Origin of the sequence: Microcoleus sp. bin38.metabat.b11b12b14.051 (assembly GCF_013299165.1) — a bacterium.
In the GTDB taxonomy this organism is placed as follows: domain Bacteria; phylum Cyanobacteriota; class Cyanobacteriia; order Cyanobacteriales; family Microcoleaceae; genus Microcoleus.
On sequence record NZ_JAAFKD010000002.1, the window covers coordinates 323,076 to 380,746 of the forward strand.

49 protein-coding genes (2 of these 49 cut by a window edge) are annotated in these 57,671 nt (G+C 45.9%); 23 read left to right on the forward strand and 26 right to left on the reverse strand.

Annotated elements, in window-relative coordinates; all coding sequences use genetic code 11:
• Positions 1-933 carry the 5' portion of a serine hydrolase gene (locus QZW47_RS03970; protein ID WP_293124203.1) on the reverse strand. 396 nt of this gene lie to the left of the window's left edge, so the window shows 933 of its 1,329 coding nt (coding positions 1-933); the start codon lies at positions 931-933; the stop codon falls past the left edge of the window.
• A gap of 178 nt (positions 934-1,111) precedes the next feature.
• On the opposite strand from QZW47_RS03970, the gene QZW47_RS03975 reads away from it, so the two are divergent.
• Positions 1,112-2,230 (forward strand): N-acetylmuramoyl-L-alanine amidase-like domain-containing protein, encoded by a 1,119-nt coding sequence (locus tag QZW47_RS03975; protein WP_293124205.1) that lies wholly within the window; start codon positions 1,112-1,114, stop codon positions 2,228-2,230.
• A 78-nt stretch (positions 2,231-2,308) separates the two neighbouring features.
• Here QZW47_RS03975 and QZW47_RS03980 read toward each other — a convergent pair whose 3' ends face one another.
• Positions 2,309-2,734 (reverse strand): DUF2809 domain-containing protein, encoded by a 426-nt coding sequence (locus tag QZW47_RS03980; protein ID WP_293124207.1) that lies wholly within the window; start codon positions 2,732-2,734, stop codon positions 2,309-2,311.
• A 700-nt stretch (positions 2,735-3,434) separates the two neighbouring features.
• Here QZW47_RS03980 and QZW47_RS03985 point away from each other — a divergent pair.
• From QZW47_RS03985 to QZW47_RS03995, 3 genes are all read left to right on the forward strand, one after another.
• Positions 3,435-9,698, forward strand: coding sequence for a hypothetical protein (locus tag QZW47_RS03985; protein ID WP_293124209.1), 6,264 nt, complete (start codon positions 3,435-3,437; stop codon positions 9,696-9,698).
• A 95-nt stretch (positions 9,699-9,793) separates the two neighbouring features.
• The gene (locus QZW47_RS03990; RefSeq protein WP_293124211.1) at positions 9,794-11,086 is read left to right on the forward strand and encodes a WG repeat-containing protein; all 1,293 of its coding nucleotides are present in this window, start codon (positions 9,794-9,796) and stop codon (positions 11,084-11,086) included.
• Positions 11,087-11,208: 122 nt separating this feature from the next.
• Positions 11,209-11,331, forward strand: coding sequence for a hypothetical protein (locus tag QZW47_RS03995; protein ID WP_293124213.1), 123 nt, complete (start codon positions 11,209-11,211; stop codon positions 11,329-11,331).
• A 288-nt stretch (positions 11,332-11,619) separates the two neighbouring features.
• On the opposite strand, the gene QZW47_RS04000 is transcribed toward QZW47_RS03995, so the two are convergent.
• Together QZW47_RS04000 and QZW47_RS04005 are read right to left on the reverse strand one after the other, a co-directional pair.
• Complete coding sequence (locus QZW47_RS04000; protein WP_293124215.1) at positions 11,620-12,960, reverse strand: D-alanyl-D-alanine carboxypeptidase; 1,341 nt, start codon at positions 12,958-12,960, stop codon at positions 11,620-11,622.
• Positions 12,961-13,218: 258 nt separating this feature from the next.
• Positions 13,219-13,563 (reverse strand): ribbon-helix-helix domain-containing protein, encoded by a 345-nt coding sequence (locus QZW47_RS04005; RefSeq protein ID WP_293124217.1) that lies wholly within the window; start codon positions 13,561-13,563, stop codon positions 13,219-13,221.
• 573 nt (positions 13,564-14,136) lie between these two features.
• Between QZW47_RS04005 and QZW47_RS04010 the strand changes: the two genes are divergently transcribed.
• Both QZW47_RS04010 and QZW47_RS04015 read left to right on the forward strand, forming a co-directional pair.
• Positions 14,137-14,652: an HNH endonuclease gene (locus tag QZW47_RS04010; RefSeq protein ID WP_293124219.1), complete on the forward strand. Its 516-nt coding sequence runs from the start codon at positions 14,137-14,139 to the stop codon at positions 14,650-14,652.
• Between the two features lie 344 nt (positions 14,653-14,996).
• The gene (locus QZW47_RS04015) at positions 14,997-15,392 is read left to right on the forward strand and encodes an alr0857 family protein (RefSeq protein WP_293124221.1); all 396 of its coding nucleotides are present in this window, start codon (positions 14,997-14,999) and stop codon (positions 15,390-15,392) included.
• Between the two features lie 138 nt (positions 15,393-15,530).
• Here the strand turns inward: QZW47_RS04015 and QZW47_RS04020 are convergent, their stop codons facing one another.
• Positions 15,531-17,588, reverse strand: coding sequence for a ShlB/FhaC/HecB family hemolysin secretion/activation protein (locus tag QZW47_RS04020; RefSeq protein ID WP_293124223.1), 2,058 nt, complete (start codon positions 17,586-17,588; stop codon positions 15,531-15,533).
• Between the two features lie 294 nt (positions 17,589-17,882).
• Entirely contained in the window at positions 17,883-18,743 is an 861-nt protein-coding gene (locus QZW47_RS04025) for a DUF928 domain-containing protein (protein ID WP_293124225.1), read from the reverse strand.
• 423 nt (positions 18,744-19,166) lie between these two features.
• Here QZW47_RS04025 and QZW47_RS04030 point away from each other — a divergent pair, with 423 nt between their 5' ends.
• Complete coding sequence (locus QZW47_RS04030; protein ID WP_293124227.1) at positions 19,167-20,852, forward strand: transglutaminase domain-containing protein; 1,686 nt, start codon at positions 19,167-19,169, stop codon at positions 20,850-20,852.
• A gap of 213 nt (positions 20,853-21,065) precedes the next feature.
• Positions 21,066-21,206 (forward strand): hypothetical protein, encoded by a 141-nt coding sequence (locus QZW47_RS04035; protein WP_293124229.1) that lies wholly within the window; start codon positions 21,066-21,068, stop codon positions 21,204-21,206.
• A 226-nt stretch (positions 21,207-21,432) separates the two neighbouring features.
• On the opposite strand, the gene QZW47_RS04040 is transcribed toward QZW47_RS04035, so the two are convergent.
• The 4 genes from QZW47_RS04040 to QZW47_RS04055 form a co-directional block, all read right to left on the reverse strand.
• Positions 21,433-22,035 carry a transcriptional regulator gene (locus QZW47_RS04040; protein ID WP_293124231.1) on the reverse strand — a complete coding sequence of 201 codons (603 nt, stop codon included), beginning with the start codon at positions 22,033-22,035 and terminating at the stop codon, positions 21,433-21,435.
• A 144-nt stretch (positions 22,036-22,179) separates the two neighbouring features.
• Positions 22,180-22,839 (reverse strand): sigma-70 family RNA polymerase sigma factor, encoded by a 660-nt coding sequence (locus QZW47_RS04045; protein WP_293124233.1) that lies wholly within the window; start codon positions 22,837-22,839, stop codon positions 22,180-22,182.
• 359 nt (positions 22,840-23,198) lie between these two features.
• Positions 23,199-24,482: a hypothetical protein gene (locus QZW47_RS04050; RefSeq protein ID WP_293124235.1), complete on the reverse strand. Its 1,284-nt coding sequence runs from the start codon at positions 24,480-24,482 to the stop codon at positions 23,199-23,201.
• A gap of 442 nt (positions 24,483-24,924) precedes the next feature.
• Entirely contained in the window at positions 24,925-25,416 is a 492-nt protein-coding gene (locus QZW47_RS04055) for a molybdenum cofactor biosynthesis protein MoaE (protein ID WP_293124237.1), read from the reverse strand.
• A 607-nt stretch (positions 25,417-26,023) separates the two neighbouring features.
• On the opposite strand from QZW47_RS04055, the gene QZW47_RS04060 reads away from it, so the two are divergent.
• Positions 26,024-26,401: an SH3 domain-containing protein gene (locus QZW47_RS04060; protein WP_293124239.1), complete on the forward strand. Its 378-nt coding sequence runs from the start codon at positions 26,024-26,026 to the stop codon at positions 26,399-26,401.
• Between the two features lie 137 nt (positions 26,402-26,538).
• Here the strand turns inward: QZW47_RS04060 and QZW47_RS04065 are convergent, their stop codons facing one another.
• Positions 26,539-27,519, reverse strand: a complete 981-nt coding sequence (locus QZW47_RS04065; RefSeq protein ID WP_293124241.1) for an aspartate carbamoyltransferase catalytic subunit — start codon at positions 27,517-27,519, stop codon at positions 26,539-26,541.
• A gap of 643 nt (positions 27,520-28,162) precedes the next feature.
• Between QZW47_RS04065 and QZW47_RS04070 the strand changes: the two genes are divergently transcribed.
• The 3 genes from QZW47_RS04070 to QZW47_RS04080 all read left to right on the forward strand — a co-directional run bounded on the left by QZW47_RS04070 (position 28,163) and on the right by QZW47_RS04080 (position 30,205).
• Entirely contained in the window at positions 28,163-28,381 is a 219-nt protein-coding gene (locus tag QZW47_RS04070; protein ID WP_006631282.1) for a DUF4327 family protein, read from the forward strand.
• Positions 28,382-28,500: 119 nt separating this feature from the next.
• Positions 28,501-29,127, forward strand: a complete 627-nt coding sequence (locus tag QZW47_RS04075) for an IS607 family transposase (protein ID WP_293124249.1) — start codon at positions 28,501-28,503, stop codon at positions 29,125-29,127.
• Entirely contained in the window at positions 29,048-30,205 is a 1,158-nt protein-coding gene (locus QZW47_RS04080) for a transposase (RefSeq protein WP_293124251.1), read from the forward strand. The genes QZW47_RS04075 and QZW47_RS04080 overlap by 80 nt, the downstream gene beginning before the upstream one ends.
• Positions 30,206-30,630: 425 nt before the next feature.
• Here the strand turns inward: QZW47_RS04080 and QZW47_RS04085 are convergent, their stop codons facing one another.
• From QZW47_RS04085 to QZW47_RS04105, 5 genes are all read right to left on the reverse strand, one after another.
• Positions 30,631-31,872: an FHA domain-containing serine/threonine-protein kinase gene (locus tag QZW47_RS04085; RefSeq protein WP_293124426.1), complete on the reverse strand. Its 1,242-nt coding sequence runs from the start codon at positions 31,870-31,872 to the stop codon at positions 30,631-30,633.
• Positions 31,873-32,734: 862 nt separating this feature from the next.
• Positions 32,735-35,104 carry a serine/threonine phosphatase gene (locus QZW47_RS04090; RefSeq protein WP_293124253.1) on the reverse strand — a complete coding sequence of 790 codons (2,370 nt, stop codon included), beginning with the start codon at positions 35,102-35,104 and terminating at the stop codon, positions 32,735-32,737.
• A 149-nt stretch (positions 35,105-35,253) separates the two neighbouring features.
• Positions 35,254-37,830 (reverse strand): DHH family phosphoesterase, encoded by a 2,577-nt coding sequence (locus tag QZW47_RS04095; protein ID WP_293124255.1) that lies wholly within the window; start codon positions 37,828-37,830, stop codon positions 35,254-35,256.
• A gap of 104 nt (positions 37,831-37,934) precedes the next feature.
• On the reverse strand, positions 37,935-38,750 hold the full coding sequence (locus QZW47_RS04100; protein WP_293124257.1) for a PD-(D/E)XK nuclease family protein: 816 nt from the start codon (positions 38,748-38,750) through the stop codon (positions 37,935-37,937).
• 369 nt (positions 38,751-39,119) lie between these two features.
• Entirely contained in the window at positions 39,120-39,617 is a 498-nt protein-coding gene (locus QZW47_RS04105) for a pentapeptide repeat-containing protein (protein ID WP_293124259.1), read from the reverse strand.
• A gap of 109 nt (positions 39,618-39,726) precedes the next feature.
• Here QZW47_RS04105 and QZW47_RS04110 point away from each other — a divergent pair, with 109 nt between their 5' ends.
• Complete coding sequence (locus tag QZW47_RS04110) at positions 39,727-40,092, forward strand: phage holin family protein (protein WP_293124261.1); 366 nt, start codon at positions 39,727-39,729, stop codon at positions 40,090-40,092.
• Between the two features lie 7 nt (positions 40,093-40,099).
• On the opposite strand, the gene QZW47_RS04115 is transcribed toward QZW47_RS04110, so the two are convergent.
• Positions 40,100-40,861, reverse strand: a complete 762-nt coding sequence (locus tag QZW47_RS04115; protein WP_293124263.1) for a cobalamin biosynthesis protein — start codon at positions 40,859-40,861, stop codon at positions 40,100-40,102.
• A gap of 119 nt (positions 40,862-40,980) precedes the next feature.
• On the opposite strand from QZW47_RS04115, the gene QZW47_RS04120 reads away from it, so the two are divergent.
• Positions 40,981-41,346, forward strand: a complete 366-nt coding sequence (locus QZW47_RS04120; protein ID WP_293124265.1) for a hypothetical protein — start codon at positions 40,981-40,983, stop codon at positions 41,344-41,346.
• Positions 41,347-41,354: 8 nt separating this feature from the next.
• On the opposite strand, the gene QZW47_RS04125 is transcribed toward QZW47_RS04120, so the two are convergent.
• The gene (locus QZW47_RS04125) at positions 41,355-41,873 is read right to left on the reverse strand and encodes a GNAT family N-acetyltransferase (protein ID WP_293124267.1); all 519 of its coding nucleotides are present in this window, start codon (positions 41,871-41,873) and stop codon (positions 41,355-41,357) included.
• Positions 41,874-42,063: 190 nt separating this feature from the next.
• The gene (locus tag QZW47_RS04130) at positions 42,064-42,678 is read right to left on the reverse strand and encodes a TetR/AcrR family transcriptional regulator (RefSeq protein WP_293124269.1); all 615 of its coding nucleotides are present in this window, start codon (positions 42,676-42,678) and stop codon (positions 42,064-42,066) included.
• Here QZW47_RS04130 and QZW47_RS04135 point away from each other — a divergent pair.
• The 5 genes from QZW47_RS04135 to QZW47_RS04155 all read left to right on the forward strand — a co-directional run bounded on the left by QZW47_RS04135 (position 42,677) and on the right by QZW47_RS04155 (position 49,316).
• Positions 42,677-42,808: a hypothetical protein gene (locus tag QZW47_RS04135; protein WP_293124271.1), complete on the forward strand. Its 132-nt coding sequence runs from the start codon at positions 42,677-42,679 to the stop codon at positions 42,806-42,808. The two genes, QZW47_RS04130 and QZW47_RS04135, sit on opposite strands and share 2 nt — an antisense overlap.
• Positions 42,809-43,132: 324 nt before the next feature.
• Positions 43,133-44,728, forward strand: a complete 1,596-nt coding sequence (locus tag QZW47_RS04140; RefSeq protein WP_293124273.1) for a pitrilysin family protein — start codon at positions 43,133-43,135, stop codon at positions 44,726-44,728.
• Between the two features lie 301 nt (positions 44,729-45,029).
• A complete protein-coding gene (locus QZW47_RS04145) occupies positions 45,030-46,511 on the forward strand; it encodes a pitrilysin family protein (RefSeq protein WP_293124275.1) in 1,482 nt (493 codons plus the stop codon).
• 111 nt (positions 46,512-46,622) lie between these two features.
• Positions 46,623-47,876, forward strand: a complete 1,254-nt coding sequence (locus tag QZW47_RS04150) for an SAM-dependent methyltransferase (protein ID WP_293124277.1) — start codon at positions 46,623-46,625, stop codon at positions 47,874-47,876.
• 606 nt (positions 47,877-48,482) lie between these two features.
• Positions 48,483-49,316, forward strand: coding sequence for a KilA-N domain-containing protein (locus QZW47_RS04155; protein ID WP_293124279.1), 834 nt, complete (start codon positions 48,483-48,485; stop codon positions 49,314-49,316).
• 273 nt (positions 49,317-49,589) lie between these two features.
• Here the strand turns inward: QZW47_RS04155 and QZW47_RS04160 are convergent, their stop codons facing one another.
• The 3 genes from QZW47_RS04160 to QZW47_RS04170 all read right to left on the reverse strand — a co-directional run bounded on the left by QZW47_RS04160 (position 49,590) and on the right by QZW47_RS04170 (position 52,400).
• Positions 49,590-50,336, reverse strand: coding sequence for a Uma2 family endonuclease (locus QZW47_RS04160; RefSeq protein ID WP_293124281.1), 747 nt, complete (start codon positions 50,334-50,336; stop codon positions 49,590-49,592).
• A 102-nt stretch (positions 50,337-50,438) separates the two neighbouring features.
• On the reverse strand, positions 50,439-51,830 hold the full coding sequence (asnS, locus tag QZW47_RS04165; protein WP_293124283.1) for an asparagine--tRNA ligase: 1,392 nt from the start codon (positions 51,828-51,830) through the stop codon (positions 50,439-50,441).
• A gap of 204 nt (positions 51,831-52,034) precedes the next feature.
• Entirely contained in the window at positions 52,035-52,400 is a 366-nt protein-coding gene (locus QZW47_RS04170) for a DUF2203 domain-containing protein (RefSeq protein ID WP_293124285.1), read from the reverse strand.
• Between the two features lie 116 nt (positions 52,401-52,516).
• Here QZW47_RS04170 and QZW47_RS04175 point away from each other — a divergent pair, with 116 nt between their 5' ends.
• A complete protein-coding gene (locus tag QZW47_RS04175) occupies positions 52,517-52,792 on the forward strand; it encodes a DUF6439 family protein (protein ID WP_265233948.1) in 276 nt (91 codons plus the stop codon).
• Positions 52,793-53,138: 346 nt separating this feature from the next.
• Here QZW47_RS04175 and QZW47_RS04180 read toward each other — a convergent pair whose 3' ends face one another.
• Positions 53,139-53,630 (reverse strand): anti-sigma regulatory factor, encoded by a 492-nt coding sequence (locus QZW47_RS04180; RefSeq protein ID WP_293124288.1) that lies wholly within the window; start codon positions 53,628-53,630, stop codon positions 53,139-53,141.
• Positions 53,631-54,326: 696 nt separating this feature from the next.
• Between QZW47_RS04180 and QZW47_RS04185 the strand changes: the two genes are divergently transcribed.
• Together QZW47_RS04185 and QZW47_RS04190 are read left to right on the forward strand one after the other, a co-directional pair.
• A complete protein-coding gene (locus tag QZW47_RS04185) occupies positions 54,327-55,241 on the forward strand; it encodes an alpha/beta fold hydrolase (protein WP_293124290.1) in 915 nt (304 codons plus the stop codon).
• A 346-nt stretch (positions 55,242-55,587) separates the two neighbouring features.
• Positions 55,588-55,731: a hypothetical protein gene (locus QZW47_RS04190; protein WP_293124292.1), complete on the forward strand. Its 144-nt coding sequence runs from the start codon at positions 55,588-55,590 to the stop codon at positions 55,729-55,731.
• A 74-nt stretch (positions 55,732-55,805) separates the two neighbouring features.
• Here the strand turns inward: QZW47_RS04190 and QZW47_RS04195 are convergent, their stop codons facing one another.
• The 3 genes from QZW47_RS04195 to QZW47_RS04205 form a co-directional block, all read right to left on the reverse strand.
• Entirely contained in the window at positions 55,806-56,054 is a 249-nt protein-coding gene (locus tag QZW47_RS04195; RefSeq protein ID WP_293124294.1) for a hypothetical protein, read from the reverse strand.
• A 98-nt stretch (positions 56,055-56,152) separates the two neighbouring features.
• Complete coding sequence (locus QZW47_RS04200) at positions 56,153-56,305, reverse strand: hypothetical protein (protein WP_293124296.1); 153 nt, start codon at positions 56,303-56,305, stop codon at positions 56,153-56,155.
• A gap of 130 nt (positions 56,306-56,435) precedes the next feature.
• A complete protein-coding gene (locus tag QZW47_RS04205) occupies positions 56,436-56,777 on the reverse strand; it encodes a hypothetical protein (RefSeq protein WP_293124298.1) in 342 nt (113 codons plus the stop codon).
• Positions 56,778-57,308: 531 nt separating this feature from the next.
• Between QZW47_RS04205 and QZW47_RS04210 the strand changes: the two genes are divergently transcribed.
• Positions 57,309-57,671: the 5' portion of an ATP-binding protein gene (locus QZW47_RS04210; protein WP_293124300.1), read on the forward strand. The gene runs 234 nt beyond the window's last position; the window shows 363 of its 597 coding nt (coding positions 1-363); its start codon is at positions 57,309-57,311; the stop codon falls past the right edge of the window.

A 57,671-nucleotide genomic window follows, 5' to 3' on the forward strand; every position in this document is an offset into this window, starting at 1 on the left:
CTGAGAAGGATCGCCCCGCAATTGCAAATCGCGACCGATTGGCTCTTCTTGCCTTAAATAGTATATGGGATAATTTTTGGTAGTTATACTAATATTGTTGTAGCCGGCTGACTGGAAAAATGTGTTAATTTGATTACGTTTTTTCAGCCATGTTTGTAACTGTTCTCCTGCGAGCTGTCCGCCGGATTCTGTAGCTGTAATTTGGTCTACTATTCTGCTAGCCGCATCGTTGTTGGAGATGCGAATCATTTGTTCTAGGTCATTCTTAAAGGCAGATTCTCTTTCCGTAATTAAGCCTTTTTCCATGGCTGAATAAAAGGCAGCCATCCAAAATAACTTAGCAACGCTAGCCGGAAATCTGAGAGTTTGATTTTGATATCCGGCGAAGGTATGGTTTTTGGAATTGCTGACATCAATTAAACTAATTGATAGCGATTCTGCGGGCAATCCTTTGTTGGTTGCAATCTTCACAGCTTCATCAACAATCCCTTGCAATTCTTGAGAGTAAACAGGATTGGGAGGTGTTTTAATGTTGTAGCTGAAGGTAGGCTCGCTTTGACGATCGACTAAATTTTCCGATGCTTCAATTGTCGGCGGCGACAAAGCCTCTTGAGTCAAAATCACTGGAGGTTCTGGGAGAGGGCGGCTTCTGAAGGGTATGGTGAGAATCCAACCAATCGCCAGCGCCCCCGCAATTAAACACATGATGTTACGGTATTTTAACCGCGAAAATTTAGCCCTGACTCGACGCCGCGACGGGGCTGGGCCAGCAGTTTGACGCCGCGACGGGGCTGGGCGATTCCCTACGGGATAGCTGGGCTTCACGGCAGTTTGACGCCGCGACGGGGCTGGGCGATCGCTGCTGGGGCGTCTGGGGTTGATTGGGCTGCGGGGCTCGATGGATCGCTGGCGTCGTCGTCGGTCTATTTGCATTACAGTCTTCTGGTATCAAACTCGCACGATCAGTTTATAATAGGTCGGCATCTAAATGACAAGTGTGTCGATCGAGTCCGCTGTTGCCGATTTTAGCTGTCTTCCAGGCTGATTGATACTTCTATAATTGTAAAAATTTCAGGATAACACTGAGTTGAAGCAAAATTCTTTAAAAAACATGAGAAATTTTTGGAGTCTGGCTGTTTTAGGATTGGCGATCGCCAGCACGAATAATTATTTGATACCTCATGTTTGGGCATTTGGGTCCCAGCCAGCAGGCACAGAAGTTATCTCCACACAAACAGAAAAACACGGCCAGGATGCAGCGACTCAGTTGACGGGAGAAAGCGAAAATCCCGAAGCAACAAAAAACCAAACTGTTTTGGGTTTGCCGACTCTGTTTTGGGATTTCAACCATTTAGCCGAAATTTCCTCTTCCCAATTGCTGGAGGTGTTGGCGGGACGACCGGACTCAAGTAATCCCGAGAGGATTACCGAGACACATACCGCTGCCATACCCGAAGACATAGCACGTTTTGAAAAAGTTGTACAGTATGCAAAGCAACAAAATTTGCCCGATCGCCCGCTGGGAGAAATCGTACAGGCGATCGCCGATAATTTCCTCGGAAAACCCTACACCGAAGGTTTGCTCGACAAATCCGGCGAAGAAAAGTTAATCGTCACCTTGAATCAATTTGATTGCGTTTTGTTTGTCGAAACAGTGGTAGCGATCGCCAGAGGTGTAGCAGTCAAAGATTACGACTATCAAAATTTTGTAAATCGCTTAGAATCACAGCGGTATTTAAACGGTAAACTCAACGGTTATTGCAGCAGATTGCACTATTTTTCAGAATGGATTAACGACAATCAAAAACGGCAAACCGTAGAAAACATCACCGTTGAATTGGGCGGAGTACCCATGAACAAACAACTAAACTTCATGAGCCAGCACCGCAGCAGCTACCCGCAAATGGTGAAAGACGAAGCGACTTATCAGTGCATTGTGGGTGTTGAAGCAGAATTAGCCAAAACAACTGTTAATTACATCCCCACCAATCAGATAAAAAGTATTTATTCCCAGTTAAAACCTGGGGATATTGTAGCGGTAGCCACCGATGTCAAAGGACTCGATGTCACCCACACGGGTTTTGTGTACAGGAATGCAGACGGGAATCTCGGCTTCATTCACGCTTCGCCGGCTGGGGCTGTGACAGTTGCTTACGACTTGCACAGATATATTAGCAGAGTCGAAAGTGCGATCGGCATCGTAGTAGCTAGAGCAAAAACACCCAATTAATAAATTGGTTTGTATTCCTAGGGTGCGTCAGCTTGCATTATTGTAGCTGCAAAATCAACATCTCTCTGCTGACGCACCCTACCAACTAATTTTCCGTTTCAGCCAAACCACCAAAACCCATCCCAAAGTACATCCCAAAAAATAGCCAATAAAATCCTCCCAAGAAAAACCGCTACCCAGGAACAAACGTCCGAATAATGTAGCGCGAATAGCTTGTAAAAAAGCAGGCCGCCACAGTTGGCTAAATTCAATTATGCAGTTAAAAATGAAAACTCCCCCCGCAATTTTGCTCGGCTCAACTTGCGGGAACATCAAAACAATTAGCAGAATCAAGAAAATTTGGTAAAGAAAATCACCAAAATAATCGTTAAAAAACTCTCGCCCGGGCCCAGAATAAAATTCGCTGCTTAAACCGACAAAGAAAATGGGGATAATGCTGAGAACAAGAGCAACTCGATAGTTAAAAAAGGGATGTGCGCGATTAAAAGGTGATAACGTCTTCATTGGCAAAAAAAATAAAAATTAGTTCCACTTGTCAATCATTAGTATTACTCAAAAGACTGCTTTTTTGTGATAAAGATTTATCGACCGAGGCGTGAACGCTCATAAATATTGCACTTTTCACGATATTAATTACATAAAATATCAACAGTTTCAACCCCTCATTCAGTAAGTCCCCCTCCGACTTCCTAAGTTCTGGGGCGATGTTTCATACATCAGTCGTTGCTCGGAATATATTAAGCGTGTGGGGGCTAGCACGGAGGCAAATCAGCGCAAGTATAAAGCCGAATCAGTGCAAGTACGGGGCGCATCAGGGCGGGTACGGGGGCGAATCAGCACAACTACAAGAACACCGCCACGATAGTTACCAATTCCTACCTGCTTCACCTACGTGAAATCCGCTGTATGTGAAACTTTCGTAAAGATGCCGGACAGCTATTGACACGTTATAACAGTTATTAGTAAGCTCAAAAAAGCAACAAAACAGCCGACAACAACAAAAAGAGCGATCGGCACAAACATTTACTTCATCAGAGCGTCGATCATCAGAGCGCAAATGACAGTTTAACGCTGAGTGTAGCGTTTATATTCACGCTGCATAAAACTAGATCGTTGACAAATACATTCCAAGAAACAAAAGTCAATACTATCCTTAAATGTCCAAGGAAACGCATTAACATTTGAAAAATCAGGGAGCCAGCGAATGTTATCAATCAACTCACTCACCCCCAGCACAACTACCAGCACATCCATAATTCCTGACACAGAAAAGACACAGTTAGGAAACATTACCAGCACTAATCATTTCCCCCCCCCCACAAAAAACATACAACCAAGCGAATTAGACACCAGTAACATCAGTCCAGAATTGTTGAACAAAAGCCAATTATCAGTTGATAGCAGCACATATTCACAGATAAAAATAACAGAAATAGACGCTTTACTGATTGAAAATCCCGGAACGACAATCGATAATCTACCTAAAAAAGACCCAACAACCACCTCCCAAATCGATCCAATTACTGGCAGCAATACAAAATATGAAACTACCAATAACATCAAAATAGACTCCAGCACATTCACAGAAGAAACAAAAAATGGGAATGTTTCCGATATTACCAATTCAGTGACAACTCCCGCCGAAGTCAAACCAAATGCCTCCGCAACAGAGACTAAAAACGCGACAGTCTCAGAAATTCCCGACAGCAACGCAACAACAGCAGATACAACTTCAGAAAAGTGTAAATGTACGGAAGAGACAGACACTAAGAATACGACTGTTTCAGAAATTCCCAATTCCACGACAAAGCCTGTCGAGGTAAAAGCAGATTCTCCAGCTACAGACACTAAAAACACGACTGTCTCAGAAATTCCCAATTCCACGACAAAGCCTGCTGAGACAAAACCAGATTCTCCAGCGACAGACACTAAAAACACGACAAAGCCTGTCGAGGTAAAACCAGATTCCTCAGCGACAGACACTAAGAATACGACAGTTTCAGAAATTCCCACTTCCACGACAAAGCCTATCGAGGTAAAACCAGATTCTCCAGCCACAGACACTAAAAACACGACAAAGCCTGTCGAGGTAAAAGCAGATTCTCCTGCGACAGAAACTAAGAATACGACAATCTCAGAAATTCCCAATTCCACGACAAAGCCTGCTGAGACAAAAGCAGATTCTCCAGCCACAGAGACTAAAAACACGACAAAGCCTGTCGAGACAAAACCAGATTCTCCAGCCACAGACACTAAGAATACGACAGTTTCAGAAATTCCCAATTCTGCGACAAAGCCTGCTGAGACAAAAGCAGATTCTCCAGCTACAGACACTAAGAATACGACAGTCTCAGAAATTCCCACTTCTGCGACAAAGCCTGCTGAGACAAAAGCAGATTCTCCAGCGACAGCCACTAAAAACGCGACAAAGCCTGTCGAGACAAAACCAGATTCTCCAGCCACAGAAACTAAGAATACGACAGTCTCAGAAATTCCTACTTCCACGACAAAGCCTGTCGAGGTAAAACCAGATTCTCCAGCGACAGAGACTAAAAACGCGACAGTTTCAGAAATTCCCACTTCCACGACAAAGCCTGTCGAGGTAAAACCAGATTCTCCAGCTACAGAAACTAAAAACGCGACAAAGCCTGTCGAGACAAAAGCAGATTCTCCAGCCACAGAAACTAAAAACGCCACAGTTTCCACTGCTGCGACAAATCCTATCGAGGTAAAACCAGATTCTCCAGCTACAGAAACTCAAAACACGAGTGTTTCTACTGCTGCGACGAATCCAGTCGAGAAAAAACCAGATTCTCCAGCCACAGAAACCAAAAACCCGACTGTTGCGACAAAGCCTATCGAGGTAAAACCAGATTCCTCAGCCACAGAAACCAAAAACGCGACAATTTCCCCAAATCTACTCCCAACAATCTCAGAAAACACTCAATCAGCAGTCGCAGTTATTCATTCAATCGACGAAATAACAGGTGAAAAAACAGAAACAACAGCCATTCCCTCAGCCTCTACCCAAACAGAAACCACCGAATTACCAGGAATACCAGCAGCAGCAACAGACATTATCACCGGAGAAATTCAAAACATCTCCTTAAATCTCCCCAATACCTCCGTCAATGCAGACATTACCGAAACTACCAGCCAAACCGATCAAAGTTTCCCACTAATTTATGATGAGGAAATTTCCCCACAGCTTGACACTCTCAACCGCACATTACCCGCAGCAGAATTCACCGACAACCATCCACCATCCGAGTCAGAATACATAATTGCCAACTTTGACACCGACTCGGAAAACCTCACCGATATTCCCGAAACAGCCACCACTCAAAATTATCTACCGTCAGACTCAGCAAATATCATTCCCTACACAGACAATCACTCACAAACAACCATTGACGAGTATGCAAACCCTAACTTTGACACCAACTCCGAAAAAACAACCGTTATTCCAGAAATAGCATCACCCGCAAATAATCAGCCAGAAAATTCTCTTCATATCATCCCCGAAAGCCAAAGCAACTCCCAAACCCAAATTAACGAATACCCAGTTGCTAACACAACTACCGAATTAGAAACAACTCCCAATTCCCCCCAACCAACCCAACCACTAATCGGCATCATCGACACCGGCTTCACCACCAACAACCCCAACATCGACTACAGCAAAATCATCCTCGGAAAAGACTTAATCGACAACGACAACAACCCCCTACTCCAAGCAAACGAAGGCAACCAACACGGAAGCGCCATCCTTGAAATTATAGCCGGCGATAAAAACAAAAACAATCGCGAAACACCAATCTGGTTGGGAAGAGCAACAGGTTCCGGCAACTGGCACGAATCCTTGATAGAATTTGTAGACGCAGCAAAATCATCAAAACAACCAAACGCCGTAGTTAACCTCAGCTTCGACTTAACCCAAATAAGTCCAGATGGCAGAGAAACCACACGCTACCAATTGACAGAACCAGAAAAATCAGCACTCAAGTACGCCCAAGACAACAACATCCTGATTGTAGCAGCCTCCGGCAATCAAGGGGCAAAATCCTCAGCCCTAGGACAAGCCTCAACAGAATTCAACAACATCATCACAGTGGGCGCAGCCTCTAACAACAACCGCAGCGCCTATTCCAGCTACGGAGAGGGCTTAGACATCCTAGTATCCGACACAATTCCAAGCACAACAGAAACCACAACCCAACCCAAAAGCGGCACATCAATAGCAGCAGCCATTATCACAAAAACCATCTCCCAAATGTGGGAAACCAACCCATCCCTCAACCCCCAACAAATCAAAAACATCCTCCTGCAAACAGCAACAGACATCGACGTACCAGGATGGGACGAAAGAACAGGATACGGCATCTTAAACCAAGAATTAGCAATAGCCACCGCCGCCCAAACAATCCCCGCAATCCCAGTATTAGCAGCCACCAAACAATTAATAAAACCCCTAATCAGTGCCGATGAAAACATTAGCTCAACCACAGCCAAACCCTCATCAAGAGCAGCATTAACCAACGGCACAACCAACCAACCAAAAACCACCAGCACCTCAACCGGAGACTACAATGTTGGCACCAGCTCCTACACCACACAATTACCCCGAAACACAACCAGCACTACCAGCAACTCTAACGGTACAAGGAGCACAAACACTCAAACCAATAGCAACTACTCACACACAGATTCAAACTGGAACAAAAGCCGTACCAATACCAACAGTAACGGCAACTCTTTCTATGAAACAACAACAGATACAAATAGCACAGCCAGGGACTACACAGATAAAAACTTTTCCCTCTACTCAATAGAAAAAACCGATAAATCCCAATCAAGCCAAAACCGACTCAAATACGAAGGCACAGGAAACAGCCAAAGCTCATCTCTTGAGAAATGGAGTTCAAGTCGCAACTATACCAGTCCTTCACAAACTCAAAAAAGTGCTGGCGACAGTTACCGAAACACTAAATCTCAATCCGACGGCAAATACGACGGTAACTATGGAGTTAGTAACTCCCAAACCCAAGAAGAGTCAGGTTCCAAATCCACCACAAGCAATCAGTATACCAGCAGCAATGGAAGTTCTGGCGATAACAGTACAACCCAAAGAAAAGGAAAAATTAACTGGACTTCCAGCAGCAGCGGCAACAATTCTAGCAGCACTTACAGCGGCGAGAATTCCGAAGTAAATCAATCCAACTCAAACAGTAAAACTAGCAGCGGCCCCTACAAAACCAACCACAGCAGCGACAACCGTTCAATCACCAACAACACCTGGAACAATACCACAACCAACGGCAAAACCGTCGGCAGCAGCACCCGGGATACTTATTCAGAAGGAAATAATAACTACAACACCAGTTACGATGACGGGAAGTCAAAAAATAAGAGCAACACAGACACATATACCCAAAATCAGTCCCAGGAAACAAACAGCAGCAACGGTACTAACTCTTGGAGAAACAATCGAGATAATAATTACTCAGTAACTCAGGGCAACAGCACAGAAAGTTACAAAAACGGGGGAGAAACTAGAAACCACAGTCGCGATAATTATTCAATCAACAAGTCGAACTCTTCCAGCAGCAACAGTGCCGGAAAACCCAGTTCCAAAAACGAAAGTGAAAGCTATGGGGAAAATCAAGAGCAGTGGGATAACGAGTACAAAGCTGATACTTATACCACTAAAAGTAACAGCGATGAATCGACAATAACTGCGAGTAAAAGCAATGGCAGTACCGAAGGCAACAATACCAATTCGTCTAGCAATAGCGATACCTCAACCACTCGCAATTCACAGACAGTCACAACTTACAAAGATGGTCGAAAAGAAGAAAATGGCAGCTCAAGTTACGAGAAATGGTTGAGGGACAGCAGTTACGATAGTAAGGGGGTAGTGAGTGACGTTTCCAAGTATTCTAGTTGGACTTCGAGTTACACCAAATCTTACTTTAAGGGAGGTTACAGTTGGAGTGAGACGATAAGTGGTTACGACTCAGAATCGGTGAATAAAAGGAATGTTTATACCAGTAATGGCAGCAGTTGGAGTTGGACTCGTAGTGGGACAGTCTGGGATGATGGGAGGAATGATTGGAGTGAGAGTTGGTCGAAGTCTAGTTGGAAAGATGGCAAGTATTTGCCTGGTGAATCAGAGTCGAAAAGGGGAGGGTTCGATCCGAAGAAAACTGGGGTACAGGTTAATGATCTACCCAAATTTGGGGAAGCGCCGCGGTTGAATAAGGCTCCGAAAAAACAGGTGCCGATCGATTTACAGAAGCCTCCGAAGCCGAGTCAGGATATCTGGACACCACCGCGTCGTACTTTTAAAGAGCTTGAATCTGAGAAGGTAATTAATAATGCTCCAGATAATTGGGTTGCCGGGCCTGGTGCTCCTGGTTCGGAAAAATGGCCTCCTCAAGACATAGGCTCTTATTGGCTGTCTTATACTGGTACATTGAATACAACACCACAACAAAGACGCCAAATATTTCGAGACATCATCAACAATCCATCAATCAAAAAAGTCTACATGAACGTGTTATCTACACAGGGGACTACTTTTAGATATAAGGATAGTATAGAAAATATGATTCGAGGTTTATCGGGTCAAGATGTTTTTGCCGAGTTTAAAGATGAACTAGATAAATACCACAGAGCACATCCCAATAAACCCAGAGATATTGAAGTAATTGGTTGGTTTGAGGGGAGTGGGCTAGCAGCACCTTCTAGCCCGATGTATAAAGCGGCTCAACAGGCCCGTTACAGTGGCGTACCCGATAAGAATGCAGTGCTGAGTTATAAAGGTGATGGTGGCTTTTCCTATGTAGACCTCCTGCATCCGAGCGTGTGGGGTGAGTTGCAAAATATAGCCACGGACTTCATTAACAAATATGGTAGTTTTGTGAAGGGGATTATTTTTGACGATCGCTTGGGAATTCCCTCCGCCACAGAAGCAGAGGTTGCCACTTTGCATCGCTCAACAATCACCGCTGATAAAGATTCCAACGATAAAAGCTGGATTCAACGGGCATTAACTAAGAATCTGACCAATCTCAAAAAAGCACTTCCTCGTACCACATTTAGCATTTCAGCTAATTTGCTTCGTTATGCGTTGAACGACCAAAATCAAGATGTTCTCAACTGGTTGAAATCTGGGATAATTAATGGCGGATACAACTTACAGCTTTACAAAAATGGCGATCAGTACAATGATTTTGTTAAAAACTATCAGGAGCATATGGCAGAATTAGTGAGTAAAGGCATAACACCCGATCGTTTATCTGTCAGTATCGGTTATAAAGCGATGGGAAAAATTCTCAACAGGAAGCAGATTAGTCAGCAAGTTGACTACCTCACAAACACCAGCAAAAAACCCCCGAACCCACGACCTCTTAGCCCATCCCAGATCCTAGGCTTTGATTATCGAACAATTACAGACATTAAGTAAGATTCATTAGTGGAATTACCATGTTAATCTTGAAAAAATTTCGGTTCCTAATTTACAGTTTAGTTATTGTGTTCTTACTCATGGCTCAAATCGCTATGTCTGACAATCTCGAATCAGAAGTTGAGAAATTTGGTTTGATTGACAAAACTGGCAAGTATGTAGTAGAACCTCAATTTGATTGGATTAGTAATTTTTCAGAAGGGTTAGCCTTAGTGCGACTTGACAATAAAGTAAAATACATCGATCGAACAGGTAAAGTGGTCATTGAACTTCAATTTGACGGTGGTAGTAGCAATTTTTCAGAAGGGTTAGCTGTCGCCACACTCAAAAGTAACGACAAATCAGGTTATATTGACAACACAGGCAAGTATGTTATACCACCTCAGTTCGATGCAGCATATAGTTTTCAAGAAGGGTTGGCAATGGTTAGGATTGATAATAAATATGGTTATATTAACAAACAGGGAAGTTACGTAATTCCACCTCGCTTTGATTACGCTACTAAATTTTTAGAAGGAATAGCAGTTGTAGAAGTCGAACAAAAATATGGCTTAATTGACCAAACAGGCAACTATATCGTCGCACCTAGTTTCGACTACATTTATAATAGCGACAACCACGGAGGTATCAGCGATCCTGCTGAATTTCAAGACGGACTGATGCGAGTGGGTATGGGAGGTCAGCGTTGCTATATGGGGGGTGTTACTGGTGGAAAGTGGGGATATATTAATAAAATGGGCAAGGTTGTTATTCCTTTTAAGTTTGCCATGAGTGGAGAATTTTATAATGGACGAGCAATGGTTTCCCTGTCTACTCTAGATTGTGAGGGTCTTAATCCTATTAAATGGGAATATATCAACTCATTAGGTGAGTATATTACTGGACTCCAATTCGATCGTGCTAGCAATTTCTCCGAAGGGCTAGCGGCGGTAGAAATCGGTGGAAAATCTGGTTATATTGACTTGTCGGGAAAATTGGTCATCCCACCTCAGTTTAAGTCTGGCAGCGAATTTTCTGAAGGCTTAGCAGCTATCAGAATTAGTGAAAATGGACTATACGGCTATATTGACAAAACAGGGAAGTTTGTAATTTCGCCTCAATTTTCGGGAGCGGAAAATTTCTCTGGTGGGTCGGCTGGCGTGGAAGTTAATGACAAACGAGGCTTGATCGACAAGACAGGGAAATATTTAATTGAACCTAAGTTTGATGCAATTAGTGAATTTTCGGAGGGGCTGGCGCTGGTAGACCTTAATAAGAAATCAGGATATATTGACGAGACAGGAAAGGTAGTAATTGAGATCAAATTTGATAGTGCTGGGAGCTTCGATGGAGGAATTGCGATAGTAGGTGTGAAACAAAGATTGCGAACAAGAGAAGTTAAAAAATAGAGCGACCCCAGCAGGATCTCGCACTTTTCTCAATTACGGGATCTCGACCTTGTTGTTAACAATGTGCCTTTAATCGCACCATCCTGATTGTAGCAACGGCGGGTAATCAAAGGGTTCTCGGATTGGCGAAAAGCAGGAGATCCCGCACAGTCCTGTTTTGTGCGAAATCTGTGATTGTCGTTGATGTTAAAGGGCGATCGGGCGATCGCATTTTTCTCAACGGCGGGCGATCGCACTTTGGTTAACTAATCATTTTGGATCTCTACCTTGGTTGTTGACAATACGCCCTTGAGAACAACATCCTGATTGTAGCAGCCGATAATCAAGGAGCGAGAGCCTCGGCGATCGCACAAGCCTCAATAAAATTCAAAAACATCATCACCTGCGGTGCATCTCAAAACAACAACCGCACCGCATATTCCAGCTACGGAGAGGGCTTATAGATCCCAGCCGAAAAGGCGTTGCTGCGCTTTCAACCGCACCAAGACGATCGCAAGTTTTTAACGCAGAGTTGATATTTGTCAAATCGGGTTTTATGGAACAATTTCGTTGCGAGACACCTTCCTACTTCTAGCAGGATTTGGCGTTAATTCGGGCGGTGACGCTTGAACAGCTCCCCAATCCTTCAAAAAGCTTTTCAGCAACAGCTCTTGCTGAGTGCGAAAAACTTCGACATTCTCCCCTCGATTCACGATCGCAAACCACACCGTTTGTTTCTTTTGAGTTGGCAGCGCTCCGCCCAAAGCGCTAACATTATCCAACGTGCCAGATTTGATTACTGCTAATTTTGGCAGTGGTCTTTCTGAAAGTATACCTTTATCTTTGCCAACTACAGTTAAAACATCAGCAACTGTCATGCTGTAAGGTTGCAAATAGCGTTCTAAAGCCATAAACAACGCGCAAATAGCTCGGGGAGAAATCCGGTTATCTTCGCTCAATCCCGAACCGTTAACGAGTTGAATTTCGGCGGGAGGAACTCCAGTTGCTGCTGCTGCTTTTTGTGCAACTGTTTTAGCGCCTCCGACAGTATCAGCTAGCATATCTGCCATGAGATTGTTGCTGTACTGATTCATTTTTTTAATCAGTTCCGCGAGGGGCAAAGAATAATGTTTGACTAAGGGTACGGCCCTGGGACGTGCTGGCAAAACTTTCACAGCACCATCAATTACTATTTGGGGTTTCGGCGTATTGGGAGGCAGTGTTTGATACTGGGCGGCGGCTTCGCTGGGCCAGATTTGACTGTTCAATGCTTGTTTGAGCAATTCTCCTGATTGCAGGGGATTTAATTCAAAATTCATGTAAAACTTATCGACAATTATCAAACTGCCAGTGACTCGCTTGATGCCTTTTTGATTTAGGGCGTTGCCGAGGGCGATCGCCTCTTCCCACACAAACAAAGGATCTTGGCTGCCCTCAATGACTAAATCGCCTTTTAATACGCCGTTTTTGATAGTACCGTTGGTACTGATTAAGGTGATAAATTGATGTTCTGGCCCGAATTGTTGGAGCGCTACCAGAGATGTTGCTACTTTGGTAATTGAAGCGGCTGAAAGAGGAACTGTACCTTGATAGTTGGCTAGCAATGTATTGCCCGATTGTATCCAGATTCCTTGGTCTTCTTTAGCAAAACCTTGGGCTGTCAACGCGTTGAGATATTGCTGGATTTTTGTGTTGGTGGCGGTTTCAGAACTCTTAGCAGAGACTGGTAACGGCGCAGAGGGTTTAATCGGTGGCGGGGAAGATTCAGCTACAGGAGAGGGAGTTGCAAGTTGGGGCGATTCAGTCGCGGCACATCCGGCGATAATTGTCAGAAGGACGATCGAACTCCCAGCAGTCAAGTAGCGGTTTTTCAGCATTACCTTAATTTTTTCCATCAAATTTACCCTCTGTCGCCACGCCCGAGGGAAAGTTTAGCACTCTTGTCGCGCGTCGGCGAGCCTCCGGAGCGGCGTTACCACACTCCCCAACTGCTAACATTGCCTATCTTCTTCCTTCTAGGATCTTTCTTCGTGCACGGAGCGTCTTCGTGGTTCCTTAAATAAATATTCTTCAAACGCTTCGGGATTTGATATTCAGCGCCTGGGGTCAAGGCCCCAGGCCGATCGCGACCGACAAATTCTCGATCGACTCGTTTATCCTGGCAGAGTGCCCATACTCCCCATACTCAGCGGCACCATTTCCCCGTGCATCGTCAGGCCTAATAACATCGGCTCATTGGGTCGGATCAACTCTCCTGTAAGCGCGCAGCGTTCTTCCTGCTGTGCTGTGGCATTAATACTGGCTCGAATATCCGATCGACAAAACATCTGGCGATACTCTCCAGACTTCTGCTGCACGTAATTCCAGAGCAAATCTCGAATCAAAGCTTGATAGCCTTGATTGCCGGCGAGCTCTTTAAGTCTCTCTTTGAGCTCTTTTTCGAGTCGAATGCTGGTGACTTCCATTTCGGTGGTTGAGGTTCTAGGTAGGGTATGCATAATTTTTCTCCGTGACGGGTGGACATATCTGTAATATCAGTGTAGTATGTTTAAAGCTAGATTTAAAGGTCTCAGATCACTATTCTGCCTACTGTGAAATTTTTCCCCACCTATTCTACTTATCAACTCAAGTGCGATCGCCCCAGGGGTGGCGCTGAGTCCTCACGGCAAGTCTTTGGGACGGGTTTGGCGAGCCTCACAGCGACCTCGTGGGCTGGGACAAGCCCAATTAAACCCGGTTATAGTGGATTAGGACTAATTGCAGAAATTAATGACAACGAGGTAGACCGGGACGGTCTGGAAGTGGCACGGCCACATCATAAAGATACGCGAAGCGGGAGGTACAGCTAAACGACTGTACCAACACAAGATGAAAATTTGCATGAAAGCAGTTTTTCTGGCCCCCGCTTCACTCGTAGGAGAAGCGGGGGCATTTGATTGGAGATTGGAGCAATTTGGCAAGGCTTGGGGAACTAGCGAAAACTAGATGTAGCCAATGCTGGGAAGTATTCCAAATCTAAAATCTAAAATCTAAAATCTAAAATCTAAAATCCAAACGAGGAGGAGCAAGCCGTGACCGTAGTAACTGATGTATTGAGGCAATCTGTTGTGGTATTTTCTCAAAATTACCTACCAATGAGCCGTGTCAACATCAAACGGGCGATCGTACTTTTGGTAACAGGCAAGGCTGAACCTCTGGATTTTAGCACCGGCAATGGCTATGTAGTGCGATCGCCCAGCACCAGCATCCACGTACCCGAACAAATCCGCTTGACTTTTGGTAACAGGGAACGGCTGTGGAAAGTTCCGCCGGTCAATCGCCGGGAAGTTCTGCGCCGAGACTCTCATGCTTGCCAATACTGCGGCAGCAACCGGCATTTGACGCTGGATCACGTGATGCCTCGATCGAAGGGCGGGCTGCATACTTGGGACAACGTGGTGACTGCTTGCGAACGGTGTAACTCTCGTAAGGGCGACAGAACTCCCATAGAAGCTCAAATGCCTCTGCGAACCAAGCCAAAGGCTCCCATTCACCCCACTGTTGCTTTTGCCGAAATGTTTTGGCACGAATACCAAATTGGGGAATAGGGCATTAGTCAGTTGACAGTTGACAGTTGACAGTTGACAGTTCTCAGTTGTCATTGGTAACTGGTAATTGGGAATTGGGAATTGGTAATTGGAAAGTGGAAAAGATTCTCGATATCGATCGAGATCGAAAAAATTTTATTTCCCCTGCCAGGGCTTCTCTGAACCAAATGCCCTATCCTTCGTCTGTGTGTTTAGGAGCGTCGGAAAATCCTAATCATTAAGGACTGATGACTGCTGATTACCCTTCGAGCCTTTTCTAAGCAAACTGACAACAGTCAACTGACTACTGACTACTGACTACTGACTACTGACAAATTTTCAATTCCAAATTTAGGGCTGTCAATATGCTGAAGTTGACTTACACTGAAACGGGCTTTAACCTGGAGCGTTTGGCTCAATCTCCCGAACAGTTAGTGGCGCTGCGAGTTGTGCTGGCTATGCGAGTTGGTCAAAGCATCAGCGTCGAACCGAGCACTGCGGCATTTTTGCTGCCCGCGAATTTGCCGGCGCTGTCTCTGTTGGAATCTGAGGCCCGCCGAGATGATACTGATTCGATCGACCTTTGTGTTGCTGATGCTGATTTTGTTGAAGTCACTCTGCGCGGTACGTGGATTGGAGAGTCTGAGGGCGCCCAGGGCGTGTTTGCAACTGTTTTGAGCGATCGGGCGGAGCGATTGCTGCTCGCTCTCTGGCTAGAAACTCAAGCTGCTGCGGAGGTTGTCGGGGAAGTCGGCGATTAATATCCGATGAAGAAGTCATTAGTCATTTGTCATTTGTCATTAGTCGTTAGTCATTTGTCAGATGTTGAATGAAATATTTTCTTCAACTGGCATTCCCCCACTCTCCCACTCTGCCCCTCTCTCCATCCCCCTCTCTCCTTACGGTGTATAAATTAGGTTGAAGTAAATGCCGTTATCTTGCAGGTTGTCGCCTTTATCGCTAATTCTCACCAACGGAAGAGCGTAATCTAGGCGCAGGTTCAGGCGCTGTATCGGTTCCCAAATGACGCCTAAACCCAAACCTGCTAGAAATGTTTGATTCGTTAATTTATTGGGATTGTTGGCAACATTCCACACCGTACCCGCATCAAAAAAAGGAGCTAATTGAAGTCGGGGATTTCCCGCTGCATCGCGCTGCAAAGTAATCCGATCCTCGATCGAAACTCGGAAGCCGTTATCGCCAGAACGGACGTTTTGGCGGTAGCCCCGCAAAGATTGCCCGCCACCAATTACAAATTGCTGCGAAGATAACAAGCTATTAGCTGAAAGCTGCAAGTCTGACTGCAAAATTAATAAATGTTTGTCGTTCAATCGCTGTACTCGCTGCACTTGACCCAGCCAACTAAAAAATTGTCCGTCAGGGACAGAACCTTCGTTTTGAGTCGCATCAAACAAGCCAGTGCCGATCGTAAATTGCGATCGCACCGCCCAAGCCCCCTGGGGGTCGCGCCGAATGTAGTCCTGTCCCAGCTTAATAGCAGTCGTCGTCGTAACACCCTTGGAATCTGGCCCTAAGCCGAAAGGAGTCGGTACGCCGGCGACAAAAGTTCTGCTCGTCTGATAAGTAACACCCGCAGACAAGGCAAATTCTTCGATCGGCGTTCTCCGCAGCGGCTGGCGGTAACTTAATTCAAATAAATGCGATTTCCCCGAAATATCAAAAACATCAAAAGGTGCTTGTACAATACTATTGCGGTTCGGGCCCGCCCTCAATTGCAAAGTGCCGTTCATCGCATTTAGCGGGATGCGATAGCTGAAATCAAACACATCTGAATCGCCGAGCGATCGGTAATATGCCGCTGCAAGTTCGTCGCCATTTCCTGTTACATTGCGGTGCCGCAAACTAACTCCCAATCTTTCAGAACCGACACTCGGAGGCGAGTAATTGTCAAAGCTAAAGCTAGATTGAAACGGATTAGCTTCCGTGACTCTGACGATCAGAATGCTCTCGCCTTCATTATCCCCAGCCCGCAGGCTGGCTTCTACATTGTCAAATAAAGGATCGACCCGCAGCAGTCGGAGTTGGTCTTCTAAGGAAGCTGTGCTTAAAGGCATTCCGGCACCCAGTCGAATCCGGCTGCGGATGTAACTTGGATGCAATCTTTTGGTTCCTTCTACCTGAATGTCGCCCAGCTTGCCTTCGATCACTTGAATTTGTACTACCCCTGCGGTGATAGTTTGCGGCGGTAAGACGGCTCTGGTAGTGATGTAGCCGCGATTGAGGTAAATTTCGGTAATTTTGTCGGCAATTTGTTTGAGCTGTTCTAGGGTGGCAGAACGACCCTCAAACGGCGTGACTAAGGCATTGATTTCCTCAGGGCTTAAAATTGTGCTGCCTACTACTTGAATTTTCCGCACCTCAACTACTGCATTCGGCAGCGGCTGGGGAACTGGCGAGGGGGGTTGGGGCGCTACATTTGGGGCAGCTTGGGGAGGTTCTACCGAAGGCTGCGGGGCTGGTTGCAGAAATCGATCGCGATTGGGATCTGGTTGAGTTGGGGGCGGCGGCAGGTTGGGAGGTAATCGATCGCGATTGGGATCTGGTTGATTCGGTGACAGCGGCAGGTTTCGGGGGCCCGAGGGTGAGTTTTGGGCTAAAACATTGCAATCTAGTTGGTTGTAACATGGTGCATCGCTGTCAACCTGATGGTTCTCAGCAGCAAAGATACTCTCACCGCAATCCGTTTGATTAATTGTCAAGCACAGATTGGGTTGGTTCGCGATCGGGTTGTTTTCGGGAAAATCGGCGAGTTGATTTAAGTTTGTTGCACTTTTTTCATCCTGCTTGTCCTCTAGTTTTTGCAGTGCTAATACTGCGTTCCCCGGAGTTGGTTCGCCCTCAGCGGCGAGCAACTGAGAAATATCATTTGTTTGGGATATAGCTTTATTGGCATAAAAGCAAGCGATCCCGATCGCAGTTAGAAGTGAAATCCCCAACCTAAATATTGCAATATTTGGACTCGGGCGCATAATTAATAATTTGTGTAAAATTAAGTTGGTCTGCTGCTTGACTATGCCAGTTTACCATTTAGTATTGGGCGCAATTTGAACATAAAAATTTCGGGAGTCCGACTTTTAATCACCAAGCCAGCTCTCCCTGCTAGTTAACACAAAAATTTTAATCGATCGACCAACAGCCACCCAAAAACCCGCAACGCCACAAAAAACTCTGCACCACTGGCAAAAACCCTGGTCGTAACAGGGTTTTAGATACTTGGTGCTGGAGTTCCACTATTTTTTGGTGATGGGTGTTAACTCGCTCTTGACTAACGGTGCTTGGGAGATTTTGCCCAGTTCCACTGAACTCAACACTTCTGACCACTCGCTCGCTAAACCCGTATCGCTAGGAGACTCCACGCGCAATTGAGCTAGAGTTGCCAGGTACTCGTACCACAGACCCTGTTGAGCGAAGATGCTGAGCTTAACGCGACGGTCTGGCGATCGATCCAACTCTGTTTTCACGGTTGGCGGGAGTGCAGTACGGTTGATCCACCCAGAAACGAGAACTTCATCTCTATAGTTTTTAGCGTTGCATTTGATAGTAAAGTACCATTGATAGTTTTTTCCAACTTCCAGGGCTGGCGAGTTGCCGTCGGAACCGAGGCTGACGCTAACGACACCTGCACGGCTAGTTACCATCCGAAAACTTTTTTTGTATAGTGTTTTGTCCCTTTCGTCTGCTAACTCAAACTGAACTGTTTTGTCGATCGCGGCGGGAAGGTAGTAGAAAAATGTCGGTTTTGCTGATATGGTTTGCCCCATAGTTGATTGCGGAATCAAGGCCGTTGTGGCAGAGGGGCATTCTAAGCCACGGGTACCCCCTCCTTCCCGCCTTCCGGGTACTCCCTCCTCTGGCGGTTGAAAGTTATTCCACGCAGCTCCTGATTGTTGGCTGCTGGGTCTGCTTCCGGTGAGTCCGGGGGGTTGAACAGCTTGCCTGTTGAGGGGTAGCTGCGGTGGATTGGGGCGGTGGACGCTATTTGCGGGGCTGTTGAGAGCCTTTGCTGGTATTAACAAACTACCTACGACAACTGCCTCTAAAGACAGAATTAAGGAAATGGTAAGGGTGTTTAGAGCAGACTTCCAAGCCATGATGAACCTGCCTTGTGATGAACGTAGGAACTCGATCGCACGTTTTTATTCTACCCAAGGTTTTGACAGATATAGTAATCTGTTGTACTTAATTTCTATCTTCAGGCAGATACGATTGCTTTACCTGCTCTGAGCAACATGGAATTCTGTGTAGCGTTTTTCAGTGGTAGCTTAGTAGTTATACCTACTTCCATTCACGGCACCTAGTTGGGTTGAGCTTGTTAAACCCAACTTGACAAAGACTAATATTCCGGTTTTTTAACTCTGACTAGAGCCTACAACGAATTATTTTCGTCAAAAAAACCCGGTTGATGCGTCAGTCTTAGATATCAGGAACCTCGGCAATTTTGCTGGTGAACCTCAAGCGATCGGCTACAAGTTACAAAATCAGGTTTTCTGTACAATACCGGCAATAAATTTAGCATGAATCTCGATTCACCAGTTCTCTCGGACAAACAGCCTTCGAGGCGGCAGATGGTCAGACCGATCGGAGTCTACGCACTGCACGGCATTGCTTTTTTAGGAAATAAATTATTCGCTGTCGATCGCACCGAAGGGCTGCTGTTGGAAATCGATCCAAAAACTGACAACACTACAGTTTTGAATCCTCATCAAACGGCTAAGTTTGCGCGCGCCACCGGGCTGGCTATTTGGGAAGATACTCTCTGGTTTGCCCGCGATGAAGATATTTGTTGCTGTCCGGGGGCAATTAAGGACGGAGAACTCGCTGAACTCAAACCGCAACATTTTGTTTCGCTTTCTTACCCGGCTGATGGGATTGCCGTTTGGAAATCTACGCTGTATGTGACTTGCCAGAGATTGGGCTATATTCTGGTTTTTGACTTAAAAACAGGTCGCGAAATTACTCGCTTTTATGCCCCCGGTATTGGAGTAGAAAATATCACTGTCCGGGATGAGGAACTTTGGGTTTGCGACAAAACTGAGCAAACTGTCTACTGTTTGGAGCGGGCAACAGGGGAGATTAAATTTAGCGTTTTAACTCCCTTTGAGTGGCCTTCTGGTTTGGCTTTTCACAAGGATTCGGAGACTGGAGAAGAGGTTTTGTATGTGGCGTATGCCGGGGAAGAACTTTATATCCGCGATGACCCGAATTCCGAAGATCCTTTTCAGTTGACAAAGCGCGATCTCACTTTCATTCACCCTTTATATTTTCACTACAATGAGACAGAACGCTACGCTCTGTCAAACGGTTTTTTGATGGAAATGTCTTATGTGGAGGAACTGTCTCCTCTGGATGAGGTAGAAATCGAAAATTTGGAGTGGCGGATTGCTTTACCTTCGGAAACTCACCGACAAAAAGTCAGGGAAATTACGCCGATCGGAATGCCTTTTACTGAGGAAATTCAGGAAGGGGAACGGGTGGCGGTGTTTAAGTTCGATCGCCTCATGAAGGGTGAGCGGCGAATTTTTGGCTGGAAGGCTTTGTTGGAAGTTCGATCGATTAAATATCAGTTGTCGCCTCGCGATGTGGAAAAGATTCCGAAACTGTCACCGGAGTTTGCAGCTAAGTATTTGGTGGACAATGATAATTTGGCGATGGATACGGAGATTGTGCGATCGGCTGCTGTGGCTGCAATTGGCTCAGAAACTAATGTTCTGAGGCAGTTACTGAGCATTCGCAATTTTGTTTACGACCAACTTTCTTACGGGATTAGACCTCACATTGACACTCCCGATATTGTACTTCGCCGCAGCATCGGTTCTTGTGGCGAGTACGTGGGGGTATTGTTGGCTTTGGCTAGATTGAACGGGATTGCTTGCCGCACCATCGGGCGGTACAAGTGTCCGGCTTTTGCAGACAGAAAAAATTTGCCCCTGGAACCCGATTTCAATCACGTTTGGCTGGAATTTTACATTCCCGGTTTTGGCTGGGTGCCCATGGAATCTAATCCTGACGACATTCAAGACAGAGGCCCTTATCCTTTGCGGTTTTTTATGGGTTTGGCTTGGTATCATGTAGAAATTGGCAAGGGAGTTCGGTTTCAAAGTCTCACAAGTGGGGGTCTTCCTTTGAAGAAGGAGGATGTTTCCGTGGGAAGTTTGGCAATTAATCACGTCCGGTTTACTATTTTGGAAGAGTTGCAGTAAGCCACAAGGAAGATGGAAGCAGGAGAATTTCGATCGTCTCCCACTCTCCCAATCACAGAACGCGTCGGGTACAATAACTGTGATCGGGTTCGATCGTTCTGGTTGCAAATTCTGTCATTCTTCTGAGGACTTGCCATCGGAACGATCGTCTCCAAATTTGATTGCGGTTGTGCGATCGCATATCTTCTCAAGTTTAATTTTGCCGGAGGGGTTGTGGAATTTTATATTGCTAATTTTCTGGTTTTGGTAGCCTTTGTACTGTTGGTGACAGTGACTGGCGGGGTGGCTTATTTGACGGCGGTTGAGTGGCGCGATCGCAGGCGCTTAGATCAGGCTAAACGGAAAAAAGAGTAGCTATTTACTGTTGACAAAAACCGCTTGTAGTGCGTCCTGGCGTCCGCAGCACTTTGCGGACTGAAGTCCGCACTACGAACCGAACCGAACCCGTATTATAGAGTCAGTCTATTTTAAGCCGGGACATTTTTCAAGGATATATCCATTCACCAAGCGGACAAAATAGCAAAAAGCCCCCGTTATTTCGAGAGCTTAACCAATTCCGTGGTTGCAAAAAACAGAGGTTCTACTGTGCTTTGGGCAATGACTTGTGAGGGCTTGTCACAGCTTTCGGAATATCCATCACAGGTGCATTCACCCCAAGCATCAAATCATTGGGATTAACAATCTCTACCACAGGCTCGTTCAAAGCCACAATTAAACCGTCAGATTCGGCAGTCTGGGGCGAGGTAGCAAACTCAGGAGCAAAGAATTGACGCCCGCCAGCGACACCAGACACCACCGCCACCAACAAAGCTGCGATCGCACCTGCACCAAAAACCCAAGTTTGTTTCGACTTGCGTTCCACCCGCTGCAAAACCTTCGCCGCCAAATCCTGTGCAGATTGTTCCGAAGCCGGCACCGGCATTGACGCAAAGCCCTGCTGCATCATCATCAGCCGCGAGTACAAACGCTTTGTCGTGGGGTCATTTGTCAGCCATTCCTCAACTTGCCGGCGTTCTGCTGCCGTCACTTCGCCGTCTATATAAGCACTGACCAATTCAAAGCGATCGCGCATCATAGTAGTTACATTACCTTGGGGAGAATCGTTGTTAGTTTGATTTTGGGCGAGCGAATCCCCGATACCTTGGTGATTCTGATTGTTATCCGACTCAAAGTTATAATTCATATTTCACATCACTTGCTCAAATTAGGGGAAGCACCCGCTCGCTATGGAGATAATTTACTGCTTATTTATATTGTAAAATAGAAGCTTTGATGTCACAGCAAACTTCATCAAATCTTCTCTATCCTGCGGGCGCGATCGTTCTTGCTAATTACCGTCGAGGTATTTTTGCAATTGCAACTGCAATCTTTGGCGAGCTCTGGCGATTCTCGACTTGACCGTTCCCAGAGAAACTCCGGTCATTTCCGCGATTTCCTCATAAGCTAAACCTTCAATTTCTCTGAGTACAATTGTCGTGCGGAATACTTCTGGCAAATCAGAGATTGCCACTCGCAACTGCTCGTAAAATTCTCTAGTCGTCAAATCTTCATCAGGCCCCGGACTGTCGGCTGCAATTTCCCAGTCAATCTCGCCGTCTTCGAGAGCATGAGGTACATCCAGCGACAGCGGAGTTCGCACCCGCTTGCGCTTCCGCAACTCATCGTAAAACAAGTTAGTCGCGATGCGACTCAGCCAGCCCCGAAATTTAACCGGCTCTTGCAAGCGGTTAATATTGCGGTAAACTCGAATCCAGACTTCCTGAGCCAAATCAGCTCGGTCTTGCCAGTCAGGGGCCAAGTGATAGAGAACCCTGTCTACGTGGGACTGATAGCGCTTCAACAGTTCTGAAAAGGCAGTACCCTCAGGTCGATTTCCTTCCTGACACCGCAACACTAAGTCATAATTAGATAGTTTTTCGGCTGGCAATTGCACTCTTTGAACGGTCGCCACAACCGCAGACCAGGACAGGGAAATAAAGTCACTCATGGGTGGAATTGGCTGATTGAACATTCCACAATTGTTGACGCTGACCGATCGCCATCGGTTCCCGCAGTTGGAAAGTGCGATCGTCGGCTCCTACAATCATACAGTTAATCACCGCTTATAAAAACCTAGGCAAACCTGGGTAAGCTCTGCGGTATAAGCTTTAAACGTTCTTTCTTAGCGCTTACGCTTCCTCGGCATCGAGGTTGACCAAGAAACTCCAGTTAGAAACGCTATAATAATCACAGCGACGTGATATTACAGTGGAACGTTTGATCTTTTTATTCAGTTGGTTCCACTCGCGACCTACGTGCTTTTCCGGGTTCATCTCGGAATAGGCGGTTAAGGAGCGAGGTATTTTTTCACTTAATCTCATAGCCCTCCGAGCTATCACCAGTGCAGCCGATTCGTCGCTGGCACTCGCCATACATTTTTAGGTATTTCACCAAGCCGATAATACTTGAATAAGCTGGATTGACTGCAATTAACTCAATTCCGCGATTCGACAAAATAGAACTGAGTTGTTTGTAGAACTCGCTATACGCCCAACCTGATAACATTCGGGCATACTTTCTACCTTCCTCCCCTAGAGATTGCTTTTTTGTTGAGAAATCAAGCTCTTCGCAAACTACGGGACATTCAAACTCGGTGGCTTTTGTTGCTAGTTGCAAGCAGGCATTAACAATCTGAGCCTGTTGTTTGCCATTCGACCAACCCATCTGCAATGGAATCTGTCCTTTGGCTTTGAGATTCCCTTCAGTATCAACATACGCCCACCCAATAGAACCAGGATTCATATCGATACCAATGCAACCGTACATCCTATTTCTAGAAACTCGATTCACAGGCTTGGGAGTAAATTGCAAGGCAATAACCCACTTTCCGTTTTTACGGTAGAAATGCCAGGTCTTAGCCCCGCATTCTGGTAGTCTATTTATGTTGCGATTGAAATCACCAACCTCGGAAGATACAGCTTTCCCGAATCGTGACTCTAAGCATTTGGGGACTCTAAAAGTTATTGTGCTCCCATTCCACTGGGAGACTTGATTGCCAAAAGACTCGTCTTTAGAGCCGACGACAAAAATATCACCGTGAGGGACGAAGACTTTGATTGGCTTGACTCTTAAGTGTTTAAGCCTGTTAGTTAGCAAAGTTAGCCTGCGCTTTTTATTGTGTATTTGAAAGCGTAAACTCTGCCAATTGGTAGATTTGTATTGGAGCGAGCAAGCTCTGGGGAAATTACAACCTGTCTTTGAATTCTGCCATTTTTTCTTGGCATAAAACTTACGAGCTAATGCCAACTTACGCTCGGCTTTCTTGAGCCACGCACTAATGGATTTAATCTTTCCTTCAAGAGTCTTTACGTGTAAAATTCTGTGTTCTTTAGCGCCGTTTACACGACCTTTGGCAGCACTGATCACGCCATTTGCATGGCGCTTATTGATGCCGTAGGTGTGCTGTAAGTGCGTGTTCCAATCAGACTTTTTCAACTCCGCAGTTGAGAGTAAGTGGTTGATTGTTTCAATGTTTGCAGCCCTAAAGATTGGGGCGTAAGCTTCCAAAAACATCTCGAAATCTGTAAATCCAAGTTCGTTGAGTTCATCTACTGGCGTGGGCAAGCCTTTACAATAAGTTAAGGTAGCCATTGATTCGACCTCTCAATGTGGTTGCATCCTAGTATATTAATCGCTTCGCGCAGGATTTGCAAATTTTTCAATGAGTTTCTTTTATTTCCGAAACGTCGCTGGCGAGGTCTTTTTCAAAGGTTGCATTTTCTCTTTCGATCGAAATCACCAACGCTAATTAGTCTGTTAGTCAATTTACCGAGAATTTAGTAACTAAAACCTAGGTAAATCTCGGTAAAATGTCAACTGCTGTGAACCCCGCCAAAAAACCTATATCTGCCCCGACTAGAGTCGTGGAGATCCAAATTTTAGATTCAACGACCGGCTCGCTGCGACTGCATGAAAGGCTAGATGAAAGGCAAGCGCTAACTTGACAAGCCGCGAGGGGGCAACACCCTCGTTGAAACTCCTCAATCGATCTGTAGCAGAGTAAATATCAAATCTCAAATAGACTGGCTGCTGACTAATGCCCGACAACCTCGCACGCTCCAATACTGACCCAACTGCTAGAACCGTCTGCCCAATGTTCCTTTTTCCAAATCGGTACATTGTGTTTGAGCGTATCTATAGCGTACTGGCAAGCGGCAAAGGCTGACCCGCGGTGAGGACAGCCAACAGCCACGATGACGCTGATTTCTCCCACTTGCAAGTGTCCGACGCGGTGATGGATCGCCACGCGATTGACATCTGCCCACTGGCGGCGGATTTCTGTAGCGATTTGCTGAAATACTCTCACCGCCATCGGTTCGTAGGCTTGATATTCTAGGGACACTACAGCTTGACCGTCTGTTTGGTTGCGGACTGTGCCGCTCATCATTACCACGGCTCCGTTAGCTGGGTCATCTGCCAAAGTATAGATTTCCTCTACTGACAGAGGTGCTAATGTAATGGCGAAACTGTCTGATTCATGGCGTTGAGGAATGGTGCCGATCGAGAGTTGAGAAAGAGAGTTCATTGCCAAACAAGTGGTGTTGGATTACTCGATCGATCTTGACACAAATCAATCGGTGTCCGACGATCTCATATCCCGGTCAGCCATACACAAAGCTCTATTTTTAGCAATATGCCGATCGCCCCTGGCGTGATCTACCAGTTCGGTAGGGTGCGATATAATTCGCATGAAAAAAATCAAGAAGGTGCTTAAATATGAGCGGCAGGCTCGGGCGATCAAATAAATGTCGATCAAGGTGTAGCAAATCAAAAAGTAACGTCACCAAAAGAAGTGTGATTCCCCACTATCGCGGGCAATCTGCACCCGCAAATCACTGCTGCATTCCCTGTTTCATGACACAGTTAAGTTTGATTTTGCACTCACAATTACCCTAGCAGCTCAAATTTTAACCAAGCGATGTAAACTTTTTTTTTTTTTTGTTCCGGAAAGCTACTTCAATGACATGATGTACTTGTGCAGGATTCAGCCAAATGGGCGAATACTCGGGAAAAGCAAGACGGTAAAGCCATCTTGTGCCTTTTCTGAGAAATGAGTTAATGGTTTGGGTTGTTAATCGAGGTTTTGACCTCAGTCTGCACCAACAAATGTTAACAACAATCATGAGGAAACTATGGAAGCACTAGCATTGAGCCACTCTTTTGTTGCTTATGAATCTCCAGAGTCTGAACTCCAACTGGAATTGAAAATTCCTACTTCAGCAGTGGTAGGCGTTGCAGGTCTGGCAGTAGCCCTGTCTGTTCTGAGTGTCGGTGGCGAAGCCCAGGCCAGTTGCCACTACAAGCGCTGCGGCGGCGGTCACCACCGTAGCAGCTACGGTGAAGTTGCCACCAACGGTGGCAGACTGAATATCCGCCACAAGCCCAATGGCTGTTCTCATGTCATCGGTAAGTTGTATAACGGAGACAATGTGGCATTGAGCGGTCGTTACAGACACGGCTGGGCAGAACTTGAAGGTGGCGGCTGGGTATCCAGTGCCTGGATCGAGTAATTCTTAACTAGAACAATTTACTTATCTAGAAAGAGTTTGAATCGTTACCAGGCCGAGCTTGGTAACGATTATTTTTCAGAGGCGCCGGATGCTGAAAATAATTGAACAGCCCAACTTGAGAACTCACAGCTAACAACCTAAACTTTACCGCCACCGATCAGATACAGTAAGGCCATCCGCACCGCTACGCCGCTGGTAACTTGCTCAGAGATCAAGCTAAATTGGGGATCGTCCATCAAATCCGAGCTAATTTCCACGCCGCGGTTAACCGGGCCGGGGTGCAACAGCTTCACAGACGGCTTGCACAGCTTGAGCCGATCGCGCGTCACCCCATACAAAGAATGGTACTCTCGCAAACTCGGCAGCAAATGCTGGCTCATCCGTTCCTTTTGCAGCCGCAAAGTCATCACAAAATCAGCATCTGCCAAAGCAGGTTCAAGCTGCCAGTGCAAAAATAACTTACCTTCACCAACATGGCCCCACTCAGCAAACAACAGCGGTAGCAAAGTCGGCGGCCCGGCCAAATGCACCTCGGCCCCTGAAGCAGTAAGACTCCAAATATTAGATCTAGCCACCCGCGAATGCAAGATATCTCCGACCACAGCAATTTTTTTGCCCGCTAAAAGTTCCAGGCGCGGGCGTTCGGCATCTAACAGAGAACAGATAGTAAATAAGTCTAGCAAACCTTGGGAGGGGTGTTCGTGCTGGCCGTCCCCAGCATTGAGAACGCTGACTTTTGAACCCAAGCGATCCATGGACGAAGCAATGGTGCTGGGAACTCCGGCTTGTTCGTGCCGGATCACCATCAAATCGGTTCCCATCGCCAGATAAGTCTTAGCTGTATCCAGAATCGTCTCTCCCTTGGTCAGAGAAGAACTTCCTGGTGTAAAATTTAGGGTATCCGCCGACAGCCGCTTCGCCGCCAACTCAAAACTGTTGCGAGTCCGGGTAGAAGGTTCAAAAAACAAATTCGCCACCACTTGACCCTGCAACGCAGGCACTTTCTTGGTGCGGCGACCGAGTACCTCCCGAAAACTTGCTGCGGTTTGCAGCACCGTGTCGTATTCGTCGGAAGTAAAATCAGCCAGAGTGAGAATGTGTCGCCTTTTCCAAGTCATACAATTTTAAATTTGAGATTTGAGATGAGACTGAATCATTACGGATGATGGGTTGGGAACTAATCTGCTGTGCCCCAACTCCGGCAGCAGAGAATGTTCGATCGACAGTCGCCTACGTTGCGATCAACAGTATCCAACAAATTTTGACCACCTTTGCGGTTAATAGAGCTATAATTATTTGATGTAGCTCAGACCACACTCGGACAGCGAACCCAGCCTAAAAGCTGAAAAAAGTGCGGTTTAGACTCCCGAAAGCAGAAATAAAGCTTTCGCCTGTTCGATCGAACAGTAGTTGCAGTTTCACCCAAACTCAGCCTAGTCAAAAAACCAGCTTTTGGCCGCGATTCCATCTGCGACTGTGTGGAAACCATCGAGGTAGGAAATCTCCAACCGCCGATCGATCGCTCCACAGCATATCACGCGACATTTTAAAGATGATTAATTCTTTGAAGTCGTTCTTGACTCTTCAGTCCTACTTATAGGCCCTTGTCAAAACGAACTGTGTTAAGATACAAGTTGAATATGTAGCTTCCCGACAAAAATCTACACGTATCTTGGCGAGACTGTTCTTGGCGAAACTGCGGTAAGAAGTAAGAGCTGGGAAGTGGTAATTACACAAGATTTAAACAATTCAAGAGGTATTATGAGCCAGCAGGTTATACAGCCGATGGTTAAGTTCCAGCGTCAGGTGCATTCTCTCGTCACGTCTGACATTATCAAGCCGACAGACAGCATTTGGAAAATAGCTCTGCTTTACGGCGACGAATGGCCTTACTGGAAACAGCAACTCCTAGAGTTTGATTTTTCTATGCAAGACCCCGTAAGCGAGTTGATAGCTGTAGAAGCTTGGGACGAGGAATAACAGAAGAAACTCAGGACTTGGGTATGGGGAAGAAATGACTCGGGCGATCGGTTCGCCTCTAATAATTAATTCATTGGAAAAAGCTGGACAACAAGCACATATGGTGCGAAAGTTTTCCTATGGCTAAATATGTGAAACCCAATGAAGCAGCTAACACTCTGGGAGTTTGCCTGCGAACCCTCAGACGATGGGAAGCAAACGGCAATATCTCCACCGTCAAAACGCCGTCAGGTCAAAGACGGTACGACATCGAAAAGTTCATCAAAAAGGAATCAGAGCCAGACTCTAGACGCGCCACTGTTGTCTATGCTCGCGTCTCTACCAGGCCACAAAAGGCAGACCTTGATCGACAAGTTGAACGACTATCAACGCTCTACCCAGGCGCTGAAGTCGTTAAGGAAGTGGGAGGAGGACTCAATCTTAGGAGGAAAGGACTCATCAATATTTTGGGACGAGTTCTGCGAGGTGATATCGCAATTATTGTGGTTGCCCACAAAGACCGACTGGCAAGATTCGGATTCGACATTATCGAATGGCTCTGTGAGCAATTTGACTGCAAAATCGTGGTTCTCAACCAAATCAGTCTCTCTCCACACGCCGAACTCGTTCAAGATATCGTCGCAATCCTCCACAGTTTTTCAAGCCGACTTTACTCCATTAGAAGACTTGAAAACCAAATCAAGCAGGAGTTACAAGTCGAATCCAAGGCACAAGAAGGAGAAGAAGTCGCCCAACAAAACACTTAAGATTCGGGTTGATCCTGAGTTAGTGCTGCACCAAAAATGGAAGTCTTGGCTATCAGCATCGCGTTACTGCTACAACAAGGCTATTGCAGCCTTGAAAGCAGGCGAAAAAATAACCAGTGCTTATTCTTTGAGGGACTACGTGTTAGGACTGGACTTACCTGATTGGGTTAAGTCTGCACCGTCTCACCCAAAAGAAAATGCTATTTTTGACGCTTGGGATGCCTGGAAACAAGCCAAGTTTGTAAAAGGAGAGGCAAATTTTAGGAGTTGCCGTCAACCCTCGCAATCAATCAAATTCCACAAGGTTAATTTCAACGGCGAGACTTGGTTCCCATCCTTAGTTAAAGGGCTTAGCTTTAGAAGTACAGAGCCAATTCAAAAGACCGAGTTTGCGACCCAACTTATTAGAGACAAAAAGCGATGGTTCGCTTGTATCCCAGTAACAGAAGAGGTGAGGACGAAGGAACTGGATAAGGTAATTGCACTTGACCCTGGCGTTAGAACCTTTTTGACTGGCTACGACGGCGACTCATTTCAAGAATTTGGCAAGGCAGACATTGGACGCATTCAAAGATTGTGTTCTCACCTTGACAAACTAATGGGACCTGTGTCAAAAGCTAGTAGAAAGCAGAAACGCCGGATGCTAGAAGCGGCAAGCAAGCTGAGAATCAGGATTCGTGACTTGGTTGACGAGTGCCACAAGCAGGTAGTTAATTACCTGACAAGTCAATACAAAGTCATATTGCTGCCTACATTTGAAACATCACAAATGGTTGTTAAATCAAAGCGCAAGTTACGCACCAAGACTGCTAGGCAGATGCTCACTTGGGGGCATTATCGTTTTGAATGCCACCTCAAGCAATCAGCTAAAAAACGGGGTGTTGTTGTTATTGACGTTAACGAATCCTACACTAGCAAAACTTGCACCAAATGCGGACACAAACATTCAAAGCTTGGTGGTTCAAAAACATTTAAATGCCCCAACTGCGGTCACGAACATGACCGAGATTGGGGCGGCGCTCGAAACATTATGATTCGAGCTTTGAGGGACGGCTACGAGAGCTCTCTCTATCAATAGTGAGAGTATTGCTATCGCGTATGCCCTGTTTGTTCAGGGTTGTACAGCGTAACACCGTCAGGCTCTTATTGTCTAAATAGATTTTCGGTTGCTAAGTTTTTCTCTCTTCCTCGTTCCCGCAGAACCTGTTCCGAGTGACTTTTGACAAAGGAATGCAGACTTTTTCCTTCTGACTAACGATATCAATTGCGTTAGCATCGGAATTATTCATCTCTCTGTTCTCTCGCTCTGCGTCAAGGGTGTCAAGAGCGGTCAAATCATGCCGATACAACGGGAATTGATATGATTAATAGACAAGATTGCAGAAGTCACCGATCGCTCCTGCAACAGCAGATATTAGGCAGATGCAACCGACGATGCAACGCAGATGATTTCAGGGTATTTTGCGATTGTTGCAATTAAAGTCTAATGACCGATGACTTCTGTTAAAGACAATCTGCTAAAGCTCTAGCTAATTGTTTAGCGGTTTGAAAGCGATCCCCAGGCTTAGTTGCGGTGGTTCGCAAAATGGTATCGCGCAGTTTCGGGGCGATCGTCGGAATATTTTCGAGCTTAAACCCGTAACCTCGAGCAATTTTGCCGTAAAACTTTTGAGGGCTTTGGCCCGTCAGCAAAAAAATCAAAGTAGGCCCAATAGCATATAAATCGGACTGAGGGAGAGGCTGTCCTCGGTCTTGTTCTGGGGCGGTGTAACCTTCGACGCCGATGCGAGTGCCCGGAGGAGTGCCGATTTCTTTAACGGCGCCAAAATCCAGCACTGTAATGCTATTGTCACGGTGGCGCACCAGCAAATTAGCAGGTTTAATATCTCGGTGGACGATCGGGGGTTTTTGAGAGTGAATGTAGTCCAAAACCTCACAGGTTTGGATCGTCCACTCTATTGCTTGCTGGGGACTAACAGGGCCGCGGTTGTAGATGCGTTTTTCTAAATCCTCGCCGTGAAGCATTTCCATTACCAAGTATTTTTTGCCGCCTTCGACAAAAAAGTCAAAAAATTGAGGAATTCCCGGATGGTGGAGCGCCTTGAGAGTTTTAGCTTCACGTTCAAACAGTTCTTGAGCTTTGACTATTTGAGCCATGTCAGCATTCATTTCCTTAAGAACTACCAGAGATGCTGCGGGGGAACTTCCCGGTTGTTGAGCTTTTGCTTTCTCTCGATCCCAGGCTAAAGTCGTTGTCCCCATACCGCCTTGGCCTAAAGTTCGCAGGACTTGGTAGTTGCGGACAGCGCGATCGACTTTAATCGGTTCTCCACAGTGGATGCAGAATAAATTCGCCGGCGGGTTTCCCGCGTGGGTACACCTCTGGGCGGCAAGATTCAGAGTAGGGTTTGCCGCAATTTTGCCGCCGAGTTCAATAGTCATAGATTGGAAATGCAGAATCGGGCCGCCCCGCGCCAACTGGATGAGCGCACCGTCGGAAATCCACCCCTGCGACACGAGAATACCGTTAACAAAAGTGCCATTTGTCCCGGAATTAACTAAGTACCACTGAGGGTCAGCGCCACTTTTAACTCTTTGTAATTCCACGTGCTGCCGCGACACTAGAGCATTGGGAATCACAACTTGATTTTCCGGAGAGCGGCCGATGCGTACAATCGACTCGCTCTCGAAACTCCACTGTTGCAGGGGAGTATTTTTTTCTGGATCTAAAAGAGTCAGCAGCATTTTCGATTCATGTGGTTGAATTCCCAGATTTTGGATTGATAGTTGGCGGGAATTTACAAATTTTGGGGGCGATATTGGAAAAATTAGCAATTAAAACAGGACTGGCGCATCAATGCAAAGCAACTGGGTTTTTGAGCAATTATTCAGCTTTTGGGCAAATATTTTGGCCGCCAAACCCGGTCTCTAACTACCCGCGGGCAATTCTAAAAATACTTGTTAGCTTCAGACCTTGGTTTCACAAGAACTTTATAATATCCTGATTCTGATTAAAGATTCCATAAATTAAGTCATAAATAGTTTTTGGCAATTATCCAGTATATTTGTCAGCCGTCGATCGGGCATCAAAAACACAGTCGCTCGATTTAACACTTGTCACTACAAAAAGTACGCAAATCATCCTCAAGTTGGAGGTGGATTTGCCGTAGCAGCCGGTTGTGATTGAGGCGCTACCTCTATCCTATGTATGGCGGACACTTCCCGCTGCGATCGCGCGGTTGGGGAAATTAGGGCGATCGAGTATTGTCTAAAACCGCTTTCGGATCAGCCCGTTAGATGGCTAACTTCAATTTTAGTGTACTTTTTTGTGATTGCACGAAGTGTTGCTGTCAGTAAAAGCTGTTTCTAGCTTTGATGAATCCACGGACGTTAGAGCCAGCTTTTCCTGCTGATTCCCCAATAAATTCTCAAAATTAAAGCTACCGATCAATCGTGTGCCCCAACAGCTTTTGTGCGATCGTATTGGGGCTGCAATCAGTTTTTGAGAAATCTATCGGCAGCTATTTCAATACCCGATCGCTAATCGCAGAGCGAGCAGTCGCGGGCGAAAAGCCCAGCCTTTGCCAAAGCTGGCAGCAGGGAAATTCTAAAATCGAAATGGGCCTACCTGCGCGCGAATAATAATGGCGGTGATATTGTCGTGACCGTTGCGTTTGTTGGCTAATTCAATCAACTCGGCAACTCCGCGATCGAGATCGGCTTGGGGATTGAAGAGGGGTTCGAGAGTGGACTGCCAGTGAGTTTCCAACAAATCGTTATCTGTCAGGCCGTCGGAAGCCAAAATCAATAAAGTATCTTCGCACAAGTCTAAAAACTGCACGTCTGGCTTGAGAAAATTACTGTCTCGCGGGCCGATGGCTTGAGTTAGTTGATAGGCGTCGGGGCGGGAATAAGCGGTTTCCGGGTCAACCCCGCGCTTAATTTCGCGCTGACCTACTTCGTGGTCTGAGGTGATTTTTTCTAGGGGTTGTCCCTTTCTGAGTCGGTAGAGGCGACTGTCGCCGACGTGAGCAACGGCGAATTTGGTGTCTTGAACTAAGACTGTGACTAGAGTGGTACCCATGCGGCCGCTGCCGGAGCGCCCGTCTTTTTGATTGATTTCAAAAATGGCTTTGTTGGCTAGGAGCACTCCTTGACGGATGGTCTCTGCCTGGGGCAGTTGATTTTCCCAACTGGTTTGAAAGAATTCTCTGAGGGTTTCAGCGGCTAATTGACTGGCTACTTCTCCGCTGTCGTGTCCGCCCATGCCGTCGCAGAGAATGTAAAGTCCTTTGGTTTGAAAGATGCGACCGAAGGAGGTTTCGAGTTTGTTGAGCTGAGTCCCGATGCTGAAAAAGTCTTCGTTGTGGTCGCGGGTGCGGCCGACATCGGTGAGGCCTGCTTCTTGTAAGCTGTAAATCTGGACGGGCATCGGCTGGGTTAAGACCTCGCCAACAACTTCAGAGGGGGAGGGGGAGGGACTCTGGTAAAGCTCGCTCTCTGGGGTTGAGGTTGGTGCAGGTGCGGGTTGGAGTTCGAGGGGAACGGTTTCTAGGCGCGATCGCAATTCTTCAATGGTATTAATCTCGCCCCTGTACATTTGTTGCAGCAGTTCTAGCAAAGCGCCAAACTGAGTGCGATCGGACTGGTTAAATATTGCCTGCCACAGTTGCCCCAAATCTATCAGTTGCAAGTTTGAGCCTGGGGGTTCGGGATAGAGGTATTGCAGCCGCACAGAGGCAAAGGAAAACGAAGAGTCGGGGTTGACCCGCAAATTTGTCAGTTCCAACAAGCTTTGACGGCAGTGCCAGGGTTCTAGGGCGGCCCAGAGTTCGGTCATTTCGTGCAGCCAGTACACAATTTGCTGGGTGGAAGTTTCCGGTTGGCTCCAGCGTTCCACCAGCAGCGGCGACTGCGAGCAGTCTTCTAGTAACAGCACTGCTTGTTGGTCGTCCGACCAGCTATCGTGAATGACTGGCAGGTTGTGAGAAAATTGCCACCGGAGTGCCAGATAAGGTTCTGCTGTGCCTTGGCAAAGCTCTGCTAGGGCCCAGTTGGTCGAGTTTTCTCCGGCTTTAAGGGGGGTGGTGTAGGGGGAGGTGCGTTTGGCGACGCTGGCAGAGTTGGCTGCTAGCATGGCTTTGAGCGGTGACATTTGCAGGGGCTGACAGTCCAATACTGTTACTGCTACGGTGTCTGAAGGTTTTCTGGGGGGCAGGGTTTCTAGCAGTTGGTAGCGCTGCTGGCTGTCTAAATAGGTTCCTGCTGGCTGGGCAGAAATTAAATATTCGGCATTGGGGGCTGGGATTTGGGGGGATTGGGCCACTGCGCCCTCGGGGCTATTGGTTGGTTCCTGAGTTGGTTCGGGCCCTGGTGAGGTTGTGAAAGTGTTCTGAGATGGGGTTATTTCGCCCTGTGGTTCTGTAGTAGAGATTTTTTGGTTTGTTTGAAAGGATGTTGGTGCGATCGCCCCCACGGCGATTTCGGAGTCGGTTTTGGCAGTAACTTCGGCGGTATCGGGCCCTGGTGCGGTGGCTGCGCCGTCGGTGATTTGTGTGGAAATCGCGTCTATTGGTTCTCGGGAGTCTGTGGCTGGTGGGGTTTGAGGAACTGTGTCTGGTTTTTGTGCAAGCTCGGGTGGGCGTGGGGTTTGCTCGTCTGGCTCAACTGCTGAAAAGCTCGATCGACCGCGGATAATCGCCCGCCACACTTGACCAGTTGCGACTCCGCAATTTTGACATTCTTTGGCGCTAACAGCGACTTGGGCGTCGCATTGGGGGCAAGGTTTGTAAATTAGGGAATTTCCGCATTGTTGGCAAAACTTGTTTTGATCGGGATTTTCAAATTGACAGCGGGGACAGAGGAGCATAGGGGTTTTAAATTGGAGATGTGCGATCGAGTGAAAGCGGTGGGGGAGTTTGGGGTTTTGGAATGGTGAGTTATGAGCTAGGAGTTTTGGGCGTGACTCGCAACTCATAACTTTCATTGCCCTAGCCTTATTTTATCGGCATCAATTCAGAACTAAGATATTTCTTAGAACTGAGATGTGGCATCGCTGTCAGGAATAGGGCCTGGGAGGGGAAACAGGGCAGAAAGCCTGTTACACAAAATGGTGCAATATCTGAGTTAGAAGGGATTTTCTGTAGAATCTTCTTGGAAAATGGTCTCTCGGGCGATCGACACAATGGTAGAAAGGGGTACTTCACAAAAATATTTCCGCCGGAATTGTTCTTCGGAGACTGCGGCTAGGAATTGCGCCCCGTAACGGGTGGCTTGGGGAGAATTTGCGGGTGAAAATTGGATGGATTGGCTATCTAATAAGGATTTGGGGATGCCATCTCCTGCGTCTGCTTGGTGTGGGGTTTCGGTTTGTCTGGTGATGTGAAAAGCTCGATCGCGATAATTGACTGTGAAACCGAGATGTTTTAAGGTTATGAACCCGAGTTTGAGCGAGGTGTCGCTGATGCCGAGTTTTTGAATCAGTTGTTGTCTGGTGACTGGTTTGTTGGTGCGGCTGAGGTATTTGGCGATGCCGATGAGCTGTTGGCAGATTTGCTGTGGGGGCACGGCTGGGGGTAAACTGTAAGCGACGGCGAGCTTTTTTTGAGCGTGCTGTGCTTGCCGAAACCAGATGCGGAGTTCGTCCCAACTTGCGGGGCATTCTTTGAGGACGATCGAGTTTTGGCGATCGAGTATTTCTGAACTCTCCACTAGATTTTCTGTGGCTATTTGAGTTTCGGAGTTGGTACTGGCTGCTAACAACTCTGCGGCGTTATTGGTGTTGCGCCAGTCTACGATCCAGTCTATTTTAGTCTGGGAATTGATTTTGCTGTGTTCGGCGCGCGATCGTACTGCGAGGAGGCGCACTTCATACCGCGATTTGTAAGTATTAAAATCGAGTTCGACTGTGGCATCGCAGCGGCCTTGAGGAACTTCGTTTTGATAGTGTCCCCACCAAATGCCGGAAAATCCTGTATCGCTAGACTCATCTCTAATAGTAAATTCAGTTTTGATATATTCTACTTTTTGCCCTTTCAAGTCTTTAATTTTTTGATTCCAGAGATTGTCAAACCAACAATTTTCAATCATCAACTTGGGTGGCGGGTTGCCCATGCCGCAGGGTTCGAGCAATTTTAGTTCTTGAAATAACTCTTTACCTAATTCGGATACAGTAACTGTGAGGTCGGCTATAACCGGGGCTGCTGTTAAACTTTCCGGGCTGTATTTTTGGCGCAGTTGTTGATTGACTGCATCGGTAAATAAGGGAATATTTTCAACTGGGAGACTCAATCCGGCGGCGAAGGGATGACCGCCGAACCTGTCCAATAAATGTGCTTGAGCTTTGACTAATTGGTAAAGGTCAATTTGATTGGCGGAACGCGCCGAACCTCTGGCTATTTTAGATTTTTGATGGGAATTTTGAGAGTGAGAAATTGTTGGCGATTCTGGGGAAACAGCATCAATAAATTGGGTTTGTGGCAGATTTTCGTTAAGTTCTTCGGTTCCTTCAGTGCTGAATAAAATGGTGGGGCGACCGTATTCTTGGGCGATTTGTCCTGCTACTAATCCCAATACTCCTACGGGCCATTGGGGGTCACTGAGGACGATAACGCTAGTAGTTGAGAGGTCGAGTTTGGCTAGTTTTTCGGCCGCATCTTTGGCGACATCTTTTTGCAAAGATTTGCGCCGGGAGTTGGCAATTTCGGTTAAATTGGCTAGTTCTTCGCAGCGTTTTTTGTCGTGGCTGGTGAGGAGTTCTACGCAGAATCTGGCGGAGCCTTGAATGCGGCTGACGGCGTTGATTCGGGGGCCGAGGCCGAAGGAAATGTCGGTGGGGCGATCGCCTGTTTTTTTGCACAGTTCGAGCAATTTGGCAACTCCCGGGCGGGTGGGATTGGCGAGTTGTGTTTGTAGTTGTTCGATGCCGAGTTGGGCTAGGTAGCGGCAGTCTCCTGTGAGTTGGACTAAATCGGCAATTAAGCCGATCGCGACTAATGACAGTAAATCTGCGATCGGTCGCTGCGGAATGTCGGGCAAAGTGTGATATAGTGCTTCGATTAATTTGTAAGCTACCGCAACGCCGGAGAGGTTGAACAGTGGGTGGTGGGGTTCAAAATAGCGGGGATTGATAATCGCTGTGGCCCGAGGGCGATCGTCGGGTAATGTATGGTGGTCGGTGACAATTGTATCGATGCCTAAACTGGTGGCATATTCGATTTCAGCGATGTTTGTACTGCCAGTATCGCAGGTAATAATTAAGCTTATTCCCAATTTTTGCAAGCGGTCAATTCCTGGAACATTGAGTCCGTGAGATTCGCTTAAGCGGTTGGGGATGTAATAAATTAGTTGCTCGTCTTTAACAAAATATTCTCCTAATCCGTCCCACAAAACCGCTGTTGATGTGATGCCATCAGCATCGAAATCTCCCCAGATTGCAACTTTTTCGGCGCTGTTGATTGCTTGCTGAATTCTGGCGATCGCCCACTTCATTTCTAGTCCGAATTCAAACGCACTTGCTGGCTGGTAAAGTTTGGGATTTAAGAAACCAGGTAGTTGTTCTGGGTTGTGAATTCCTCTATCCCACAGAAGTGCTGCGGCATAGTTTCCCGGGAGTTCCGGGGCGTGCTTTCTGACAGCTTGCACCAGCCAATTTGGCGGTTGGGATAACGGTGGATTTTGCCAGTTTTGAGAAAGTTGAGTCATCGGTTATTTCATAAATTCTACTAGGGCTTCGCTTCACCAACAATTCCCAATGCGTTGAGACTTGAAACTGTCCGACCGAAGAGTTTGCATACTAAAAAGTTTAGTTAAATAGATATTTCGTCGATTATAGCAAGATTGGGCAGCCAATTTGCAGGAGTTTGTGGGGGAAAATTTGGCGAGTAAGCTGTGGTTTCTAGGGTGCGGTTGCAGCGAGTGGCGAATTGACAGGAATCGCAAAGATTGGCGCTAATGTCTACTTGGGGCAAAAAATCGCCGCCTTCGCTGTAGCAATGGCGCCAGTTGCTGAGCTTGTGTAAGAGGCTGGTTAAATCTTGTTTGGTGCGATCGTGCTCTGCTTGGCTGTAGGAAAAAGTTAGTTTTTGCGGCGGTTCTTCTCCTCGCAATTGCACGAACCAGTATGTCATGGATACTTGTTCTGGGGAATAGTCGCTGGTTTCAACTAAGACATATAAATAAAGGCGAGTTTGCCAACTTTCGGCTATCCGTTTTGATTTTTGAGGGCGGGGATAGGTTTTCCAGTCAAGAATTTGAGCTGTATTTGGTTCGGCGATTAATAAGTCATAAATCGAGGTGAACAGGTAGTCTTGAACAATGAGGGTGCGGAGGTGTTCGGCTTGGCGGAAAATTTGGTCGCTATTTTCTGAAGTCGCGAAAATTTCGGGTGCGGCCGAGATCAAGGCTGAGACACAGCGTCCTATTTCCGGGTCTTGTTGGGTGATAGATTCGATCGCCAATCCGAGCTCTCGCTGCTGCATCAACAGGTGAAATCGGCTTCCCCAGGCGAGTTTTTCTTGGTGTTCTGGCGAGGTGGTGGTGGCGAGCAGTTCTAGATAGCTGTGTTGGAATTTGCGGGGACATTCCTCGAAGATTTTGAGTTGAGTTTGGGAGAGTCGGAACATTTTTGAGTGTGATGTTGTGGGGTTTGCGTCAGATTTGGTAAGCTGATTTTTTTAGGTAGGCTATCTGCAATCAAAATGTTTGATCGTTCGGACTTTATACCAATTTTCTAAAGATTTGCTAGAGATGAACTCTTAGCCCCCCCTTAGTAAGGGGGGGGTTGGGGGGGTGATTATATAACACTACTTTAGAAAAATGGTATTAGTCCTCTGAATCGGAGGACTAAAGTCCGAACGATCAAACAAGCCAATCTGATTATTTATGGTCGTTCGATCCCACAGGATCTAAAATACTTAAATTGACAGTTCGGGAAAGGCAAGGCCGTATCCTTGGCAATTTTCCCGATATTGAAATTATGGGATTAAAATCAATCAGCGACATCCCAAGGAATCGCGAGTATCAACCCCTGTTTGAGAATTAACCCCGCTGGCTTTGCCGCACAATTCTTTAATTTGTGCGCCGTCCATGATTGAGTCAGTAAAATCAGCGCCTGTGATATTAACTCCGTCAAAGGTAGAACGCAGCAAAATTGTTTCTACTAAAATGGCATCGCTTAAATCGGCATTAGTAAATTTAACTTGATCGATCATAGCATTAGTTAAATTGGCGCCGTGTAAATTTGCCTGAGTCATTACCGAAGCGCTCATAATTGCTCCGCGCAAATCGGCCTTAGAAAAATTAGTTAAGTCCATATTAGCGTTAGAAAATTCAGCCGATCGCAGGATTTGACCGGAAAAATCGCGTCTTGTCAGTTCGGCGTTGCTGAAGGAGAGCGGCGGAGCGTAATATTTAGATTGAGCTTGGGCTGCGCGCGGCAGGATGAAGATGGTTAGCGCTAAGAGGAATGCTGCTAGTTGGCGGAGTTTCATAAGTCTGAGATTCTCGCAAGGTGGGTATTTCGTAGTGTATCCCGAACTTTGGTCGATCGCCTAAACAGTTACAATCTAAATTAATAGCGATGGAGATGAAAAACAAGATATGCTAAATTTTTTCTTAACTTGGATAGTAGCCGCAGTTTCGCTGGTAATTACCGCTAACATCGTACCAGATATTGCGGTGACGAGCTTTCCGGCGGCGATGCTGGCTGCTGTAGTTATCGGATTTGTGAATGCGGTTGTCAGGCCAATTATTACATTGCTGACTCTGCCTTTGAGTATTCTTACTTTAGGTTTGTTTTTGTTTGTGGTGAATGCGATTTCGCTTTCCTTGGCTTCGTGGTTGGCGGGTGCATTCAATATCGGCTTTGCGGTTAACGGTTTTTGGCCTGCTTTGTTCGGTTCGATTGTGTTGTCGTTTGTTTCTGGGCTGATTGGCCGATTTGTGAATGCCGGCAGTGTTGAGTAGTCAGATATTATCCTAGATTGTCGATCGGGCAAACTGCAACCGCTACTGTAACACAGCCGAGTTTTTTGTCCGAGCGAATTATTGTTTTCGGAACTAACAGCGGATGCGAAGCGCCCATCAACGGAGAGAAACGCAGATGATTGATGGATATCTGCGTTTTTTGCTGTTGATGGGCGGTGACAATTTGGGCGATCGCGCAAACTGCCGCTGCTTCTGCTACGCTGGGCGTACCGACTGTTTTTGCTGCAATACCTGAAGGATTGGGGACTTCGACGGAACTTAAGATATCAGCAGGAAAGGTTTTTAACGGCCAGTTTCGGGCTTGACAAAGTTCCAGCAAGCCGACTTCACCTGCTTTAGAGTCTATTGTAGCAATACCTGCGATCGCACCTTCAGCTAAATGATAACTGCGACAGACACTTTGAATCGCAGATTCGATTAATTCTCGCGAAGTTCCAGCTTGACAACCAATCCCAATCCACAACACTCTCGGATGCCACTGAACCTTTGGCAAAACAGATTCCGGCGCAAATCTTCTCTGAGTAAAACTAATCCAAATTCGCCCTTTAATAGTTGACAGATTTTCCCCATCCCAACACAAACAATGTTTTTTGGGCAGACTATTTCGCCACAAAGTAGAACCAACTTCTTGAATTACTTCTACAGTTTCCCCTCTCTTCATCGCGGCCGCCACTCCCACCCAGTCGCCCCTCCCGCGACTCCACCCGCTGGGAGTATCTACCATATTTAACGTAAATCCATCGCTCATAATTTCATTTTCTATTCCGTAGTTTCACTGAGACTAAAATCTTAATTATTTTTTTAACACAATCCATCAAAAAAAATGTATGATCGTAGCACAAATTGCCAAACCAAAAAACATTTAATATGGTAGAAATGAACCAGTTACTGTTAGAGTTTGAAAGCAACCTCACAGGGGAAGCAGTAACCGAAGAATGGAAAGAACTTCGTGACAGTTGGGTGATGGAAGTACAAGAAGCATTTGATCAGTCACAGCTAGCAGAACTTCTAGTTCAATTAGAATCAAACATCGAGTGGGAAGCTGTACAAAATCAATGGCAAAACCGCCGGGAAAGCTGGGTAGCAGAATGTGAGTCAGCATCGACTGTTGAAGAAGTATCAAGTTTATTGCTGGAACTAGAAAGCAATACAACTTGGGAAGCATTTAGCGATGAATGGCAGGATAATCGGGAGAATTGGGTACGGCAAATGTACGAATTTAACGATGAGTAATAATTCCCTCAATCAAAATCTATTTTCATGCTCAATGATCTCCCCTCTGTGCGGTTGATAGTCTCGCTTCCCTCCATTACTTTAAATCCCGCTCGCTTGTATAAATGCAGGGCCGGATTTGAGCTTCTGACACTCAGCGATACCGATGGATAAGATGCTTTAGCTGCTGACAATACATGAGCCAGCAATTGGGTTCCTACACCCTGATTTGTATATTCTGGAAGAACCGCAATTGCCAATTCTGGGATACTATCATCAATCCAGCCAAATCCCTTGTCATCCCCTGTCAACAAACGCAGCCACGCGGCTCCTATCGGCTGGCTGCTATTCAATGTGGCTACAAAGCCCATATCGCCTGTACGTCCCCAATGCTTGACATATTTCGCAATTAAAGGATGATTTACAACAGCTTCCACTGTTGATTCGCCTTCTTCTGCCATGTGCGCCGCGACGTAGAGCATTTGCCACAAAAAAGGCTCGTCTTCCTGCGTTAGCGATCGAATAGAATACTCTAAGATTTTGTCCATAAGTAGAAGGAAGTTCGGCAACGAGGAATGTACGGAATGTAACGGATGTGTGCAAGAATAGAACTCTTGCAAAAATTGAAAACTATCTTGAAACTATCTGCGTTTATCTGTGTTTATCTGCATTGTATCTGCGGTTAACCGGCTTTATCAAAGATTCATGCAATCTTGTCAAATGACAAATGACAAATGACTAATCCTTAACTAAAACTCCATTTAGAAAAATCTCTGCCAATCCTTCCGCCATTTCCTGCATTTCCTGCGGAGAAGCATTGGGTTCCATAATTGTATTCTGACTGAAACCGGCGACAGCAAACATTCCCAAAAATACCTGAGCGACAATCTTTGGATTCATCTTCCGATAAACTCCTTTTTCCATTGCCGTTTCAAAAAAAGCCTCAGCCACAACGCTCATTTTTCCGATGACTTCTAACTGAATTTTATCCCTCAAATCGGGATGAAACTGCGCCTCCAAAAAACAAACCCGCATCATATCGCTATTTTCGCGGATATTCAACATCCGCCTACGCATGACTTGAGCCACAGCTTTGTAACTACCCATCTCGCTCAATTCAGTCAGCAAATCTGTTAGTATTTCCACCCATCCTTCCGTCGCCACCTCAATCAAAATCGCTTTTTTATTATCAAAATGCCGAAATAGCGTACCCTCTGCCACCCCCGCCGCCGCTGCTAAATCGCGAGTAGTCGTACCGTCATATCCGCTGCGAGCAAATAACCGCTGAGCTGCTTGTAAAATTCGTTTCTTAGTTTCTGTTTCTGAAGGAGGAGACTGATTAAAAATTCGCATGGCTTTGGAATGGGTAATTGGCGATTTAGTTAGAAGGAAGAAGGAAGAAGTCCGATGGAAGTCGGAAGAAGTCCGATGGAAGTCGGAAGTCGGAAGAAGGAAGAATGCCTTTCGGCTTGGCTCAAGGTAAACAGAAGTTAGAAGACATACACAGCAAGCTTGAGCGCGAGCCCTATTTTACGTTTAATTAGGTGGATTCACTTGGAACTGTGGGTTTGGGACGGGCGGGCGAAATAATGTTAAGTTTTAAGCTGTGCGCGATTTTAATCTCAAACTCAAAACTCCTTGCCGAACCCCAGACCATTTTTGTGATTTGCTGTATCAGCGTAACATCTGCGGCGCAACAGATCGCTTATGCCTCAAAAAATCTTTATCCTTAAACAAGAATCTCTTGTATTCGGCACAAACCTCAGGTTTGACAATCCAAAATCTAAAATCTAAAATCTAAAATCGAATGATCCCGCTGTTCCAAAAACCTCGCGTGGCGAAGCTATCCCATAGGGAATCGCCCAAACGTAAAACTCGATTCATCGCCTCCCTACTCGCGGCTGTGCTGCTGTGGTGGGGGATTTCACCCGAAATCGCCCTCGCCCGCGAGAACCCCGCTAGCGGCTCCCAATTAGTGTCTGTGCAACCGTCGCTCGATCGCGTAATCAAGCAAGTCACGGAATTTAAGCTCGACAATGGCATGACTTTCGTGGTGCTCGAAAGGCCCAGATCCCCGGTAGCATCGTTTCTAATTCACGCCGACGTGGGAGGGGCTAACGAACCCGACGGCCAAACCGGAGTCGCCCACTACCTGGAACATTTAGCATTTAAAGGTACGCCAAAAATCGGCACTACTGACTACAAAGCCGAAAAACCGCTGCTAGAAAAACAAGATCAACTCTTCGAGCAAATGCAAGCAGCGAAGGCTAGTAGCAAAACTGAAGAAGTCGCCAAATTCAAGGCAGAATTTGACAAGGTTGAAACAGATGCTTTGCAATTTGTCAAGCGCAATGAATTCGGCAAAATCGTCGAACAAGCAGGCGGAGTTGGACTAAATGCCGCTACTTCTATCGACTCGACTATGTATTTTTATAGTCTCCCCGCTAACAAATTAGAACTGTGGATGTCGCTGGAATCTGAGCGTTTTCTAGAGCCTGTGTTTCGGGAATTTTATAAGGAAAAACAGGTAATTCTAGAAGAACGGAGGCTGCGAACTGAAAATTCGGCGATCGGGCAAATGGTCGAAGTTTTTGCTGACAAAGCTTTCTCTGTTCATCCTTACCGTCGCCCGGTAATTGGCTACACTGAAGATATTAAGAACCTCACCCGTAGCCAAGTGCAGACTTTTTTCGATAGTCACTACATCCCCAGCAAACTGACTGTGGCCGTTGTAGGAGACGTGAAAGCTGCCGAGGTGAAGCGTCTCGCTCAAATTTATTTCGGCCGCTACAAGGCGAAACCAGCGCCTCCTGAATTGCAGATTGTGGAGCCTCCCCAAACGCAAACAAAGGAAGTCACGCTGAAGTTAAAAACTCAACCTTGGTATTTGGAAGGATACCACAGGCCGGCGATGAATCATCCCGACAATGCGGTTTATGAAATCATTGGTTCTTTGCTCAGCAGCGGCCGCACTTCTCGGCTTTACAAATCCTTGGTAGAACAACAGCAATTGGCGCTAGCTGCTCAAGGTTTTAGCGGTTATCCGGGGGAAAAGTACCCGAATTTGATGCTGTTTTACGCTCAAACTGCTCCTGGCAAAACGGTTGATGAGGTGGCGGTGGCTTTGAGCAAGGAAATCGATCGCCTAAAAACTGATCCGGTGTCTGCTTTGGAGCTGGAGCGGGTGAAAACTCAGGCGAGAGCGGGTTTGTTGCGATCGCTCAATTCTAATATGGGTATGGCTTTTTCGCTGCTGGACTATCAAGTGAAAACTGGTTCGTGGAAAAATTTGTTTAAGCAATTGGATGCGATCGCGGCTGTTGCTCCTGCTGACATTCAACGTGTCGCTAAGGCAACTTTCCGCCCGGAAAATCGCACGATTGGTAAGCTTTTGTCGCTTTAAGAAGAAGGAAGAAGTGTTAACTTAAGGTCAAACCCTCAGTCCGGCAGGGGTTTAAACCCCTGCCTCATAGCGAAAGTCCTCTAAAGAGGACTCATGAGTTATTTAGTCCTCTTCAGAGGACTTTCGCTATAAGAGGGGGACTTCAGTCCCTGGCGGTTTTTTGGGCTTAAGTTGACACGAAGGGGAAGAGGACAGAATAAAGAAATAAGGGAGAAATTCTGGTTTCCAGGCTTTATCTGGGAACGCAGATCCAGAGGCTGTGCCTCCTCGAATCGTCAAAAGATAAATATTAGGAGCAAGAATGAAAAGGACTAAATTGAGACTGAAAAAAGTAAAGTTATTTCTGCTGGCATTTTGCTTTTTTACTGTTTCACTTGGCACATTTAATTTATTACCTTCCCTAGCGGCTGGGCCGAAGCATTACGATGAATTAAAATTCCCGCCGGTGCCAGAAATCAAACTGCCTAAATACACTCGCTTCGAGCTAAAAAATGGCATCCGCGTGTATCTGATGGAAGATAAAGAACTACCGCTAGTGGGGGGAACGGCGCTATTTCGCACGGGCGATCGTTTTGAACCTGCTGACAAAATCGGATTAGGAGGTTTGACTGGAGAAGTGATGCGAACTGGTGGCACGAGCCGGCATACGGCTGATGAATTAAATCAGTTGCTAGAACAGCGAGCAGCTTCGGTAGAAACGGGGATTGATATTACTTCTGGTAGCGCTAATTTTAGTGCTTTAGCTGAAGATGTAGAACCTGTTTTTGATTTGTTTTCGGAAGTGATTCGCGAGCCAAGTTTTGCTAAGGAAAAGTTGGATTTAGCTAAGAATCAAGAGCAAGGTGGCATCGCTCGCCGCAATGACGATCCTAACGATATTACGGGCCGGGAGTTTCAAAAGTTAATTTATGGCGATCGCAGTCCCTACGCGCGCACAGCAGAATACAAGACTATCGCCAATATTTCCCGGGACGATTTGGTGGGTTTCTACCAGAAGTATTTCCACCCCAAGAATATGATTTTGGGTATTTCTGGCGACTTTGATACTGCTAAAATGCGATCGCTCGTGGAGCAAAAATTCGGCAATTGGGAACCGACTAAAAGTGCAGAAGTGCCACCCTTACCAACGGTATCGCCCGCCACTCAAGGCGGCATATTTTTGGTGAATCAGCCGCAATTGAGTCAAAGTTACGTGCAGATGGGGCATTTGGGCGGGATGTTGAACAGCCCAGATTACGGTGCTCTTGACGTAATGAACGGGGTTTTGAACGGTTTTGGCGGGCGTTTGTTCAATAATGTGCGATCGCGCCAAGGCTTAGCCTACACGGTTTACGCGGCTTGGAGTCCGAGATTTGACTATCCTGGGACGTTTGTAGCTGGGGGTCAAACGCGATCGGACGCGACAGTACCGTTTATCAAGGCAATTCGCGCTGAGATCGATCGAATCCGCACCGAACCAATTACCGCCGAAGAATTAGCTTTTGCTAAAGATTCTACCGTCAATTCTTTCATCTTCAAATTTGAAAATCCGAATCAAACTTTGTCGCGATTAATGCGCTACGAATACTACGGTTATCCCGAAGATTTCATTTTTCGCTACCGCCGCAGCGTCGAAGCAGCGACAATTGCTGACGTGCAGCGCGTAGCTAAGACTTACTTGAAACCTGAGAATTTGGTAACGTTAGTAGTAGGAAATACTGATGGAATTCAACCGCCATTATCGAGTTTAGGAACTTCGGTAAAAGTGCAATCTGTTGATATCACAATTCCCTCGGCGACTTAATCGATGATTCGTGTGACGCATCAGACTATTGTGTGGTGCGTCACTGTGAGATTGTGGATGATCTAATTTGTAAATTTTCGATGGCGAACCTTACGGCTACTGAATAATATAATGAATATCAACACGCCAGAGCAATTCGAGTTAGTTTTATGTTCTAGTATAGAAAGTCAAGAATTTGTCAGATTAACTTTAGGAAAATATAGAGGAGAAGAAGACGGTTTAACTAAAATTATTGTGAGAATCGTACAATTTAAATCAAGCATAAAACTTTCTTTTACCTATAGCTACAAAACCAAAGAAATAGTAAAAAACCACCCAATCGAAGAGGGAGTAGACTTAATCAAAACCCTTATTGGCAGTGAATTCATGAGTATTAGATTATTCTCAATCAAGCAAGATGTTCAACTTGAATATGGCAGAGATAAAAATCCTAAACTTCATTTTATTAAACCCACTTTTGCCAATCCTGTTGATACGACTCCCCAGGAACACGATCACAGGAAGAAACGGTATATTGAATCCGAAAATAATGTATATCTCAGAGCATTAGGCATTACCAATAATCAAGGTAATGTCGTAAAAACGATGGAAGATAAGTTCAGACAGATAAATAAATTTGTTGAAATCATACATGGCTTACTTGAATCATCAGGATTGGCAGCGAAGAGTCATATCTCTGTAGTTGATATGGGTTCAGGTAAGGGATACTTAACCTTCGCAATATATGATTTTTTGAACAATATTTTAGACAAAGAAGCATCAGTTGTCGGTATAGAAAGCAGAATACATTTAGTAGATTTTTGTAACTCTGTTGCCCAATCAGTTAATTTTGAAAGGTTACATTTCGAGCAAGGAAATATTAGTAACTATAGCGCAGAAAAATCTGACATAACCATCGCACTTCATGCGTGCGATACTGCAACAGATGATGCGATTTATAAAGGGATACAGTCTGATTCTTCTTTGATCATCCTAGCACCATGCTGCCACAAGCAAGTTAGGAAACAGATTCATCCGAATATAGTTTTGAAGGATCTCCTAAAGTCTGGTATTTTGCTAGAGAGGCAATCGGAAATAGTGACTGATGGATTAAGGGCACTTTTACTTGAGTTATCTGGCTATAAGACTAAGGTTTTTGAGTTTATAGCTGCTGAACATACGAGTAAAAATATAATGATTGTGGGAATCAAAAGCAATCATAGTATTAATAACGAGCAGATTGTTGAACAAATCAAAGAAATCAAAAAACTTTATGGAATTAACTTTCACTATTTAGAAACTTTACTATTTCCCGACCTCTTTCTTTACCCTAATTTAGCTACTATAATTAATCCTGAGTTGGTAAACGATTGCCCTATAACTTAGGCTTAGCTTGAATTCGCCGAAGTGCATATTTTCCGATTTTGTAATATGGGAACTTCGGTAAAAGTGCAATCTGTTGATCTCATAATTCCATCGGCGACTTGACGATGATTCGTGTGACGCAGCAGACTATTGTGTGGTGCGTCGCTATGAGATTGTCGATTTTATTTGTGGATTTTGGATAGCGACACACCCTACGGCGAACTGTGTTTGGTAGGGTGCATCGCTGCTAAAAATCGTATATTTTTTGTGAATTTGCAATGGCGACGCACCTGACTATTGTGTGGTGCGTCGGTGTGAGATTGTCGCTCTTGGTTGTGAATTTGCGATCGCGACACACCCTACGGCTACCGCAAAATACAACCCGGAGAAACGAGGTTGGTTTCGGAGTGGTCGGGAATTCGGATGGCAGTAAGCTTGTTGCATCCTTGCGATTGACGCTCCATGTATTGTTTGTCAATTCCCCAGCCGCTTATCCATCACCTGAACAAGAACCATACAGTAATGCAGTAATCTACACATCACAAGTAAGGTAAACCGTACACCCTACTTTTTTATAGTCAATATAATTAATGAGTTAGCTTATTGAGCACAAAAGAAAAGGAAAAAATGCAAAACATTGAACATCAAGTTGGTGAATTAGTCGTCACTCAGCGTAAAATAGATGGCTATATTAGTGCGAATAAATTAACAAAAGCATACCAGAAGCAAACAGGTAAATATCGAAACCCTAACCAGTGGTTTGATAAGGATAGAATTAATGAATTTTTAGAGCTTTTATCTTCTAAAACAGGACTTGAAGTTTATGAACTCGTCCAAAAAAAAGGAGAGGGTAAAAACTGCGAAACCTGGATTCATCCTAAGCTGGCTGTTTCCTTTGCCACGTGGCTATCTCCCGAATTTGAAATGATGGTGTCTGAATGGGTAGAACTATGGCTTTTTGCAGGTCAAGCGCCGGCAACTCAAGAGCCTGTTGCTTTACATCCTTATCAGCGCGTTTGGTACGAACGCTTAAGGCTGTTTGAGCAAAATACAACGCTACCTAAAGGTCAATGGTGTATTTTTGAGGAAATCGGTAAATTAATGAGGAAATTAGAAGCGAAAAACATACTCTTATATGATAGATCAACTATTGATATTTCAGTAGGGAGAGCCTGGTGTACATGGTTGAGACAAAACAAATTTGACACCGACTTCGAGCAATATACCCACCATTATCCCGATCGAAGGGGTGAACAATTAGCTAATGTTTATCCTTATGATTTACTGGGAAAATTTCATCAATGGCTAGAAGACACTTACATACCTGACAAATTTCCTGAATATGTCAGACAATTTGTAAATCCCGAAGAGTGCAAGTTAATTTCAGAAGCTCTTGGCTGTGAAATTAAACCCGTCAACAAAAGGCTGAAAAGCAATAATGATTCTAGGAATAATGAGTGAACGATATGGAGCTTTGCTCAGACATGATGCTCCTGCAATAAAGTTAACCGTCACATTAAGTATGCCAAACTCTCAAGCGTTGGGTAGAGTATAGAACCCTACGGCGAACTGTATTTTGTAGGGTGCGTCGCTGCCGAAACTTCGCTGGAATTTGTAAATTTTTGAGCGACGCACCTGACGATTGCGCGGTGGGGATATGTGAGATTGTAGATCGAATTTGGGAATTTGCGATCGCGACGCACCCTACGGCTAACTAACGAACATCCCGCCGTTTCAAGCCAACAAATCGGGATCGACACCCAACTCCCGCAACTTTGCCGCCAATAAATCCGCCCGATCGCGTTCCTGTTCCGCCCGCAGGCGTTCCTGTTGGGCCTCTTCCGAGCTCCACAGCAGCAAATTTCCCTGCGAATCCCACCAGCGCAGCCAGTTAATAGTTTGCCCCAGCCGTTCCCCCGGCCAAATCCCCAGCCACAAATCCAACTCTGGAATCCGCACCCGTCCTGACGCATCAGCAGCCTGCGTTTCATAGGCTCCATTTTGCAGATACCGCACTTCCAGCTTGGGCTCGTAGGGGTCGTAAGTCACATAGGTGGGCACTTGCAGAATGTGTTCGTAGAAGTAGAGCTTGCCGTAGGGAGGAGTCGATCGCACAGACAATTCGCCATAATCTTCATTAGACAAAAACTCCATCACCACCGATACCGGCGCACCCTCCAGATTCGGCGTGTAGCTGCGGCGAATCGTGCCCTCTGCGACTCGATGCACTTGCGGCACGTAAAGCCAATCCGGCGCTTTGACTACAGTCTTGTTATTGATAGTTGCTACCAATCCAAAATTAGAAGCAATTAGGGCATTTTGTTCGATACATCCGGCTGCCCCCAAAGCATCGGTAAGGCCGGCTGCAAGGGGCGGTTGTTGAATATTTTCCACAGGATCGTCCGGTAATACAAAGTCGGCTGGTAGGGGTTCCCAGGTGATAGTTAATGCTTTGGAACTGGATGGAATTTGAAGTACCATGAGCTACATACCATTTTAGATTTTAGATTGGAAAAGAAGGTGTTTGTAGTGAGGACTTTAGTCCTTCTTTTTGCGGACTAAAGTCCTCACTACGAACCTTAATTAAAAATCAATAGTCAAAGGCGCTCTCGGAAACGGAATTACATCGCGAATATTCCCCATTCCCGTCATGAATTGCACCAACCGTTCAAACCCCAAACCAAAGCCAGCGTGAGGCACAGTACCGTAGCGGCGCAAATCCAAATACCACCACAACTCCTCCTTATTCATACCTTGAGCTTCCATGCGCCGCTCCAACACATCCAGCCGTTCTTCCCGCTGGGAACCGCCGATAATTTCCCCAATATTCGGAGCCAGAACATCCATTGCTCGCACGGTTTTCTCGTCATCGCTTAAACGCATATAAAATGCTTTAATCCCGACCGGATAATCGCTGACAATGGTCGGCTTTTTAAACAATTCCTCAGCCAAATAGCGCTCGTGTTCCGACTGCAAATCTAAGCCCCAGCTTACCGGAAAATCAAATTTTTTGTCGGCTTTTTCCAAAAGTGCGATCGCCTCGGTGTAAGTAATCCGCTCAAACTGATTGTTAATAATATTTTCAGCAGTCGCCAAAACCGTCTTATCAATCCGCTCGTTGAAAAACTCCATATCCTCCGGGCAATGCTCCAAAACGTATTTAAAAATGTACTTTAAAAACGCCTCAGCCAAATCCATATTTCCCACCAAATCGCAGAAAGCCATCTCCGGTTCAATCATCCAAAACTCCGCCAAATGCCGCGAAGTATTAGAATTTTCCGCTCGAAAAGTCGGGCCGAAAGTATAAACATTGCCGAAAGCCATCGCCATAACTTCCGCTTCCAACTGACCGCTAACTGTTAAATAGGCGCGCTTCCCAAAAAAGTCTTTCGCATAATCAACTTCTTGCGAATCAGTACGCGGTACATTCTTTAAATCGAAGTTAGTAACGGCGAACATTTCGCCCGCACCTTCGCAATCGGTAGCAGCTAGAATCGGAGTGTGAACCCACAAAAAACCGCGCTCTTGAAAAAATTGATGTACTGCGGCCGAACAAGCATTGCGGACTCGAAAAACAGCGCCGTGAGTGTTAGTGCGCGGGCGCAAATGCGCGATTGTTCGCAAAAATTCCAAGGAATGCCGCTTTTTTTGCAGCGGATAAGTTTGTGGGTCTGCTTCACCGTAAACTTGTACTTGTAAAGCTTTCAACTCAATTCGCTGTCCCTTCGCCGGAGAGGCTACCAGCACTCCCGAAACTTCTACAGATGCACCTGTATTGATTTGTTTGATTACACTTTGAAAGTCTGGCAAATCGGCATTGATGACTACTTGTAAGTTAGCCATCGCCGAACCATCGTTGACTTCGACAAAGGCAAATTCTTTTAATTCGCGTTTAGTCCGCACCCAACCTTGAATGGTTACAGTTTCGTCGGGTTCACCACCGCGCAAAATTGCTGCAATTCGTTGATTAGTCATATCCACTCCCGTTTATTTAATATTATTTTGCACTATATAGCGGTTCTCAAAAAAGTGAGGATAGCCCTATGCCCTATGCCCTATGCCCTATGCCCTATGCCCTATGCCCCATGCCGAATAGTACCTCATCTTTCTGAGAAAGGCATATCTCTGTTTTCTCTTCCTCTGCGCCCTCTGCGCCCTCTGCGGTAAAAAAATCAAAAACTATCCCGCATAAGATTTCAACATCCAACCGATTAAAATGCCCAGTCCCCCAAAACGAACTGCTTGCCAAAAAGGTTGTTTGATGCTTCCCCAAGAAAACAGGCTGCTTTCTAAATTTAACTCGATCGTTTCCAATTCTTGCTCAATTTCCCGCAATTCTTGCTTGAGTTGCGGCATGGGATTTTGGCGCTGAGACTGGCGCACATCTTCGCGCAGATTGCCGAGTTCGGCTTGGCGCTGCCGATCGCCCTGAATCTGAGTGTAACGCTCTTTGACTGCTGCGAGCGATCGCTCCACTGTGGCGATCGCCTCCACAAACTCATTTTCTGACTCTTCCCGATTTAACTCTGACGGCTGTTGAGGCATTTCGATCTGCAAACCTGACAATACTTAAAAAAAACCAATTTCCAATTAAGTTGTTATTATATGCAGTATATTTTTTAAATTCAAAAACCCTAACCAAATCGCTATAATTGCCATCTATGCTAGAAACTACACAAACAACCCAAACTGTCAACCTCAACGAGCTGAGCACAGTAGAACTGGCTCAAGCCCTAGCCGCCCGCCTCGCCATTTCCGAAAAAGATTGGCACCGCCTCAAAGCCAACCGTTCCGCCCGGGCTGGAGAGCAAGCTGCGGCCGCTTTGGTCTTTTTGCTGAAAAATCAACCCGAAGAAGCTTTACCGCGCTTAAACCAAGCAGCAGGATGGTTAGATCGATCGATCTCGGCACCTCCCTGTCCGACTCACGGCAAATAATTTTGAGTCTTGAGTTAAATATTTGCAGGACTTACGCACACCAAGGCCAGAAACCGGGTTTCTCGTAGATTTCTAGTTGATCAACCAATATTTTTCAGAGAAACCCGGTTTCTTTGCGTAAGTCCTGATTTGATTAGTGGCCAAAACTTAGACAATCGCGCCGCTCGATCGAGCAGCGCGATTGCGAGCCAAAAAAGATTTATACTTTTCTCACTCAAAACTCACATTTTGCATTATCATTTACGATCAATAGCGAAATACTCAAAATTCTCCATGCCCGGTTCAGCGGGTAAACGAAAAAAATTGTAGGTCGATCCGATCTAAAGAATGCTGCTAAATATCAGTTCTAGCGCCAGCGAGGCAGCCGGTAGCGACTGGGAAGTTCTTTGCACAGCCGTAACTCTGTGCCTTGAGCATTCCACTCAACCCGATCGAATAATTGGTAAAGGATAAACAGCCCTCTACCACATTCTTGTTCAACATCGGGTAGTGCAGAATTATCTGCAACATCCTCTGCTATGAGACTCTCGCAATTATCAGTATAAAGGTCGCAACCGCAAGGGGCCTTAAAGCCACAACCTTCATCCGATATCACCCACCAATATTCGTTTTGGACGATGGAAAAACGGACTCCAACAGTTTTACTGGGGTCTAACTTGTTTCCATGCTTAGCAGCATTTACCAAAGCTTCTTGAAGCCCCAACCGTAATTCCGCTTGCCAGTGAGGCGGAATCTCTGCTAGGAGCAGATCCAAAATAGGACAAAGGTATAGGGTAGAAGCGAAGCTAATCGTAATCCAATTGCGTCCGACGACCGGACGGGCTGAGATAGCAATCACTCAGAAAACTCCCTAACTTTCAGGTGGATAAACTTCACACCCTGCATAGTTGGCTCCCTAGTATTCAAAATACTCATTAATTGAGCGGCGCAGCTCTATTTCTATCTTAGAGTATCAAAGCCGTTAAGAAAAGCAAAGAACATCACAAAATATTCTGCGATTCTCAGAAACTTTTGCCAAGAACTACCAGTAATTTTACTTATAACTTCTACCCGCAGCCTGATTTTTGAGATCGGCTTTTGCCGGGGCACGGTCGCTGAACCCGCTGCATCCCAAGCCGTCAACAGCTCGCTTACCAAACGATCCCCACCTTGAAAAGATCGGAAACCCGTCCAAAAAAGTCGATCCCTTGACTCCTAGCCAATGGGGATCGACTCCCACCACCACAGCTTGGGCCCGATCGCCTAGATCTCCTACTTGTGCCAAAAATCGCAAGGATCCTACCTAGGTGTGTTGCAGTCGAAACCAGATATATTTCCCAAATGCCGATCGAATACTGAAAATCCGACTGCTGCGACCTTTACCAAATCAATATTTGTTACAAAACTTATTTATTATGAGTGCGATCGCCCGCACTAGCCCAACTCGACCAACTTGACGTATCCCTTACTGGCAAAACCCCAGCGCGTTGGCAAAACTTTATAAATCTGAACCTCACGATACAATAGTTAAAGTAAATACTTATTTCTTTACATTATGCAAACAATCCCAGCCATCACCGCAGCCCCCATTCCAGGCACATACTGGCAATGGCGGGGCCATTCAGTATACTATGTTCGATCCTCTTCAAGGGCTTCGCTAACGAGTGATCGACATCCAGAACGCCCTCCCCTGCTGTTAATTCACGGTTTTGGAGCATCCACAGACCACTGGCGCAAAAATATCAGCGGGCTGAGCAAAGACTTTGAAGTGTGGGCGATCGACTTAATCGGATTCGGGCGATCGGCAAAACCCGAAATCCAGTACAGCGGCGAGCTCTGGCGCGACCAACTCCACGACTTCATCACCACCATCATCGGCCGGCCCGCCGTACTAGCCGGCAACTCCCTCGGAGGCTACGCAGCCTTGTGTGTCGCAGCGCAGCGCCCCGAATCAGCCGCCGGACTCATCTTAATCAACAGCGCCGGCCCCTTCAGCGAATCTCAGCCGGCACCCGAAGCCCCGCCCTTGCAAAAAGCCATATCTGCGGTAGCTAAAACCTTATTTCAGCAAGATTGGGCAAGTTTTCTGCTGTTCCAATACGTGCGCCAGCGATCGACAATTCGGAAAACTCTCGAAAAAGTTTATCTCGACCAAAGCGCAGTCACAGACCAATTAGTAGAGGAAATTTACCAACCATCCTGCGATCCGGGCGCGCCCAAAGTATTCGCCTCCGTATTCCGCACGCCCCAAGGCGAAAAAATCGATGTATTGTTGAGTCAATTAAATTGCCCCCTGCTGATGCTGTGGGGAGAAGGCGATCCGTGGATGAATTCCACAAACAGAAGCGCCAAATTTCGCCAACATTATCCCCAGTTAACCGAACACTTTATCAAAGCCGGTCACTGTCCCCATGACGAAGTACCAGAACAAATAAACGAACTGATTCGCGGATGGATAATTGACCAATAGTCGATCGGCACATATAGCATTTCTCAGATAAATGAGGTGTTTAGGGTAATTGGTAATTGGTAATTGCGGGTAGGCTTGTGGGTTTTTAAACCGCAAGCTTTTTTCAGATTAACTATTACCGACTACAGATTACCAATTACCCAAAACCCCAAGCGTCGGCCCATCTTTCCCTCGAACCGCTATAGATGATTTGCCCCCGTGCTTCTATTCCCTAGGATAGAGATAAAATCATCAGATTTGTGCTAAATATCTATGTATTATCGCAACACAAACGCGGTTAATTTCTACTCAAATATTCTGAAAAGATGGAAACCATAACCAGCAAAAAAACTAGACGGAATTTTATATGGAGCAGCACGATCGGGAAATCGCAGCCACACGCAACAATCAAGCGATCGCTGCATTCCCCATAAATACTTTTAGGCAAAACCCGCGTCAAGTGCCGATGGACTCAGTAGGAGGGAAAATCTGCTTTTGCTGGGAATACTAAACAAGTTAGATTCCACAAAATAGGCGTCACTGCAAATTCTCGAAATTGCTGAGTTCTTTAAAATTTTAGCTTCTCTACAAATTGAGATTTTCAAGTTTTCTTTCAGTCTCCACATTCTGGGGAAATGCTACAAACCAATTGCCAGCCAAGGCAGCTATTTGCTCGATCTTAAAATCTGCCACCTCAACACAAATAAAGCTTTGTTGGTAAAATATGTAGTTAGCAGCGGCAATTCTAGAGGTGATAATAAACAGATTTTTGTAATACTTTGAGGCAAACTGACCAATCTTTTTGACGAGTGCATCGCTATCGGATTCTGGCACTTCATCTCAGCCATCTAATTAAATCAAACATCTGCCTTGACTAAGTACCAATTCAGTTAGCGATCGCGCTGCAACTGCGGAACGGGCAAATGCGTCGCCTATGCCAATAAATCAAGATTGGCGATTTCAGCAAAGGTTTTATGATGGATAAAAATCGGTATTTTGTTGGCGGCAAATTTTGCCCGATCGCACTTAATGACGATGGGTTGCAAAAAGATAGCTTTACCAGAACCAGGTTTCCCGAGTACCATTAGTGAAGGAGTGAGATTTCACCGCATCTAAACCTGTCCCAGGTTTCTGGCATACTTTACCTCATCCCAAGCAGTTAAAATTATCCGCATCTAGGTTGAAGTATCTGAGTAAATCACCAATTTATCCGGGCTACCAACTGGTAATTTTGTCCAAAATGTTGACTTCAACGTAGCGGTTTGTAAGATCGATCGGCTCTCCGATGTCCCATAGCTGCAATTTGGTGTGGGATTTTTGCCGTAACTCTGGCACTAGGCCATTAATCTCTATATTCACTGGCTGCGGAGGACGATCGACAATTTCTTGCCAATTCAACTGCAAAACCGTGCAGTCCGCCTTGAAAGCATTGGCTTTAATTGGTTCTATTCCTGCTAAAAAACGCCCCCAACTTGGCAGGGATGCGCCATTGGCATAGGCCAGGCCTCTGTCCAAGTGCGATCGAACTCTAATTTTTGACTGGCTTCTACTAGCCATTCACCGGGGTATTCTATCGTCGATCCCCTCTCTCTTCTAGCTTGCCTAATTTTTATTAGTCCATTCTGAGACAATCAGGGGGCGGCGATTGTATAATTTATAGCAATCGCCACAGCGGTGAGGACATAAATAACCTCATGAATAGAGCCTAGAGCATGTAGCAGAAACGGTTTGATTTCCTTGACGAAGCAAGCTGTCCACTCTTCGACGAAAGCTCGGAGGGATCTTCTGTCCACTGTCCACTGTCCACTGCTATACTTATTTATTTGTCAATGTCAGTTTGCGATCGGTTTAGCGATCGCAAACTGAGTTTGTCAAGACGTGAGCAACCAAGAGAAAACGATCGGGACAACCACGGGATCGTCTCTCTGGAGTGTAAAAAGCGTTTTCACGGACTGCAAGTGTCCCGCACAGCACTGGCTAGAGAACCCAAATGCTTTCTCTATCTCGCTTCGCGAGTTCCGGTGAAGGAATGCTACTCGCTTTTTTCCGTAAAAAAGTACACATTAAATGATGATAAAGGATCGCAAAATGACAGATAACATCAATGAAATTCCGTCAGGTGGGATAGGTATAAAAGTCATTGGCAAAATTGCCGATGAGCTAACTTATACCCGCACTTTTGACCGTCGAAACTGTCTGTTCATTATGAAATATTATCAGCAGCCAGTTGTAGTAGCATCCCAGCCCACGACGGAAGCTGGTTATTTTCAGCGCCCGCTCAATGTTTTAAACAAGTTTAACTGGTTTAAAACACAGCGAATTAGCGAATTAAATAGCAGTTATAACCAGCCAATCCAAAAAATTAGCCTTCAGGTAAATAGCGATATCAAGGCTGTTGCTCAAGTTTTATGTTGGCTCGATGAGTTAGAGCCTCTACCGATTCCCGAAGCA

Coding starts and splice junctions, on each gene's coding strand:
- QZW47_RS04095 (WP_293124255.1), bottom strand. CDS start 37,830: ATGACTCAACTTTCTCAAAACTGGCAAAATCCACCGTTATCCCAACCG.
- QZW47_RS04170 (WP_293124285.1), bottom strand. CDS start 52,400: ATGCCTCAACAGCCGTCAGAGTTAAATCGGGAAGAGTCAGAAAATGAG.
- QZW47_RS04185 (WP_293124290.1), top strand. CDS start 54,327: ATGCAAACAATCCCAGCCATCACCGCAGCCCCCATTCCAGGCACATAC.
- QZW47_RS04050 (WP_293124235.1), bottom strand. CDS start 24,482: ATGGCTACCTTAACTTATTGTAAAGGCTTGCCCACGCCAGTAGATGAA.
- QZW47_RS04100 (WP_293124257.1), bottom strand. CDS start 38,750: ATGTTCCGACTCTCCCAAACTCAACTCAAAATCTTCGAGGAATGTCCC.
- QZW47_RS04140 (WP_293124273.1), top strand. CDS start 43,133: ATGATCCCGCTGTTCCAAAAACCTCGCGTGGCGAAGCTATCCCATAGG.
- QZW47_RS04155 (WP_293124279.1), top strand. CDS start 48,483: ATGCAAAACATTGAACATCAAGTTGGTGAATTAGTCGTCACTCAGCGT.
- QZW47_RS03980 (WP_293124207.1), bottom strand. CDS start 2,734: ATGAAGACGTTATCACCTTTTAATCGCGCACATCCCTTTTTTAACTAT.
- QZW47_RS04085 (WP_293124426.1), bottom strand. CDS start 31,872: ATGCTGCTGACTCTTTTAGATCCAGAAAAAAATACTCCCCTGCAACAG.
- QZW47_RS03975 (WP_293124205.1), top strand. CDS start 1,112: ATGAGAAATTTTTGGAGTCTGGCTGTTTTAGGATTGGCGATCGCCAGC.
- QZW47_RS04105 (WP_293124259.1), bottom strand. CDS start 39,617: ATGAAACTCCGCCAACTAGCAGCATTCCTCTTAGCGCTAACCATCTTC.
- QZW47_RS04115 (WP_293124263.1), bottom strand. CDS start 40,861: ATGAGCGATGGATTTACGTTAAATATGGTAGATACTCCCAGCGGGTGG.
- QZW47_RS04200 (WP_293124296.1), bottom strand. CDS start 56,305: ATGGTACTCGGGAAACCTGGTTCTGGTAAAGCTATCTTTTTGCAACCC.
- QZW47_RS04070 (WP_006631282.1), top strand. CDS start 28,163: ATGAGCCAGCAGGTTATACAGCCGATGGTTAAGTTCCAGCGTCAGGTG.
- QZW47_RS03990 (WP_293124211.1), top strand. CDS start 9,794: ATGTCTGACAATCTCGAATCAGAAGTTGAGAAATTTGGTTTGATTGAC.
- QZW47_RS04125 (WP_293124267.1), bottom strand. CDS start 41,873: ATGGACAAAATCTTAGAGTATTCTATTCGATCGCTAACGCAGGAAGAC.
- QZW47_RS04205 (WP_293124298.1), bottom strand. CDS start 56,777: ATGGCTAGTAGAAGCCAGTCAAAAATTAGAGTTCGATCGCACTTGGAC.
- QZW47_RS04065 (WP_293124241.1), bottom strand. CDS start 27,519: ATGACTTGGAAAAGGCGACACATTCTCACTCTGGCTGATTTTACTTCC.
- QZW47_RS04190 (WP_293124292.1), top strand. CDS start 55,588: ATGGAGCAGCACGATCGGGAAATCGCAGCCACACGCAACAATCAAGCG.
- QZW47_RS04150 (WP_293124277.1), top strand. CDS start 46,623: ATGAATATCAACACGCCAGAGCAATTCGAGTTAGTTTTATGTTCTAGT.
- QZW47_RS03985 (WP_293124209.1), top strand. CDS start 3,435: ATGTTATCAATCAACTCACTCACCCCCAGCACAACTACCAGCACATCC.
- QZW47_RS04055 (WP_293124237.1), bottom strand. CDS start 25,416: ATGAACTCTCTTTCTCAACTCTCGATCGGCACCATTCCTCAACGCCAT.
- QZW47_RS04175 (WP_265233948.1), top strand. CDS start 52,517: ATGCTAGAAACTACACAAACAACCCAAACTGTCAACCTCAACGAGCTG.
- asnS (WP_293124283.1), bottom strand. CDS start 51,830: ATGACTAATCAACGAATTGCAGCAATTTTGCGCGGTGGTGAACCCGAC.
- QZW47_RS04005 (WP_293124217.1), bottom strand. CDS start 13,563: ATGCATACCCTACCTAGAACCTCAACCACCGAAATGGAAGTCACCAGC.
- QZW47_RS04045 (WP_293124233.1), bottom strand. CDS start 22,839: ATGAGTGACTTTATTTCCCTGTCCTGGTCTGCGGTTGTGGCGACCGTT.
- QZW47_RS04090 (WP_293124253.1), bottom strand. CDS start 35,104: ATGAGTTGCGAGTCACGCCCAAAACTCCTAGCTCATAACTCACCATTC.
- QZW47_RS04110 (WP_293124261.1), top strand. CDS start 39,727: ATGCTAAATTTTTTCTTAACTTGGATAGTAGCCGCAGTTTCGCTGGTA.
- QZW47_RS04075 (WP_293124249.1), top strand. CDS start 28,501: ATGGCTAAATATGTGAAACCCAATGAAGCAGCTAACACTCTGGGAGTT.
- QZW47_RS04130 (WP_293124269.1), bottom strand. CDS start 42,678: ATGCGAATTTTTAATCAGTCTCCTCCTTCAGAAACAGAAACTAAGAAA.
- QZW47_RS04060 (WP_293124239.1), top strand. CDS start 26,024: ATGGAAGCACTAGCATTGAGCCACTCTTTTGTTGCTTATGAATCTCCA.
- QZW47_RS04120 (WP_293124265.1), top strand. CDS start 40,981: ATGGTAGAAATGAACCAGTTACTGTTAGAGTTTGAAAGCAACCTCACA.
- QZW47_RS04030 (WP_293124227.1), top strand. CDS start 19,167: ATGAATCTCGATTCACCAGTTCTCTCGGACAAACAGCCTTCGAGGCGG.
- QZW47_RS04000 (WP_293124215.1), bottom strand. CDS start 12,960: ATGGAAAAAATTAAGGTAATGCTGAAAAACCGCTACTTGACTGCTGGG.
- QZW47_RS04025 (WP_293124225.1), bottom strand. CDS start 18,743: ATGGCTTGGAAGTCTGCTCTAAACACCCTTACCATTTCCTTAATTCTG.
- QZW47_RS04160 (WP_293124281.1), bottom strand. CDS start 50,336: ATGGTACTTCAAATTCCATCCAGTTCCAAAGCATTAACTATCACCTGG.
- QZW47_RS04040 (WP_293124231.1), bottom strand. CDS start 22,035: ATGAATTATAACTTTGAGTCGGATAACAATCAGAATCACCAAGGTATC.
- QZW47_RS04135 (WP_293124271.1), top strand. CDS start 42,677: ATGGCTTTGGAATGGGTAATTGGCGATTTAGTTAGAAGGAAGAAGGAA.
- QZW47_RS04015 (WP_293124221.1), top strand. CDS start 14,997: ATGCTGAAGTTGACTTACACTGAAACGGGCTTTAACCTGGAGCGTTTG.
- QZW47_RS04145 (WP_293124275.1), top strand. CDS start 45,030: ATGAAAAGGACTAAATTGAGACTGAAAAAAGTAAAGTTATTTCTGCTG.